This is a genomic window from Buttiauxella gaviniae (genome assembly GCF_040786275.1).
Classification (GTDB): Bacteria; Pseudomonadota; Gammaproteobacteria; order Enterobacterales; family Enterobacteriaceae; genus Buttiauxella; species Buttiauxella gaviniae_A.
In genome coordinates, this window is sequence record NZ_JBFMVT010000002.1 from 1384118 (window position 1) to 1441332 (window position 57215).

Below are 57215 nucleotides of genomic sequence, written 5' to 3' on the forward strand. Positions count from 1 at the left end.
CCTGTTCCTTGCGGGATTACCGCATACCAAAGCTTCAAACCAGTCAAGCGGATACGTTTAAGTTTACCCACTGAAGCGGGTGAGAATACTAACCAAAGCCTTCGATCTGCGCAAGGGCAATTTATTCACATTTTGCTGACTGCGGAAAAAAACAGCAATACATTTGCCTTTGTTTAGAAAAAAGGCGGCACTTGCCGCCTTTTTACACAATTTACGGGATGAACTTTTAAACTGCTTTTACCGCATCGGCAATGCGATTTGCGTATTCAATCACTAACGCTTCATCTTCGCCCTCAACCATGACACGGATTAAAGGCTCAGTTCCTGATTTACGCAGCAACACGCGACCACGGCTGCCAAGAGCATCTTCTACTTCAGCTGTCACTTTTTTCACGGTTTCGTGTTCAAGTGGATCACCGCCGCCGGCAGTGAAGCGCACATTAACCAGAATCTGCGGGAATAATTTCATTCCGCTGCACAAATCGTGCAGGCTCATGTGATTACGCACCATTGCGGTAAGTACTTGCAAACCTGCAACAATACCGTCACCCGTGGTCGTTTTATCAAGCAGGATCACGTGACCTGAGTTTTCCGCACCAATTCTCCAGCCTTTTTCCTGAAGCTTCTCGAGAACATAACGGTCGCCCACTTTTGCGCGAGCAAACGGAATACCTAACTGTTTCAGAGCCAGCTCAAGGCCCATATTGCTCATCAGCGTACCTACGGCACCGCCACGCAATTGGCCCTGACGAAGTCCTTCACGCGCAATGATGTACAGGATTTGGTCACCATCAACTTTATGGCCCAGGTTATCCACCATGATGACTCGGTCGCCATCACCGTCAAGCGCAATACCGATGTCAGCTTTTTCTGCAAGCACACGCTCCTGCAGCATACGCACATCCGTCGCACCGCATTTTTCGTTGATGTTAACGCCGTTTGGTTCGCAACCAACTGTAATCACCGTTGCACCTAATTCACGCAGTACATTTGGCGCGATGTGGTAGGTCGCACCATTGGCGCAATCAACAACAATTTTAAGACCGTTCAGGCTTAATTCATTCGGGAATGTGCCTTTACAAAACTCAATGTAACGACCGGCTGCATCAACGATACGGCTGGCTTTACCCAGTTCGGCAGAATCCACACAGGTGATTTCTTTTTCCATTTCCGCTTCAATCGCTTCTTCAACTTCATCTGGCAGTTTGGTGCCGTCGATGGAGAAGAATTTGATCCCGTTATCATAGAACGGGTTATGCGAAGCGGAGATGACGATGCCTGCTTCTGCACGGAAAGTACGTGTCAGATAGGCAACCGCGGGCGTAGGCATTGGCCCGGTGAAAGATGCGGACAAACCTGCCGCCGCAAGCCCTGCTTCAAGCGCCGACTCCAGCATATAGCCAGAGATACGAGTATCTTTGCCGATAATGATTTTGCGTGAACCATGACGCGCTAATACTTTTCCTGCCGCCCAGCCGAGTTTCAGCACAAAATCAGGAGTAATTGGGGAATCGCCTACACGACCACGAATGCCATCTGTGCCAAAATATTTACGGTTACTCATAGCGTTTTTTTTCCTTCGCTGAAAGTGTGGCTTCCACCACGCGCATCGCTTCGACTGACTCTTTCACATCGTGAACCCTAATGATATTAGCCCCCTGCATTGCCGCTATCACAGCACAAGCAAGACTGCCGCTCAGGCGCTGATCCGGCCCAACGTTAAGCAGTTGGCCAACCATTGATTTACGCGACATCCCCACCAGCAGCGGTAATCCAAAGTGGTGGAATTCGGAAAGTCGGGCTAAAAGTTGGTAATTATGTGTCAGATTTTTACCGAAACCGAAGCCTGGGTCGAGTAACAATTTTTCTTTTGCGATACCGGCCGCTTCACAGCGTGCTATTTGGTCGATAAAAAAGCGATTAACATCCGCAAACACATCATCGTAATAAGGTGACTGCTGCATATTTTTAGGTTCACCCTGCATGTGCATCAGGCAAACTGGCAAACCTGTCGCTGCCGCAGCCTCAAGTGCTCCAGGCTCTTGTAGCGAGCGAATATCGTTGATGATATGCGCACCTACACGCGCTGCTTCACGAATCACTTCAGGTTTAGAAGTGTCCACGGAAATCCATACTTCAAAACGCTGGGCAATAGCCTCCACAACAGGTATCACGCGTGAAAGCTCTTCCTCGACACTCACTTCTGCCGCCCCAGGTCGCGTTGACTCACCGCCAATATCAATGATCGTCGCCCCTGCGTTGATCATTGCGTTAGCGTGTTTTACGGCCTCCACTAACGAATTGTGCTGACCACCATCGGAAAAGGAGTCTGGCGTGACGTTCAAAATCCCCATGATATGAGGATGGGAGAGATCAAGCGTACTGCCCTGGGCTGTGAGTTTCATCGAAATTCCCTTGAATTAACTACGGTTAAAACAAAAAACAAAAACCCCGGGACAAGCCCGGGGTTTTATAGATTACTGCATTAACATCCGGCAGAGATGACTTATTTGTCGCCCAACTGCTCTGACATCGTGTTACCAGGATTCGGCGTACGCGGTTCATCGACCGGACGCGGTGCACGAGGTGTACCATTGTTATCAGAATTGTTGTTGCCGTTGTTTGATTCTTCCCAGCCTGCTGGCGGACGCACATCACGGCGAGCCATCAGGTCATCAATCTGAGGCGCATCGATAGTTTCATACTTCATCAATGCATCTTTCATGGTGTGAAGAATATCCATATTTTCATTCAGGAGCTGACGAGCACGAGCATAGTTACGCTCAATCAACAGCTTCACTTCCTGATCGATGATACGCGCAGTTTCATCGGACATATGTTTTGCTTTCGCCACTGAACGCCCCAGGAATACTTCGCCTTCCTCTTCCGCATACAGCAACGGACCGAGTTTTTCAGAGAACCCCCATTGGGTCACCATGTTACGGGCAATAGATGTCGCTACTTTAATGTCGTTAGACGCACCAGTAGAAACATGCTCAGCACCGTAAATGATTTCTTCAGCAAGACGACCGCCGTACAGCGTAGAAATCTGGCTTTCAAGCTTCTGACGGCTGGCACTGATTGCATCACCTTCCGGCAGGAAGAACGTTACGCCCAGCGCACGGCCACGCGGGATAATGGTGACTTTATGTACCGGATCGTGCTCAGGTACCAGACGGCCAATAATCGCATGTCCTGCTTCGTGGTATGCGGTTGACTCTTTTTGCGCTTCAGTCATCACCATGGAGCGACGTTCCGCGCCCATCATGATTTTGTCTTTCGCTTTTTCGAATTCAACCATCGAAACCACACGCTTATTGCCACGGGCAGCAAACAGAGCAGCTTCGTTAACCAGGTTTGCAAGGTCAGCACCAGAGAAGCCAGGCGTACCACGCGCAATGATTGCGGCGTCAATATCTGGAGACAACGGCACACGGCGCATATGCACTTTCAGGATTTGCTCACGGCCACGCACATCTGGCAGGCCAACAACAACCTGACGGTCAAAACGACCTGGACGCAACAACGCAGGGTCAAGCACGTCCGGACGGTTAGTTGCGGCGATAACGATGATTCCTTCGTTACCTTCGAAACCATCCATTTCAACCAGCATCTGGTTCAGAGTCTGTTCACGTTCATCGTGACCACCACCCAGACCCGCGCCACGCTGACGGCCTACGGCGTCAATTTCATCGATGAAGATGATGCATGGTGCCGCTTTCTTAGCTTGTTCGAACATGTCACGAACACGGGATGCACCCACGCCCACAAACATTTCAACGAAGTCAGAACCGGAAATAGTAAAGAACGGAACTTTCGCTTCACCCGCGATAGCTTTTGCCAGCAGGGTTTTACCGGTACCCGGAGGGCCAACCATCAGCACGCCTTTCGGGATTTTACCGCCCAGTTTCTGGAAACGGCTTGGCTCACGAAGGTACTCAACCAGTTCAGCAACCTCTTCTTTTGCTTCATCACAACCTGCGACATCAGCAAAAGTGGTTTTGATTTGGTCTTCGGTGAGCATACGCGCCTTACTTTTACCGAACGACATGGCACCTTTGCCACCGCCGCCCTGCATTTGACGCATAAAGAAGATCCAGACCCCAATTAGCAATAGCATTGGGAACCAGGATATGAAAATAGAAGCCAGCAAGCTTGGCTCTTCAGGCGGCTCGCCTACTACTTTCACATTTTTGGTCAGCAGATTATCAAGCAGTTTAGGATCGTTAACGGGGATGTAAGTCGTGTATCGGTTACTATCTTTCTTGGTAACGTTGATTTCACGTCCGTTGATACGCGCTTCGCGTACCTGGTCCTGATTTACTTCAGACAGGAAAGTGGAGTAATCCACCCTACGGCCATTTGACTCGCTGGGCCCAAAGCTCTGGAACACAGACATCAGCACAACCGCGATGACCAGCCAGAGTATTAGGTTTTTCGCCATGTCACTCAAGGGATTAACCTCATATTACAACTGTGTTAACAAACAGCGTCAGGGTACTATAGTTTTCGCCCAGTCGCTACAATGTACACTTCACGTGAGCGGGCACGAGAAGAGTCCGGTTTACGCACTTTAACAGTCGTAAACATGGAGCGAATTTCCCGCAGGTATTCATCGAAACCTTCGCCCTGAAACACTTTCACTAAAAAACTACCACCCGGTGCAAGAACATCACGACACATTTCCAGTGCCAGTTCTACTAAATACATCGCCCGAGGAATATCTACTGCCGGTGTCCCGCTCATATTTGGAGCCATATCTGACATGACAACCTGAACTTTACTGTCACCAACACGATCCAACAGAGCTTTCACGACTAATTCATCACGAAAATCGCCCTGAAGGAAGTCAACACCAACGATAGGATCCATAGGTAAAAGATCGCAAGCAATGATTCGCCCCTGATTCCCGATCTGGGTCACAACATATTGCGACCATCCTCCGGGAGCAGCACCAAGATCGACAATTGTCATTCCTGGTTTAAAAAGTTTGTCACTTTGCTGTATTTCATCAAGTTTAAACCAGGCACGGGAACGTAACCCTTTTTTCTGCGCCTGAATTACATATTTATCGCTAAAGTGTTCCTGCAGCCAGCGACTGGAGCTGGCAGAACGCTTTTTACCTGTCATCTCAATTTCCAACTTTGTTCATCGTAGGTAGCAGGCTGTAGAGTTTTCAGCACAACCGATTTGGCGATACAGTAGAGATGGCGGTAGAATGAACCGTTTTCAATCCCAACGTAAGCAAAAAATACGATGAATCTGAGTACTAAACAAAAACAGCACCTGAAAGGCCTTGCTCATCCGCTCAAGCCTGTAGTCATGCTTGGCAATAACGGTTTGACCGAAGGGGTACTGGCCGAGATTGAACAAGCGCTTGAGCATCATGAGTTAATCAAGGTGAAAATCGCAACGGAAGATCGCGAAACTAAAACCTTGATCGTCGATGCCATCGTGCGTGAAACCGGCGCCTGTAATGTACAGGTTATCGGTAAAACGCTGGTGCTCTATCGCCCGTCTAAAGAGCGCAAGATTTCTCTGCCAAAATAAGCAGAGAGTGTGCAAAATGCCACGCTCTGTTAGTTGATAAAAGGCCGCGATGCGGCCTTTTTCCTTTCTTTACAATACGCCACGCTATAAAAAAGCGTAGCAGAAATTATAAATATTCCACTTTTACAATTTCGAACTCTACATCGCCACCAGGCGTGCGGATAACAACCACATCATCTTGCTCTTTACCCACAAGGCCACGAGCAATCGGTGAATTCACCGAAATAAGATTCTGTTTAAAATCAGCTTCATCATCGCCAACAATGCGATAAGTCTGCTCTTCATCGTTATCAAGATTCAAAACCGTTACGCTCGCGCCAAAAATGACACGCCCGTTATTTGGCATTTTTGTGATATCGATAACTTGAGCATTGGAGAGCTTCGCTTCGATATCCTGAATACGGCCTTCGCAAAAACCTTGTTGCTCACGCGCGGCATGGTATTCAGCATTTTCTTTTAAGTCGCCGTGTTCGCGGGCATCTGCAATCGCGGCAATAATTTGTGGACGGCGCACAGACTTCAGGAAATCCAGCTCTTCACGTAATCTTTCTGCGCCACGTAGGGTCATCGGAATAGGTTGCATTGTTATACCTCTTCAAAACTTTCCTGTTCAGAACTGCCCTACGGCACTTCTGAATTCAGAGCCTGGTTTACGTTAATAAGGCAAACCCCTGGCACTAAGCAAAATAAAACTGGCCCGGAGCAAAGCACCAGGTCAGGAACGGTTTTCAAATTGACCTGTATTTTACCCTGGAGTTCCCTGAGGGTCATCGTTTACTTTGCACTGCGATGCACCGTAGTATGGCGGCACGTTTCCAGGTTGTTACCGCGAGATTATGCGATTTTTTAGATTTGTCATTGGATTGACCAGTGCTGTGGTGTTAACCGCCCAGGCTGCCAACGTTGAAGATTACACTTCCCAGTTGCCTGCGGGTGCGAATCTGGCTTTGATGGTGCAAAAAATTGGCGCGCCCGCTCCACAGATTGACTATCACAGCCAACAAATGGCGCTGCCTGCCAGTACCCAAAAGGTCATCACGGCTCTGGCAGCATTGCTACAGTTAGGGCCAGATTTCAGGTTCAATACGACTCTTGAAAGCCATGCACAAATCAGTAATGGCATACTGCAAGGGGATCTGATTGCGCGATTTGGTGGCGATCCTACGCTAAAACGTCAGGATATTCGCAATATGGTCGCGGTCCTGAAAAAAGCGGGTGTTCAGCAGATTGAAGGAAATGTGCTGATCGACACGTCGATTTTTGCCAGTCATGATAAAGCCCCTGGCTGGCCCTGGAATGATATGACGCAGTGTTTTAGCGCCCCACCCGCCGCCGCTATCATTGACCGTAACTGCTTCTCTATTTCGCTATACAGCGCCCCAAAAGCTGACGAATTAGCCTTCATCCGCGTCGCTTCTTACTATCCTGTTGTTATGTTCAGCCAGGTTCGTACTCTCGCAAAAGGCTCTCCCGATGCGCAATATTGTGAACTGGATGTCGTACCAGGCGATCTAAATCGCTTTACGCTAACTGGGTGTATGACACAGCGTGCAGACCCTCTTCCGCTCGCGTTCGCGATACAAGATGGCGCAAGTTATGCCGGTGCGATTCTGAAAGCTGAACTCAAAGACGCCGGAATCACCTATAGCGGAACCTTATTGCGTCAGACGCAATCTAATACGCCTGGCACGGTCATCGCCAGTAAGCAGTCTGCCCCACTGCATGATTTGCTAAAGGTGATGCTCAAGAAATCAGACAACATGATTGCTGATACCGTGTTTCGCACTATCGGGCATAACCGCTTTGGCGTGCCGGGCACCTGGCGTTCCGGAGCCGATGCCGTGCGACAAATTCTGCGCCAAAAAGCCGGGGTGGATTTAGGGAACAGTATCGTGGTCGATGGTTCAGGATTGTCTCGTCACAATCTTATTTCTCCCGCCACCATGATGCAGGTCTTGCAATATATAGCCCAGAATGACAGTGAGCTTAACTTTATCTCAATGTTGCCGTTAGCCGGTTATGACGGTTCATTGCAATATCGAGCGGGTCTGCACCAGGCGGGGGTTGATGGCAAAGTTTCTGCGAAAACAGGTTCACTGCAAGGGGTTTACAACCTTGCTGGATTTATCACGACCGCAAGCGGCCAGCGAATGGCCTTTGTGCAATATTTGTCAGGCTATGCTGTAGAGCCTGCCGATCAACGTAACCGTCGTATCCCGTTAGTGCGCTTTGAAAGCCGTCTCTATAAGGATATCTACCAGAATAATTGAGTTATGAAACTGCTTATTGTTGAAGACGATTTACTGTTACGGGAAGGCCTGGTACTGGCACTCAATAGCGAAGGCTATGCTCTGGATTGCGCAACAACAGCAGCCGAAGCCGATGCGCTAATTGAAAGTGGTGAATATGGCATGATCATTCTCGATCTTGGTCTGCCTGACAAAGATGGCGCTACGCTGTTAAGGCAATGGCGGCGTCGTAGTATCAGCACTCCCGTGCTGATACTCACGGCTCGCGACGCGCTTGAAGACCGCGTAAATGGCCTCGATTCCGGTGCGGATGACTATCTGGTTAAGCCGTTCGCACTTGCTGAACTACAAGCTCGCACACGTGCGTTAATTCGCCGCTATCAGGGCCACAGCGACAATCTTCTCCAGCATGATGACCTGACGCTCAATCTGCAAACTCAACAAGTACTCCTGCAAGATTTGCCTGTCGAAATCACGCCGAAGGAGTTCGCGTTACTAACACGCCTGATGATGCGCATCGGGCAGACGGTGCACCGCGAAACATTACAGCAGGATATTTACAGTTGGCAGGACGATCCCGGCTCGAATACGCTTGAAGTGCATATCCATAATCTTCGCCGCAAGTTAGGCAAAGACAGAATCAAAACAGTCCGCGGGGTTGGTTATCGCCTGGAGAGCCGAACATGAATAGCATGCGCCAGCGATTAATGATTCTTCTGGCACTGATTCTTCTGTTTTTCCAGTTAATTAGCGTTATCTGGCTATGGCATGAAAGCCGCGAGCAAATCACTTTTCTGGTCAGCGAAACGCTCTCGGCCAAAGCCCGGAATCAACATGTTGAAAAAGAGATCCGCGAGGCCATTGCTTCATTACTGGTTCCCTCTTTGGTAATGATTGGCTTCACGCTGTTCTTCTCTTTTTGGGCGATTACTTGGATCACTCGTCCACTGAACCGTCTTCGTACCAGTCTTGCGAACCGTTCTGCCGATAATCTTTCAGCATTACCCATGTACTCGGATATGGAGGAGATGGTCGCCGTCACTAATTCACTGAATCAATTGCTGGCGCGGCTGGATCATACTATTCAGCAGGAACGCTTATTTACCGCCGATGCGGCTCACGAATTGCGTACACCGCTGGCTGGTATCCGCCTGCATCTTGAATTGATGGCAAATTCAGGCGTTCAACAAGCCCCTATGCTGCTGGAGCGTATCGATCAGCTGATGCATACCATTGAGCAGCTATTAATGCTGTCACGGGCTGGGCAAGCGCTAGCGAGCGGTCACTACGACACGCTGAACTGGCAGCGTGACATCATCGCCCCGTTGAAAATGGAAATGGAAGAGATGGTCGCTGTACGTGAGCAAACTATTCTCTGGCCAAAAGATAGCGAGAATATCGTTCAGGGAGACGCTGTACTCCTTCGCCTGATGCTCCGTAACCTTCTTGAAAACGCATCTCGTTATAGCCCGATAAAAAGCACCATCACAGTCTCATTAGCCGCAGAGGGCAACGGAGCAACGCTTACCGTCTCCGATCAAGGCCCGGGCATTGATGAAAAACATCGCCTGACGATTACCGATCCGTTCCGTCGGATGGATCAACGTTACGGAGGAAGTGGGCTTGGGCTAAATATCGTCCTGCGCATTGTTCAACTGCACCACGGGATATTAACGCTCGATAACGGCCCTGGAGATTGCGGCCTGCAAGCAAGCTGCTGGATCCCATCCCAAAACCAATAAACAGACAATAAAAAAGGCCGGGATAATTTCCGGCCTTTCTTTAAATAACGTCAGATAACATTATTTCTGATAGATGATTTCGACACCTTCGTCGTCATCTTCATCCCAGTCGTCATCCCACTCTTCATCATCTTCCGCTTCCACTGCGTCAAGTTGCTGTTGATGATAATCATCCCACATGAACTCAACTTTCTCAGGAGCAACCGGCTGAAGCTCAACTGCTTTCGGGTTAGCAATGATAAAGTCCATCACATCCCAACACAGCGCATTAACGCCTTCACGATTCACCGCAGAGATCAGATAGTATTTATCTTCCCAGCCCATAGCGGTAGCAATTTCTTTTGCACGCGCTTCGGCATCTTCTTTGCTCATCAAGTCGGCTTTGTTAAATACCAACCAACGCGGTTTCTCAGCCAGTTTTTCGCTGTATTTTTCCAGCTCGCCAATAATAACGCGGGCGTTTTCAACCGGATCAGATTCATCAATTGGTGCAATATCGATGAGGTGCAACAGCACACGGCAACGCTCAAGGTGCTTCAGGAAGCGAATACCTAAGCCTGCGCCATCTGCCGCGCCTTCAATCAACCCTGGAATATCGGCAACCACAAAGCTCTTCTCGTTATCCATACGAACAACGCCAAGGCTTGGAATCAGAGTGGTAAACGGATAATCCGCAACTTTTGGTTTTGCCGCGGAAACAGAGCGAATAAACGTAGATTTACCGGCATTCGGTAAACCCAGCATGCCCACGTCAGCCAGTAGCAGCAGCTCCAGTTGGATATCACGTTTCTCACCAGGCGTACCCATGGTTTTCTGACGTGGAGTACGGTTCACAGAGGATTTGAAACGGGTGTTACCCAGACCGTGCCAACCGCCCTTAGCAACCATCAGCTTCTGACCGTGCTGGGTCATATCACCCATGGTTTCGCCAGTGCCTTGATCGATAACACGCGTCCCTACGGGAACTTTAACGGTAATGTCTTTACCGCGTTTACCCGTACAGTCACGGCTCTGGCCATTTTGGCCACGTTCAGCGCGGAAAGATTTCTCGAAGCGATAGTCGATCAAGGTATTGAGGTTTTCATCCGCCTCAAGCCATACATCACCGCCATCACCGCCATCACCACCGTCCGGGCCGCCTCTGGGAATATATTTTTCACGACGGAAGCTAACGCAGCCGTTACCGCCATCACCTGCTACGACCAGGATCGTTGCTTCATCAACAAACTTCATTTCACTTCTCCGTAAATCATTCGCCCGAACGTTGTACTGGAAGAACAGCTTCGGTTTTGCGCCAGCGTCCCCAAAGACGGTGACCAATGGCTGAATACATTGCACCTGCAACCACGACGAACGCACCGCTATAACCTACGAGGTTAAGTAACGGCATGGCGAAGAAATCGGGCCAGGCTAACGCTAATAAATCTGAAAACAGCAAGGTAAACAGCGGAGTTAGCGTAATAATGGCGCTAACCTGTGCCGCCTGCCACCGTGCCATGGCTTCTGCCAGTGCCCCATACCCAACCAGTGTATTCAGGCCACAGAAAACTAAACACGCCAGTTGCCAGTGGCTGAGTTGGAAAACCTTATCCAGTTGAGCCAAGGGCAAAAGCGCAAGAGTACATAAAGTGTACAGTAAAAAGAGGATCTGTTGCGAGGCCAGGCGGCGTAATAATACCTTCTGCGCCACACCATAGGTGACCCACACTGTCGCCGCCAGAACACCGAAAATAACCCCGAGGGTATAATCAGTCAGGCGGGTAAAAATTTCTATCAGGCTGGTGTTAAAGAACATCACCAACCCGCAAAGTAACATTATGGCCCCGATGACCTGTGTACCGCGCATCTTCTCTTTGAGCACGACCACACTTGCCACCATCATTCCCACCGGGGAAAGCTGGCCAATAACCTGAGACGCCGTTGGGCTCAGGTACTGCAACGATGAACTAAACAGCAAAAAGTTACCGAATAAACCACCTGTCGCTATAGCGAGTAATACCAGCCAGCGTGGCTTACGGAACAATTTTAATGGCGGTAATTTACCTCGTATGGCGAGAATAGTTCCCAGCCCGAGGCTTGCCATCAGGAAGCGATAAAAGACAACTGTCGGCGGTTCCATTACCGTCAGAACTTGCTTCATTGCAATTGGCAATGCGCCCCAGCAAATTGCCGTGGTCAATGCCAAAAGAATGCCGATTCCCGCCTGCTGTTTCATTCTGAAGTGTCCCTGATATGTCTTTTATCTTTCATGCCGCAGGAGTATTGCCTGCACCTGAAATTTAAAGGACATCTTCACTAATTTACCGGGCTTAGAATGTAAAAAGCCCCGCAACGTGTTGCGGGGCTTCTATCCGTTACCGGGACGCGAAAAACTTATTCAGCAACGATGCTGATGAACTTACGGTTTTTCGGGCCTTTAACTTCGAACTTAACTTTACCGTCAGTCAAAGCGAACAGAGTATGATCTTTGCCGCAACCTACGTTAGAACCAGCGTGGAATTTAGTACCACGTTGACGAACGATAATGCTGCCTGCCAGAACTGCTTCACCGCCGAAACGTTTTACGCCCAGACGTTTAGCTTCGGAATCGCGACCGTTACGAGTAGAGCCGCCAGCCTTTTTATGTGCCATTTGATATGCTCCCTAGTATTAAGCGCTGATGCCGGTAATTTTCACATCAGTAAACCACTGACGATGACCCTGCTGCTTACGGTAGTGTTTACGACGACGAAACTTAACAATCTTAATTTTCTCGCCACGACCATGAGCAACAACTTCAGCTTTGATTACGCCGCCATCGACGAAAGGAACGCCGATTTTGATTTCTTCACCATTAGCGATCATCAGAACTTCTGCGAACTCAACTGCTTCGCCAGTTGCGATGTCCAGCTTTTCCAGGCGAATGGTTTGACCTTCGCTTACTCGGTGTTGTTTACCACCACTTTGGAAAACCGCGTACATATAAAACTCCGCTTTCCGCACGCACCTTACGTATGTTTCAGGTGGCGCTATAAATATTCACAATAGGGCGCGAATATTACGCAAAACGAGAGCCTTTGACAAGCCCTGTCATGAAACAGAGTAGAAAAAAAACGCAACATCACACCAGCCGTTTATCTGCCTCGTTTTTTCAGTACAATCTGTACTACATTATTACTCCTCTACCCTCACGTGATTCCGTATAGACATGTGGTAAACAGGACTTTAAGCCAGACTTTTGCGATGAATTTAGAAAAAATTAATGAGTTAACCGCGCAAGATATGGCGGGAGTCAATGCGGTCATCCTTGAACAGTTAAATTCAGATGTCCAATTGATCAATCAGTTAGGGTATTACATCGTCAGCGGCGGCGGGAAACGTATCCGCCCGATGATTGCTGTTCTTGCTGCTCGCGCGCTCGGTTATCAGGGTAATGCACACGTCAATATTGCAGCGCTCATTGAATTTATCCATACCGCCACGTTGCTGCATGATGATGTTGTCGATGAATCCGATATGCGCCGTGGCAAGGCAACGGCTAATGCAGCATTTGGTAATGCGGCAAGCGTTCTGGTTGGCGATTTTATTTATACCCGCGCTTTCCAGATGATGACGCAGCTCGGCTCACTGAAGGTTCTTGAAGTGATGTCCGAAGCGGTAAACGTCATTGCTGAGGGCGAAGTTCTGCAACTAATGAACTGCAATGACCCTGATATCACCGAAGAAAGTTACATGCGGGTGATTTACAGCAAAACGGCACGTTTATTTGAAGCGGCGGCTCAGTGTTCAGGGATTTTAGCGGATGCTACTGCCGAACAAGAGAAAGCCCTTCAGGATTATGGCCGTTATCTCGGGACTGCCTTCCAGCTTATTGACGATCTTTTGGATTACAGCGCTGACGGGCAAACGCTGGGTAAGAATGTCGGTGATGACCTTAACGAAGGTAAACCGACTCTCCCACTTTTACACGCCATGCGCAATGGTACTGCAGAGCAAGCCAAAATGATTCGTGAAGCTATTGAGCAAGGCAACGGGCGTCATTTGCTGCAGCCGGTGTTAGATGCAATGGCTAACTGTGGTTCGCTGGAATGGACTCAATTACGAGCGGAACAGGAAGCAGATAAAGCGATTGCCGCCCTGGAAATCCTGCCACAAACCGAACATAAAGAGGCGTTAATTGCCCTGGCTCACATGGCTGTTCAACGCGACCGTTAATCTTTTTAGCGCGCCGTTAATTGGCGCGCCAAGTTTCCAATAAATGTATTCCCACCACTCCGCAACATCTTCCATACAAACCTGTTTTCATTGATTTTCATCCACTTTGTGTGGATTAACACAGATTTGATTTTTACGCTATTTATTGGAATCTTTTGGAATCATCGTATGCTATAACTTCCCTTGAACAAACCGGTAAAACGTAACGGTTACAGGGAGAAACATGGAAAGTATACAATCTGACTGGCACCCGGCAGATATCATCGCAGGGTTACGTAAACGCGGAACATCACTGGCGGCTGAATCACGAAAAGCGGGTCTGAGTTCATCGACTCTGGCGAATGCATTGACGCGCCCGTGGCCCAAAGGTGAGTTGATCATCGCCCAGGCGCTGGAAACATCACCCTGGAAGATTTGGCCATCTCGCTATTATGATCCGCAAACTCATCAGTTGATTAACCGAGCGAGTTTAATGCGTAAGCGATAAAAAAAACCGGGCATGCCCGGTTTTCTCTTTTGTAGCAACGAGATTTATTCGCCGCTGGTACCACTACCTTTCACACGCTCAATCTTCGCACCTAACGCCTGAAGTTTATCTTCAATGCGCTCGTAGCCACGATCGATGTGATAAATACGGTCAACAACGGTAGTGCCTTCTGCAATACAACCCGCCAGAACAAGGCTTGCGGACGCACGCAGGTCGGTCGCCATCACTTGCGCACCAGACAGTTTTTCAACGCCGTGGCAAATGACAGTATTACTCTCAATCTCTGCATGTGCGCCCATACGGATCAGTTCCGGAACGTGCATGAAGCGATTTTCAAAGATCGTTTCAGTAATAACACCAGTGCCTTCAGCAACCAGGTTCAGCAAGGTGAACTGAGCCTGCATGTCAGTCGGGAAACCAGGGTGTGGCGCAGTGCGCACTGTAACGCCTTTAGGGCGCTTACCGTGCATATCCAGGCTAATCCAGTCGTCACCGACTTCAATATCCGCGCCTGCTTCGCGCAGCTTCGCCAGCACCGCATCCAGCGTGTCTGGTTGGGCATTACGGCAAACAATTTTCCCGCCTGAAATTGCCGCAGCAACCAGGAAAGTACCGGTTTCGATACGGTCAGGCAATACTCGGTAAACACCGCCGCCCAGACGCTCAACACCTTCAATGGTGATGCGATCGCTACCAGCGCCCGTGATTTTTGCGCCCAGCGTATTCAGGAAGTTCGCTGTATCAACGATTTCCGGCTCGCGAGCGGCGTTTTCAATGATGGTAGTACCTTCAGCAAGGGTCGCTGCACTCATGATGGTGACGGTAGCGCCTACGCTCACCTTATCCATCACAATGTGCGCGCCTTTCAGACGGCCCTGGACAGAGGCTTTAACGTAGCCCTCTTCCAGTTTGATTTCGGCACCGAGCTGCTCAAGGCCCGTGATGTGCAAATCAACCGGACGAGCGCCGATAGCACACCCGCCAGGCAAAGAAACCTGGCCCTGACCAAAACGAGCAACCAACGGACCCAGCGCCCAGATGGAAGCACGCATGGTTTTCACCAGCTCATACGGCGCACAGAAAATATTGACGTCGCTGGCATCAATCCAGACCGATCCATTACGTTCAACTTTGGTACCCAACTGGCTTAACAGTTTCATGGTGGTATCAATGTCTTTCAGTTTTGGAACGTTTTGAATCTCAACTGGCTCTTCGGCCAACAGGGCTGCGAAGAGGATCGGCAGCGCGGCATTCTTCGCCCCGGAGATCGTCACTTCACCACTGAGTTGGGTTGGCCCCTGAACACGAAATTTATCCATTGCAACTGCTCTCTTTTAAATTCAAATCGTTACAACCCGCCGCGGCGAATTGCTCAAAAACCATTTAGTTTACGGTCGCGATCCCACTCTTGCGGAGTGTAGGTCTTGATAGAAACGGCATGAATACGGTTTTCCGCAATCAGTTCCATCAGAGGTGCATAAACTGTTTGTTGCTTCTTCACGCGACTTAACTCGGCGAATAACTCACCCACCGCAATCACCTGAAAATGGCTGCCATCGCCTGAGACGTGGACTTCCTGGAGGGGCAGTGCGTTCATCAGCACTGTCTGAATTTCATGATTTTCCATGGGATATAATTCGTCGGTTAATGAAACAAGCCACACATCTTAGAGGAAAGTGGCGCTAGCTTAAATAAGCAAAAAGCCCCCGATCTTAATCGATCAGGGGCAATGATAGTAACGCTATGAAAACACTAGCCTGCAAATGCAGGGAGGATGTTTTCTGGAAGGTTATAAAGTTTAGTCAGCGTCTGTAAATTCTCGGTGGCACCTAAAAGCGCCACTTCAACATTTTGGCGGCGCGCAAAAGCCACCAAATGAATTAAAAGCGCTAAACCTGAGGTATCCACACGTGACAAACCAGAGAGATCTAGCACCTTAACTCCCGCCATGATTTGTTCGCGCTGACGCCACAATGACCCCACTGTGTCGCTGTCCAACTCGCCCGTCAGGTGTAAGGTTGCCGCTTCACGCTGCCAGTTAAGTTCGTCTGCCATTACTTTTTCGCTTCCAGAGTAATTGGCTGGCGTGAGATAGATTGCAACTGAGCGGTCAAACCGTCGATACCTTTGGTACGCAGAATGTCACTCCACTCATTTTGTTTGGTGGTAATCATGCTCACACCTTCGGCAATCATGTCATATGCCTGCCAGTTGCCCGTCTGGCTGTTTTTACGCCACTGGAAATCCAGACGTACCGGAGGACGACCATTTGGATCAATGATAGTTACGCGAATCGCCACAATAGTGGCATCACCCAGCGGTTGCTCAGGGGCGATTTGATAGGATTGCCCGTTATACATGGCCAGCGCCTGACCATAGGCTTGTTTCAGATACGCTTCAAAAGCTTTGAAATAAGCATCGCGCTGTGCTGGCGTAGCTTCTTTGTAGTAACGCCCTAAAACAAGAGCGCCCGCATATTTGATCTGCACATACGGCATCAGTTCCTGGCCCACGATGTCACGAAGGTAATCAGGGTTCTGACGAATTTTAGGCTGCTCGTTTTTCAGCCTATCAAATGTTTTTTGTGCCGCTTCGCCCATTAACTTGTAAGGGTTGCTTTGATCCGCAGCATTCGCCAGTGGCGCGATAACCAACATGGCAATCATAATAAGTCTTTTAAACATAAAACTTCTCCTCTTAAATTAGTGCGCCGTACCAGGCTGTGGTGCCGCACTACTTTTCTCTGAATCCTGCGCTGAGGAATCCCCTGAATTCTGCTTATCGCCGTTACCGCTCTTATACAAGAATTGGCCAATCAGGTCTTCCAGCACCAGGGCTGATTTGGTGTCCTGAATCGTGCCGCCCTCTTTAAGGATAGATGAACCCAATTCAGGGTCATCAAAACCGAGGTTTAGCGCGAGATATTGCTCGCCTAATAAACCTGAGGTGCGGATCGCCAGCGAACTGGTATCCGGAATATGGTTGTAGCGCTGTTCAATATCCAGTGTGACGCGAGGTAAGTACGTTTTCGGATCAAGCGTAATGTCATCAACACGGCCAATGACCACGCCTCCAAGGCGCAGCGGAGAACCTGTTTTCAGGCTGCCGATGTTATCAAAAGTCGCATAGACCCGGTACGTAGGTTCATTGCGCAGCGAAGTGACGTTCGCCACTTTCAGACACAAGAATACGATGGCCGCCAGTGCGATAATTAAAAATGCGCCAACCCCAGTTTCAAATTTCTTAGTTTGCATGAACTTAATTCCCAAACATCAGTGCTGTTAGCACAAAATCCAGACCCAAAACGGCCAGTGAAGCGTGCACAACGGTGCGTGTTGTTGCCCGGCTAATCCCTGCGGACGTAGGAATAGCATCGTAACCATTGAATAAAGCAATCCAGGTTACTGTAATCGCAAACACCACACTTTTAATGACACAGTTAACCAGATCGGTGCGCCAACTGACGGCATTTTGCATCGCAGACCAGAAGAAACCGGCATCAATACCCTTCCAGTTCACACCGACCAGCGCGCCCCCCCAAATACCCACCGCCACAAAGATGAGCGTCAGCAAAGGCAATGAAATTACACCTGCCCAAAAACGCGGTGAAACTACCCGACGCAGCGGGTCGACCGCCATCATCTCCATGCTGGAGAGCTGCTCTGTCGCCTTCATTAGACCAATTTCTGCGGTCAGCGCTGAACCCGCGCGTCCGGCAAAAAGTAGCGCCGCAACCACCGGGCCGAGTTCACGAAGCAATGACAAAGCAACCAACATGCCGAGGCTTGATTCTGCGCTGTATGTGGTCAGCACCAGGTAACCTTGCAAGCCAAGAACCATGCCGATAAATAAACCGGAAACGATGATGATAATCAGCGATAACACGCCGACGTTATACAGTTGGCGAACCAGCAATGGCGCATGTTTGCGGAATTCAGGCTTCCCCACCACCGCATTAAAAAGCATGATCCCGGCCCGGCCAAATGACGCACAGGTTTTTAGCCCACGCCGCCCAAACGATGCCAGTGCATTAAAGAGCATGAGTAACTTAACTCCCTGTATCTGATAATAAATCATTCTGATAATCCGTTGCCGGATAGCGGAACGGTACTGGCCCATCGGCAATACCATCAAGGAATTGACGCACCCGCGGGTCACTATTTTCACGCAACGCCGTTGGCGTTCCTTCAGCCACAATGTGCTGATCTGCGGCGATATAGGCGTAATCGGCAATACTCAATACTTCAGGAACATCGTGCGAAACCACAATACATGTGACACCCAATGCACTGTTTAATTCTGAAATCAGTTTTACCAGCACGCCCATGGTAATGGGGTCCTGACCGACAAAAGGTTCATCAAACATAATGAGGTCGGGTTCGAGTGCGATAGCGCGAGCAAGCGCAGCTCTTCGGGCCATGCCGCCTGAAAGTTCGTTAGGCATGAGTTTCGCGGCTCCGCGTAACCCCACCGCTTCGAGTTTCATCATAACGGTGCTACGCAGCAATTCCTCTGGCAAACGGCGATGTTCACGCAGCGGATACGCCACATTTTCAAAGACATTAAGGTCGGTAAATAGCGCGCCGGATTGAAACAGCATACTCATGCGTTTACGCACGTTATATAAACGAGAGCGCGACATAGACGGCACGTTTTCGCCGTCAAAGAGGATTTCACCGCGATCGGGCTGAATTTGACCGCCGATCAACCGCAATAATGTCGTTTTGCCAATTCCTGAAGGCCCCATTATGGCGGTAATTTTGCCGCGTGGTACATTCAGTGAAATATTGTCAAAGATGCGCCGACTGCCGCGAGTAAAACTTACGTCGCGAATTTCGACCAGATTCGTCTGCGTCTGGCTCATCATCTTTCCCTTTATCAAGTTGACGGAAGAGGCATAGGGCCGAAACTCGGTCCCAATCCAACATTTTTACAGAATAATACCCATCCCGATTAGCGAAAACTGGCATTCGTTTTACTTTTCTGCCACATAAAGTCAGAATTGGGAATTAGCCTGACCTACAGATCTGTACGCTCTACCGGGACTTCTACAGCACAAGACCGGCGATTATACCTGAATTAAGGATTTTTCATGCTGTTAGCTACAGCTCTGTTAATTATCGGTTTGCTTTTGGTCGTCTATGGTGCCGACCGACTGGTGTTTGCCGCATCAATACTGTGCCGTAGTTTTGGGGTTCCACCTCTGCTGATCGGTTTAACCGTGGTAAGCATCGGCACATCTTTGCCTGAACTTATCGTCGCAAGTTCTGCCGCCTTACACGGACAATTGAATTTAGCGGTAGGAACGGCGCTTGGCTCAAATATCACCAATATTCTACTGATTCTCGGCTTAGCGGCCCTTTTGCATCCATTTACCGTGAATTCCGATATTCTACGGCGCGAATTACCCCTAATGTTAGTCGCAAGCGCGGTTATTGGATGGCTTATTTTCGATAACCAGCTTAGCCGTATTGATGGCGTGATACTGATTGCTGTAGCGGTGGCGTATCTGCTATTTACGATTAAAATAGCGCACCTCGCAGGCCAGGAAGGCGCTGATAAGCTGACTCGCGAACAGTTGTCGGAGCTTCCTCGGGAAGGAAATCGCCCCGTCGCATTTTTATGGCTCGCTGTAGCCTTAATTATTATGCCGATGGCGACACGTATGGTTATCGATAACGCCAGCGTACTGGCTCATTACTTTGGTGTAAGTGAGTTGGTGATTGGCCTGACGATTATCTCGGTTGGCACCAGCCTCCCTGAGCTTGCAACGACAATCGCAGGGGCGCGCAAGGGCGAAGATGATATTGCGATAGGGAATATCATTGGCTCAAATATTTTTAATATTGTTTTAGTCCTGGGCATTCCCGCGTTAATCGCCCCGGGTGAAATAGACCCCCTCGCCTTTGCGCGGGACTATTGGGTGATGTTGATCGTGAGTGCTATTTTCGCCGTACTTTGCTGGCGCAAGCCTCGCTCTATCGGCAAGACGGCAGGCGCTCTGTTAACATGTGGTTTCTTCGTATGGATTGTGGTGCTCTGGCTCTTTGCATCACCGGTCATAGGGTAAAGCGGAACGGAAATTATGTCACAGATAGATATACAACCGGGTTTTGACTTTCAGCAAGCAGGTAAAGACGTCCTGAAGATCGAACGTGAAGGCCTGGAACAGCTTGGGCAATACATCAATGCCGACTTCTCTTTGGCCTGTGAAAAAATGTTCTACTGCCCGGGTAAAGTGGTCGTGATGGGCATGGGTAAGTCGGGCCACATCGGTAAAAAGATGGCGGCGACGTTTGCCAGCACTGGCACCCCTTCGTTTTTCGTCCATCCAGGTGAAGCAAGCCACGGCGACCTTGGCATGGTTACCGCGCAAGATATTGTTATCGCAATTTCTAACTCCGGTGAATCAAACGAGATACTGGCGCTGATTCCCGTTCTCAAACGCTTGCAGGTTCCGCTGATTTGTATCACCAGTCGCCCTGAAAGCTCGATGGGTAAAGCGGCTGATGTTCATCTGTGCGTTAAGGTGCCGCAGGAAGCCTGCCCACTGGGCCTGGCGCCGACATCCAGTACTACTGCCACGCTGGTAATGGGTGATGCTCTTGCAGTCGCACTTCTTAAAGCCCGAGGCTTTACCGCAGAAGATTTTGCACTTTCTCACCCAGGCGGCGCGTTGGGTCGTAAACTGTTGTTACGCGTCAGCGACATTATGCACAGCGGTGATGAGATCCCCCACGTCAGTAAAGAGGCGTCTTTGCGTGATGCGCTGCTGGAAATCACGCGCAAAAATATGGGTATGACAGTAATCTGCGACTCCCTGATGAAAATCGAAGGGATCTTCACCGATGGTGACTTGCGCCGCGTCTTTGATATGGGCGTTGATCTCCACACCCTGAATATTGCAGATGTCATGACCGTCGGCGGGATTCGCGTTCGCCCCACGACGCTTGCAGTTGATGCCCTGAATTTGATGCAATCTCGTCATATTACTTCGGTATTGGTTGCGGATGGCGACCAACTGCTCGGTGTGGTACATATGCATGACATGCTACGCGCAGGCGTGGTTTAACAAAGGATTAGCCTTAATGAGTAACCATGAAGCGTCTCTTGCCACGTGTTATGGGCCGGTAAGTACGCGCGTGATGGAGCGGGCCGCAAACGTGCGCCTGCTCATTTTAGACGTTGACGGTGTGATGTCTGATGGCCTGATTTACATGGGTAATAGCGGCGAAGAGCTGAAAGCCTTCAACGTGCGCGACGGCTACGGTATTCGCTGCGCATTAACATCTGATATTGACGTCGCCATTATTACAGGCCGAAAAGCTAAACTGCTTGAAGACCGCTGTGAAACGCTGGGGATCACCCACCTTTACCAGGGGCAGTCTGACAAGCTGGTGGCTTTTCAGCATCTATTAGATAAGCTTGCTATCCCTGCCGAACAGGTCGCCTACGTTGGGGATGATTTAATCGACTGGCCGGTGATGGCTAAAGTAGGTTTGAGCGTTGCAGTTTCTGATGCTCACCCACTGCTGATTCCTCGTGCCGACTACGTAACCCGTATTGCCGGTGGCCGTGGGGCCGTTCGGGAAGTCTGCGATCTCCTGTTACTGGCTCAGGGAAAGCTTGATGAGGCCAAAGGGCTATCTATATGAGTAAGACCAGACGTTGGGTTATCATCCTGCTTTCGCTGTTGGTGTTGATATTGATTGGGGTAAACCTGGTCGATAAAGACACCGTTGCACCACCGACGGTGAACAGCAATGAGCCAACCTATAAAAGTGAACATTCCACGACCCTCGCCTACAGTCCTGAAGGGGCATTAAATTATCGGCTGGTCGCGGAACATGTTGAATATTTTTCCGATACCGCCATTTCGTGGTTCACCCATCCGGTGATGACCCAGTATGACGAAAACAAAGTTGCAACCTGGTCATTACGAGCAGATCGCGCCAAACTTACTAACGATCGGATGTTGTATTTGTATGGGAATGTGGTTCTGACCGCTCTGACACCAGATTCTCAGTTACGCAAAATTACCACGGACAATGCGCAGGTTAATTTAGTCACTCAGGATGTTGCCTCTGATGACCAGGTAACCTTGTATGGAACCAGCTTTAACTCCACCGGCCTCAAAATGCGTGGCAACTTACGCAGCAAAAATGCCGAGCTGATTGAAAAGGTTAGAACATCCTATGAAATCCAGAATAAACAAACTCAGCCGTAATTTAGTACTAACGAGTACGCTTTTAGCCGCCAGTTTTTCGGCATTGGCGCTGACCGGTGATACCGATCAGCCGATTCACATTGAATCCGATCAGCAGTCGCTGGATATGCAAGGCAACGTTGTTACCTTCACAGGCAATGTTATCGTGACCCAAGGCAGCATCAAAATTAACGCTGACAAAGTGGTTGTCACCCGTCCGGGCGGTGAGCAGGGTAAAGAAGTGATTGATGGCTACGGCAATCCAGCCACTTTCTATCAGATGCAAGACAGCGGTAAACCCGTAAAAGGTCACGCATCTACCATGCATTATGAACTGCAAAATGACTTTGTCGTGCTAACCGGTAATGCTTATCTGGAACAGTTAGATAGCAATATCAAAGGCGACAAAATTACCTACCTGGTAAAAGAACAGAAAATGCAGGCCTTTAGCGAAAAAGGTAAGCGCGTCACTACCGTTCTGGTCCCTTCTCAGCTGCAGAAAAAAGACGGCCAGGCTCCTGCACCCGCCCCTGCGCAGAAAAAGAGTAACTAATTCGTTATGGCAACTTTAATTGCAAAGAACCTCGCTAAAGCCTACAAAGGCCGTCGCGTTGTCGAAGATGTCAGTTTGACCGTGAAGTCCGGTGAAATTGTTGGCTTACTGGGCCCTAACGGCGCAGGGAAAACCACCACTTTTTACATGGTAGTCGGCATTGTTCCGCGTGATGCAGGCAATATCATTATTGATGACGAAGACATCAGCCTGCTGCCGCTTCATGCGCGTGCTCGCCGTGGTATCGGCTATTTGCCGCAAGAGGCGTCAATTTTCCGCCGCCTGAGCGTGTTCGATAACCTGATGGCCGTCCTGCAAATCCGCGACGACCTCACCGCTGAACAGCGCGATGATCGCGCTAACGAGCTGATGGAAGAGTTTCACATCGAACATTTGCGCAATAACCTCGGGCAGTCTTTGTCCGGCGGTGAGCGTCGTCGTGTAGAAATCGCCCGCGCTTTAGCTGCAAATCCAAAATTTATTCTTTTGGATGAACCTTTTGCAGGTGTTGACCCCATCTCCGTTATCGACATCAAACGAATCATCGAACATTTGCGAGACAGCGGGCTCGGTGTGCTGATTACGGACCATAACGTACGCGAAACGTTGGCGGTTTGTGAACGCGCCTACATCGTAAGCCAGGGCCATTTAATCGCCCATGGTACGCCAGCTGAGATCCTGGAAGACGAGCATGTGAAGCGCGTGTATCTGGGCGAAGAGTTCAGACTCTGATAGGGTAGGAAAGATCATAATATTTATACTCTAAATAATTCGAGTTGCAGGTAGGCGGCAAGGGAGTGCAGACAAAGCCCCTGCAGTTCGAAGTATGACGAGTATACACCTGAGGACGCTCGCTCTGAATATGAAGCAAGGTTTGCAATTACGGCTTAGCCAACAACTTGCTATGACTCCCCAGTTGCAGCAGGCGATTCGTCTGTTGCAACTATCGACGTTAGAGCTACAGCAAGAACTTCAGCAAGCACTGGAAAGTAACCCCCTGCTTGAGCAAACCGATCTGCATGATGAAATTGATACTCAGGAAGTTCGTGAAATTGAAGCATTAGACACTCGCGAGGCGCTCGAACAAAAAGAGATGCCTGACGAGTTACCGCTGGATACCAGTTGGGATGAAATCTATACCGCGGGTACGCCATCGGGCACTGGAACAGATTACATTGACGACGAATTGCCGGTGTATCAGGGAGAAACAACGCAGTCACTTCAGGACTATCTGATGTGGCAAGTCGATCTCACTCCGTTTTCTGACACCGACACCGCTATCGCCACGTCTATTGTCGATGCCGTAGACGAGATGGGTTATCTCACGGTTTCGCTTGAAGAAATTCTGGAAAGCATGGGTGATGACGAAATCACCCTCGACGAAGTGGAAGCCGTTCTTAAACGCGTGCAGCGTTTCGACCCGGTCGGCGTCGCGGCTCGCGATTTGCGCGATTGCTTGTTGATCCAACTTTCACAATTCAGCCGCGAAACACCGTGGCTGGCAGAAGCTCGCCTGATCGTAAGCGATCATTTAGATTTGCTCGCCAATCATGACTTCCGTAGCTTGATGCGCGTCACGCGTCTGAAAGAAGAAGTCCTGAAAGAAGCAATGTGCCTGATTCAGTCTCTGGATCCACGTCCAGGCCAGTCCATTCAGACGAGTGAACCCGAATACGTGATTCCCGATATTCTGGTCAAAAAGCTTCACGGCCGCTGGACTGTAGAACTCAACGCAGACAGTATTCCGCGTCTGAAAATAAATCAGCAGTACGCAGCGATGGGCACCAACGCCCGCAATGACAGCGATTCGCAATTTATTCGCAGTAACCTGCAAGAAGCGAAATGGTTGATTAAAAGCCTTGAAAGCCGCAATGATACGCTGCTGCGCGTCAGCCGTTGCATCGTTGAACAACAGCAAGGCTTTTTCGAGCATGGCGAAGAACACATGAAACCCATGGTTCTTGCGGATATCGCGCAAGTGGTCGAAATGCATGAATCGACCATTTCCCGTGTGACGACGCAAAAGTATTTGCATAGCCCGCGCGGCATTTTTGAATTGAAGTATTTCTTCTCAAGCCATGTGAATACCGAAGGGGGTGGCGAAGCTTCCTCAACGGCGATCCGAGCACTGGTTAAGAAGTTAATCGCGGCGGAAAATCCTGCGAAACCTCTGAGTGATAGTAAGTTAACGACTATGCTATCCGATCAGGGGATCATGGTGGCACGCCGCACTGTTGCGAAGTACCGAGAGTCTTTATCCATACCACCGTCAAACCAGCGTAAACAACTGGTGTGACCTAACCGATAAGGAAGACACTATGCAGCTCAACATTACAGGACATAACGTCGAAATCACTGACGCACTGCGCGATTTTGTGAGTACGAAGTTTGCCAAACTGGAGCAGTACTTCGAAAGAATTAACCAGGTCTACATTGTGTTAAAGGTGGAAAAGGTCACACACATTGCCGATGCAACACTCCATGTGAATGGCGGAGAAATTCATGCCAGCGCTGATGGCCAGGATATGTATGCGGCAATTGATGGTCTGATTGATAAACTGGCGCGCCAGTTAACCAAACATAAAGATAAACTAAAACAACACTGATAATCCGAGCAACTGTTTCGGCATCTACGGCTCGTTACCTGGTGTAACGGGCCGTTAGCATAACAGGGTGCTTAGGTGAACTTATGATGAACAACGATTCTGCTCTACAACTAAGTAATGTCCTGAACCAGGAATGTACGCGTACCAACGTACATTGCCAGAGTAAAAAACGCGCACTGGAAATCATCAGTGAGCTGGCGGCAAAGCAGCTCGGGCTACCGCCACAAGTGGTCTTCGAGGCCGTGCTGACGCGTGAACGCATGGGCAGTACCGGTATCGGAAATGGTATCGCCATTCCTCATGGGAAACTGGAAGAAGATACCACTCGTGCCGTTGGGGTCTTTATCAAGCTGGAAACCCCTATCGCGTTTGACGCCATTGATAATCAGCCGGTAGATCTGATGTTTGCCCTGTTGGTTCCTGCGGATCAAACAAAAACGCATTTACATACCTTATCTCTGGTGGCAAAACGTCTGGCGGACAAAACAATTTGCCGACGCCTGCGCACCGCGCAGAGCGATGAAGAGCTTTATCAGATCATTACCGAAACCGAACAAGGTAGTGAAAGTGAATAATCTGGCTGTGGTCATGGGGTTGCCGCAGCTTGAGAAGTTAGGGGAGTGATGACATGGTGCTGATGATTGTCAGCGGCCGCTCTGGTTCAGGGAAGTCTGTAGCCTTGCGTGCACTAGAAGATATGGGATTCTACTGCGTAGATAACCTGCCAGTGGTGCTGTTGCCTGATCTTGCCAAAACTCTCGCAGAACGACAAATTTCTGCGGCAGTCAGCATTGATGTGCGCAACATGCCGGAAAACCCAGAAATTTTTGAACAGGCGATGTCCAACCTGCCTGACACATTTTCGCCACAATTATTATTCCTCGACGCCGATCGTAACACGCTGATCCGTCGTTATAGCGATACCCGTCGTTTGCACCCACTTTCGAGCAAAAATCTTTCGCTGGAAAGCGCGATTGACGAAGAAAGCGATCTGCTGGAACCGCTAAAATCCAGAGCCGACCTGATCATCGATACGTCTGAAATGTCGGTGCATGAACTCGCTGAAATGCTGCGGACTCGCCTGCTCGGAAAACGCGAGCGCGAACTAACAATGGTGTTCGAATCCTTCGGCTTTAAGCACGGTATTCCGATTGATGCGGACTACGTCTTCGATGTACGTTTCCTGCCAAACCCGCACTGGGACCCAAAACTGCGCCCGATGACCGGTCTGGACAGGCCTGTTGCCGCGTTCCTCGACCGTCACACCGAAGTGCACAACTTTATCTACCAGACGCGCAGCTATCTTGAGCTATGGTTACCTATGCTGGAAACCAACAACCGCAGCTACCTGACAGTGGCAATTGGTTGTACCGGTGGCAAACACCGTTCGGTTTATATAGCTGAACAGCTGGCAGACTATTTCCGCTCTCGCGGTAAAAACGTGCAGTCCCGTCACCGTACGCTGGAAAAACGTAAAACATGACCGTAAAACAAACCGTTGAGATAACCAACAAGCTGGGCATGCATGCACGCCCGGCCATGAAACTGTTCGAACTGGTGCAAAGTTTTGATGCCGAGGTGATGCTGCGCAACGAAGCGGGCACTGAGGCAGAAGCTAATAGCGTGATTGCTCTGTTGATGCTGGATTCTGCCAAAGGGGGTCACATTGAAATTGAAGTCACTGGACCCGAAGAAGAACAAGCATTGAACGCGGTTATCGCGTTGTTTAATGCTGGTTTTGATGAAGATTAAGTTCGCCTCAAATCCCCCTCTAATACCTTCATTATAACCCCAGCAAATAACTTGCCTGGGGTCGTATACCCCCTTTTCTACATTCCATATTTTTATTAGAACCCAACTTTTTCAACACTCTATTAATTAATAATAAGTTCACATCAGGACAATATTAATTATTGCTTTCCACCTTCATGGGTTTAACATTAGCTAATTAGTTGATTTTATTTATATTCATAAAATATATATTTCCCCTAAAGTCAGTTATTAAATAAATACCAGAGCAAGCTAAAGGAAAACACTATGGCCAGTGACGGCACCCGCTTTACCTTTATCGCCGGGCGGACCCCGGATGACACCTTTGCCGTGGTGGACTTTCAGCTCACCCAGTCCCTCTCTTCCCTGTTTCGCCTTGAGCTGACCCTCGCCAGCAGCAACCCGGCCCTGGAATTCCGTAAAGTCCTCGACCAGGGGGGGACGCTGATTATCTGGCAGGGCGAGGAGATTAAGCGCCGCCTGCGCGGCATCGTGACCTTCTGCGAGCAGGGCAACACCGGCAGACACCAGACGCTGTATCACATAACCCTGCGCCCGGAGCTCTGGCGCAGCAGCCAGCGGCAGAACTGCCGTAGCTTCCAGAATGTCGATATCCGTGCCATCTTTCAGACGCTGCTTAAAGAGACGGGCGTGCTCACCCACGACGCGCTGTTCCGCCGCCCGCACCCTTTCCGCGAGTTCTGCGTCCAGTACCAGGAAACCGACTTCGATTTCATCGCCCGGCTGGCCGCCGAAGAGGGGATTTTCTTCTGCGAGGAAAAATATCTGGAGCGCAACCTGCAGAAACTGACCTTCGCCGATGACAGCCGCGTGCTGCGCAGACTCGACCCGCTGCCGTACAACCCCAACGGCGCCAGTGAATCCAGCCGCTACTGCATCAACAGTTTCTGCCGCCGCGCACAAATCCGCCCGGCCCAGGTCACCACGCAGGACTACACCTTTAAGGCCCCCCTCTGGCCCGGGCAGTTTAATCACCGCCCGTCGGAGATGCCCAACCAGCGGGCGGTGTATGAGATTTTTGACTACCCGGGGCGTTTCAAGGACGCGCAGCGCGGGGCAGACTTTGCGAAATATCAGGTGGAAGGCTGGCGCAGCGACGTGGACTACGCCACCGGCACCAGCAACTCGCCCCAGCTCCAGCCGGGGCGCTGCTTCAGCCTGACGGACCACCCGCGCGCAGACCTCAACGACCTGTGGCAGGTGGTGTCCTGTCAGTTAACCGGCAGCCAGCCGCAGGCGCTCACCGGCAGCGAAGGCCAGGGCACCACGCTCACCAACAGCTTCAGCGTCATCCCCGCCGTTCAGACCTGGCGCGCACAGCCCCCTCTCAAACCGCGGGTCGACGGCCCGCAAAGCGCCATCGTCACCGGCCCGCCGGGGGAAGAAATCTTCTGCGACGAGCACGGACGCGTGCGGGTGAAATTTGCCTGGGACCGCTACAACCAGGCGGATGCGAAAAGCTCGTGCTGGATACGCGTTTCACAGGCGTGGGCGGGCGCCGGGTTCGGCAACATCGCTATCCCGCGCGTCGGCCAGGAAGTGATTGTCGATTTCCTCAACGGCGACCCGGACCAGCCGATTATCACCGGGCGCACCTACCATGCCGGTAACCGCGCCCCGGGCGACCTGCCGGGCACCCGAACGCAGATGGCTATCCGCTCCCAGACCTACAAAGGCAGCGGCTACAACGAGCTGATGTTCGAGGATGAGACAAACCTGGAGCTGCTGTCGATGCATGCCCAGAAGGACATGAACCGGATCGTCAATAATCGCGATGCGTTCTGGGTAGGTGAAAACCAGTTAATGCACGTTAAAGGAGAAAATCATTTACGTGTCGAAAGTGAAAAACGTGACCTGGTAAAAGAAGATTATTCGCTCACTGTTTCTCAAACTCTCCATATCAAAACCGAAGATAACATGCTGATAGTCAACGGTAATGAATATCACGTTAAAGCGGGTAGCAAAGTCATTCTTGAAGCCGGGAGCGAATTGACGCTACAAGCGGGTGGTAATTTCATCAAGATTGATGCCAGCGGTATTCAGACCAGCGCCATCGTTAATATGGGTAGCGGTGCCCCAGGCAAAGGCACTGCCTGGAATGGGCAACTTCCAGACGAACTTCAACCTTCTCAGGGAAAACTTACGCCGGGAAAAAATGAGGCCGGGTCACCCGATAACGTGGCTCGGCCAGAATTAAAAGAAGAAATCTGCCAGGAATGTCTGATCAATGCCATGAAGGCAGATACGGCTTTAGTGAGCGGAGAATAATGCTATGCAACTATCTGAACTGCTGGCGATGAATATAAGTCAAGCTTCATCGAAGTCATGCTTCGTGTTATTCGAGGCGGGATTATTAGATAACAAAGCCCTTCGGCAAGTCTGCGAGTTGGCAGATGGAAAAATGAGAACGCTTTTTGTGCATCCACAACTGGAGCATCTGGTTGCCGTAGGGCCGTGGCTGATACAAATAGCACAGACTGATGACACCATCCCGAATATTCTGGAACAACAAGGTGTGCTGCGCGGTATTATTTGGTCAGATCTGCTTCTCCCCCAATTGGCAGAACAACTTTCCTGGGGATGCGTTGTACAATCACCTGAAAAAACAGGAACTCTCCTACGATTTTATACACCAGATGCATTACAGCATCTGGCTCTTCGCAATGATTTAAGCTGGCATCCTGAACTCTTTAACGGAATTGAAAGCTGGTATATATCCACAGAAAAACAGCGCTGGAAAGTATTGTTCCTACCGAGATCAAATAATGCACCACCTTGCGTCAAACAAAACATTGTTATTCTGGACAATGAATTGTGGAGTGCTCTCTCTGGAGATCACGAAGTGACTGCATTATTAAAAGTATGGCAGCAACAACCACAAAGCAGTCACTTCCCAATATGTTCCCAGCGCGCAATCGTGCGTAAGGCTTTAGACAAGGCTAAGCAAGCAGGTCTTGTATTGCCAATAGATAAAAAAATCTATGCCCTCCATTACCTGAGCGGTGGTAATCAATCCATTCACTCAGAAGCAATGTCGTTAGCACTGAATAATGTCATCAACAATAAAATAACGCTGGCAGAAGCTTTGCTACAGGAAAATGAATGAGCCTGCTCTCCCGTCTCGAAAAAACAGATGCTGCTCTACATCGTTTCTGGGCACGCTGGTGCCGCTGGTTATTCGGCGGGCTGATATTACTGGTGCTGGCCTGGTGCCTGAATCTCGCCTGGGCAGTGTTTTATGGGCCACCGACGGGTGGCGTGCGGCTTATTATTCACAGTGAGCTGGATCGCCCAATTCTGGGATTTAGCGTGAACGGTGTGGCCGGTGGAAATGCTTTCGCACATGGTGGGGGCGCTTTGACCTGCTGCGGCAGCATCAGCGGCGATACCGCAGAGGTTATCTGGGAATTAGATATTACCCATGCGCAGTATATGAAGGGTATGCGCCTTGAAACGCGCCATAAAACAATGCCACTGCCAAAACGAGAATGGGGAGAGGATTATCTTCATGTTTATTTTTTGCCAAATGACAACGTACGTTTGTGGTGGGGTGAAGGTTTTATCCATCCATGGCCTAAGGAAAAATATTATTTACCCGGGAACCAAAATAATAAAGGGAAAGAAATAAATGAATAAGGAAAAAATAACTATCCGGGCTTATTCAAGTCAGGTGTGTGAAAAACCATGAGCCTGCTCTCCCGTCTCGAAAAAACAGATGCTGCTCTACACCTTTTCTGGGCACGCTGGTGCCGCTGGTTATTCGGCGGGCTGATATTACTGGTGCTGGCCTGGTGCCTGAATCTCGCATGGGCAGTATTTTATGGGCCACCGACGGGTGGCGTGCGGCTAATTATTCACAGTGAGCTGGATCGCCCCATTCTGGGATTTAGCGTGAACGGTGTGGCGGGTGGTAACGCCTTCGCCCACGGTGGCGGAAAACTGACCTGCTGCGGCAGTATCAGCGGCGATGCCGCAGAGGTTATATGGATGCTCAGTACAACCCGGGCACAGTATGATGCAGGCTTACGTAAAGAAACACGCCATAAAACAATGCCACTGCCAAAGCGAGAATGGGGAGAAGATTATCTTCATGTCCATTTCCTGCCAAATGACGAAGTCAAACTCGGCTGGAGTGCCGATGCATGGTCGCCCTATGAAAAACGTACCCACTATGCAAATCAAAGGAAAATAGATGAATAAGGAAAAAATAACTATCCGGGCTTATTTAAGTCAGGTGTGTGAAAAACCATGAGCCTGCTCTCCCGTCTCGAAAAAACAGATGCTGCTCTACACCGTTTCTGGGCACGCTGGTGCCGCTGGTTATTCGGCGGACTGATATTACTGGCGCTGGCTTGGTGCCTGAATCTCGCCTGGGCAGTGTTTTATGGGCCACCGACCGGTGGGGTAGCACTCATTATTCACAGCGAGCTGGATCGCCCCATTCTGGGATTTAGCGTGAACGGTGTGGCGGGTGGTAATGCCTTCGCCCATGGGGGCGGAAAACTGACCTGCTGCGGAAGTATCAGCGGCGATACCGCAGAGGTTATATGGACGCTCAGTACAACCCGGGCACAGTATGATGCAGGCTTACGTAAAGAAACGCGCCATAAAACAATGCCACTGCCAAAGCGAGAATGGGGAGAGGACAACCTACATGTCCATTTCCTGCCAAATGATGAAGTCAAACTCGGCTGGAGTGCCGATGCATGGTCGCCCTATGAAAAACGCGCCAACTATGCAAATCAGAGGAAAAATAAATGAATAAAGAACAAATCATCGCCAGTGCTAATCAGGCACAGCAGAATGAAGACAATCAAACTGGTGTCTGCAGCCGTACTTGGCATATTGGTTTTTTCTTTGATGGCGTGGGACGAAATATTGAACTTGATGCAAAGCAACACCGCCTAAGTAATATCGCACGTTTGTACCGAGCCTATCCCGATCAAAATAAAAACACGCCCACTATATGTTACAACGCATTTTATTTATCAGGTTTAAGTACCCCATTTAAAGAAGAGATTTCAGCTAAGCTCCATGCAGCAATGGATGGCAGCCTTGATAAATTAAAAGATGAAGCTATGGGTATACCTAAAGATGCCGCTGAAGATGCTGCAAAAGAACTTTTTAGTTCATCATGGTATGAGATCCTGGATAAACAATGGAAAAAACTTCTCAATCCAACCGAATTGGGAAAAATAGCATCAAGTGCGACCAGAAAAATTGCAACCACGGTAGGCATTGAAGCCACCCCGTGGTTGCGTGACAGCAAAATAATGTCCGATTTCTTTATCACTGGGGTAGACACCCGTATCTCTTCAGCAATAACTCGCTTTAAACAATTTTATAAAAAGAACAATAATGAAGGCCCCCTCCCTATAAAGTCCATCTCAATTTCCGTCTTCGGCTTTGACCTTGGGGCAACATTAGCCCGCAAATTTATCGACGATCTGTTGAACGATATTTGCCAGAAAGAACAGCAAAAAGACTCATCTGCAAAATATACCTACGAAACAATCCCGGTGAATATTATTTTTGCCGGATTCTTCGACTGCTCCCGCCATACGCCAGCCAGTAGCAATAACGGGATGGACTATTTTGCCGCGCTTGCAGGGACGACAGGAAAAACTATCAGCCCTTTCCTGGGGGAGAAAGCGATTGATCAGGATACGCCTTTACCATCCGCGATTCATAATGCTCTACATTTAGTTGCGGCCCATGAACGACGCCCATGGCGTGGAGTTTATGCTCTAGGTAAACAAGGTAAATGGCCTGAACTTCTTTTACCGGGCAGCAGCGAGGATATAGGCGGAGGCTTATTACCTGATGAACAAAAACCCAGCGCTGAATTATGCCGGGTGGCACTTCACCAGATGTATCGTTGTGCATATATGGCTGGCGTACCGTTCCCCGATTATCAGACCCTCGATAAAATCGATACTGATATCGCAAACTATTTTCTTATGAATGACGCTATCGAACGGTATTCCGCCCAAAACTGGGCAACACGTTATAGAAAAAATGTCGGCAACCAACCACTCAGTGTTAAATCGCAAAATGCACATCTTGACAGCTATTTTGACTGGCTTGGAAAACAATATTATTTGTACTGTACTGAGCTTGAAAGACTCGATACCGAAAGAAAAAGTATTCTGACTACAACTATTGTTCCCGGAATCATTCCGGAAGATAGAAAGAAAATGGATGAATACACACTCGCCATGCAAACATTAAAAAACAACTGGGGTTGGCTGGACGATGTTAAAGATCAGGCGTTATGGTTTATAAACAGCGTCATGACAAACCCGAATGAAAAACGGACCAGCATTGCACCTGATATTTATATTCCCACCCTAAGACGAGCGGAGCAATTTATGGAATACAGCCACTGTGCTTACCAGAAGAAACCTATGCCGGTATCAAATGATAAAGCTCCGGCACAAATCTTTGCCTGGCTTGCTCACGATATTCAAAAAGTCGACCCTGCGGCATCTATAAGCGTGGACTTTTTGACTATCCGTTCGGTAGAAATCCCTGATGACGAAGAGGAATAAAAATGAGAGCCATGATGACGCAAACTTGCCCCACATCTACTGGCGGGAAAATTTTGGAAGGTATAACTACCGTGACAATTGATGGGCTCCCGGTAGCATTAATAGGGATGAAGGCCTCCTGCCAGGCTTGTAAAGGAGCAGGTAGTATTATGCCCAATGGCCCTCATCTACAAACTTTTGCGGATATCCCCATTGCACTTGAAGGTGATATTGTTGCCTGTGCTTGTCCAAAAGGCACTAATGTCGTATTACCTCTAACCTACAATGTCACAGCTCTTTAGCCCATCACTTCAATTCACGCTGCGCCATAAATGATTCACCACCCAACTGGCGCATCTGGCGCAAAATCCATTGCTGGCGCTGACGCACATATCCGGAAGGTGCATTCGCTTTAAAGCGGATAGGGTTCGGTAATACGGCGGCGAGAAGTGCCGCTTCGGAAGCCGTCAGGCGGCTTGCGGGTTTATGGAAATAGCGCTGTGAAGCCTCTTCTACACCAAAAACACCTTCTCCAAATTCTGCGATATTCAGATAAACCGTCAGGATTCGGCGTTTAGACCACACCAGTTCCATACCCAGCGTTAATCCCGCCTCAAGACCTTTGCGCACATAGCTGCGCCCGTCCCAAAGAAACAGGTTTTTGGCCGTTTGCTGAGAAAGCGTCGACGCGCCACGAACCCGGTTTTCATGACGTTCATTATGCGCAACAGCCTTTTCAATCGCCGCCATATCGAAGCCCCAGTGGTCGGGGAATTTCTGATCTTCCGCAGCGATCACCGCAAGCCCCATCCACGGTGAAATCTCATCCATGCTCACCCAATCCGAATGCGCAACATAGCTGAAATCACCGCTAAACCAGGCGCTAAACTGACGCTCAACCATCACCGCCGAAAACGGCACAGGCAAGAAACTAAACAGGATGATTCCCGCCAGCCAAATTCCTGCCAGCGCCAGTAAACCGCGTATCAGCCAGCGCTTGAAGAAACCCCAGAGCGGAACGCGCCCTTTCTTCATGCAGTCAAATCCAGGACACGAGAAACCAGTTTTTCGATACCCACAGCCGCTTCATCAATACGCGTCGCCAGCATGTAAGCAGGTGTGGTCACAATCTTGTGCTCTTCATCCACCACAATATCATCGACCGGGCATGGAACATGTTCTGCACCCATTTCTTCAACCAACTCTGCGGTGTCAATATCAGTCCCGATCGTCAAACGCACCGGCACTTCCAAAATTTTTGGCAGCATCACGGGGGCTATGCAGATGAAACCAAGCGGTTTACCCTGGGCGTGACACTCTCGGGCCAGGTGAACCAGGTCGCTATCAACCTGGCAGTCAACGCCTTTGCTGGCAAAATTGCAGAGGTTTTTTGCAGCACCAAAACCACCAGGAACAATCAACGCGTCCAGTTCACTGGCATTTGCCTGGGCCAGAGGAGCGATCGCCCCGCGAGTAATACGTGCAGCTTCGGCAAGCACATTGCGATGCTCATTAGCCTCATTATTAGTGAGGTGATTAATTACATCTGCTTGAGGTTTATCGGGTGCAAAACATACAGCTTGTGCGCCAGAACGGGCAATTGCCAGCAAGGTAATGACGGCCTCATGAATTTCACTCCCGTCGTAGACGCCGCAACCACTGAGCACCACACCAATTTTCTTCATTCTGCCATTCCTTTTCGTCATGCGATTATCATCATCAGTTATGATAATTTGATCGCTATGCTTCACACATTTTACTGATTCACGTAACAATCTATATAAGATTTGCTATCTTAATGCCTGAGCAGCACACGAGATTATCGGCTGCGCCGCCTGGATAAATACTGATAACTCAACGGCGCAACCTACTGTTTCCCTGGTGTTGGCGCAGAATTCGCGCACCCCGGTTTATCCGGGGTCATTTTTTGGGAGCGTTCGCCACCCAGGCCTTTAGGACATCTACATCGTGCTGCCACTCTTGCTTCAATTCTTCAATCCATTCACCCACATTTTCTGACCACGCTGGCAAGTCCGGTGACTGAATTTGCTGAGCAACTTGTTGCAAATGGCGCAGGCCAACAGAGCCCGCAGCACCTTTAATCTTATGCCCTTCTTCTACCACCCCTTTTTGGTCGCGAGCGGTCATATTAGAGTCCAGCACATTGAGGTAGCCCGGCATCATTTTTTCAAACATCGCCAGCCCATCAGTAATCAATTTAGGTCCCACTAAGTCCATGTATTGCTCAAGCATTGGGATATCGAGCAATGCTTGCTGCTTTTCACTATTAACTTGAGGCATTTGACACTCCTGTTCAGACTTAGACTGTTGGTTGTCCCAGAATTTTTGGATCATCGCCATTAACGCCGGAACCGCGAGAGGTTTGCTTAGCACATCATCCATGCCAGCATCCAGATACTCTTTTTTATCTTTCAATACGTTAGCAGTCAATGCTACCAGAGGGGGTAGCTCATCACGTGCGTAACGGGTAGTGAGCTGGCGGGAAATGTCCAGGCCCGTCATATCCGGTAACTGAATATCCAGTAATACCAGGTCATATTCTCCTGGCGTGAATTTCTCGAGCGCTTCTTTGCCCGTCATTGCGACATCCACGCTGTTGCCGAGTTTTTCAAGCACCGAACGCGCAACAATCACGTTGAGCTCAATGTCTTCGACCAGCAAAACATGCAGCGCTGGCAGCGGCATTTCATCCTCTTCCAGCGTATCTTCCACTTCATCGGCAACACGAGGTGCCTGAATTGTCAGAGTAAATAACGAGCCTTCGCCAGGTGCGCTGCTGACGGTAATATCGCCGCCCATACTTTTCGCCAGACGGCGCGACACCGCCAGACCGATGCCTGTACCCGTCGCCGGTTTACCGCCCTGGCTATCTTTCACCTGATAATACATGGCGAAGATTTTATCCTGCTCGGTCTGGGGAATACCAATCCCTGAATCCTGAACTTCAAAGCGCAGCGTATTTTCTTCTTCATAACGCACACGCACGGCCACCAGCCCACCTTTCGGGGTGAACTTCACGGCATTACTAATGAGATTCCAGAGAATCTGACGTAAGCGCGTCCCATCGGTTATCACTTTATGCGGCAGCGGCAGGGTCGGATTCATTTCGAACTTCAGACCTTTTTGTTGTGCCTGCAAACCGGAGAGGTTTTCCAAATCCGCGAGGAAGCTGGTGAAATCAACGGGCTGATTATCAAGCTGAACTTTTCGGCGCTCAAGCTTATCCATGTCGATAATATCGTTGAAAATATTGCCGAGCGTAATCGCCGAAACATGAATGGTTTTGAGGTAATTTGTTTGTTCAGGATTCAGCTCGGTATCCAGCAAGATACGGCTCAGACCAACAATACCGTTAAGCGGAGTGCGCAGCTCATGGCTAATGGTGGAGATGAAGGTGGTTTTGTCGCGGCTTGCGCGTTCAAGCGCATCCTGATAACGCTTACGCTCGGTAATATCACGGCCAAAGCCCATTAAACCGTGGCGTTTTCCGACGCGATCGTAATAAGGCACTTTACGAATTTCAAAGCAGGCTTTGCGCCCGTCAGGGTAATCCAGCCACTGTTCGTACGTAAGCGACACATTATGGCGGAAGACTTTTTCGTCGGTTTCAATAACCTTCTGCGCCGCTTCTGGCGAGTAAACATCTTCCGGCTTCAGGCTGATAAGCTGCTTTTCACTTTTGCCCGTCAGCAGTTCCATGGCCCGGTTACAGCCGGAAAACTCTTTGTCTTCATTACGATAAAAAACCAGGTCCGGTGAAGCATCAAGGAATGAACGTAAAAATGACGATTGTTGCTCAAGCTGGATTTGCGTCTCTTCACGCTCCTGCATTTCAATTTTGAGCTGCTCAAGCATCGTTTGGCGTTCATCTTCCGCTTTTACACGGTCGGCAATCTCCTGATTTAATTGCGCGATATTGTCTTTAAGCTGAACGTTAAGCTTCAAATCTCTTTCGCGCATCTCTTCAAGCTTCTGTACCAGTTTGGAAAGTCTTTGACGCGACTCTTCAAGTTGCTCGACGACGACGGAAAGAAAATAGACAGCCCAGGGGGTAATCAGCAGGCCAAAAAAGATAGAGCGGACGACATCAATGCTTTCGACCTGACCACGCAACAACATGGTCACGGCCATTTGCACCACAATAGCCAACACCACCAGAGCGGAGGCCAGTAACAAAGAGAAGCGCACTAATCCGAGCTTCACCATTAAATCAACGTAATATTGCGCCAGTAACCGGATTTGCTTCATGGAACGTTTCCCTCGCTTACAATCAGCTAAATATACCGCAAAAAGATCTGACGCTCAGGATTTATACCCTTTAGCATTCAAGTTGCAGGTAGGCGGCAAGGGAGCTACAAATCTGCCTGGAGCAGATTTGAACAGCGCTTGCGCTGGCCCGCAGGGTGAGCCTCACGATGAGGCTCATAATCCCGATGAGCTTACTAAGGTAAGTGATTCGGGTAAGTGAGTGCAGCCAACGCCCCTGCAGCTTGAAGGGTGAAGGGTATGCAACAGAATTGTCGGGTTCCACGGTGTCCCTAGTGCCGAACCTTGTGCGCCATGTTGTGTCAGGTACTTGTCGATTTCACCCATTCCGGTCCAACGATTCTCACACCACAGCGGCGCGAGTAGCGTAGGCCGCCGCGCATTAGCGGAAATTCGATGAAACACGACATCAAGCGGCGTATGGCGAATCATCTCCCCTGCAGTCGTGGCGTACTCTTCTAATTCAATCGCCTGCAATCGCCCTGCCTGCCAGCTTTTAGCCATCGTACTGCCACTGACAATATGCAGCGGATGGATTTTGATACCGTCCACGCCGGTTTCGATGACTTTTTCCAGCGTTTCCATGCATTGCGGCTGCCCTTCCCCCGGCAGACCCACAATCAGATGGCTACATACTTTCAAACCCCGTGCACGCGCCCGGCGCGTGGTTTCCTGATAGCAGGCAAAATCATGTCCGCGGTTAATACGATGCAGCGTTTTGTCATGAGCCGTCTGCAAACCTAACTCCAGCCAGACTTCATAGCCTTTTTCATGATATTCACTGAGTAAATCCAGCACGCTATCAGGCACACAGTCCGGGCGGGTTCCGACGCATAACCCCACAATACTGGCCTGGCTGACCGCTTGTTGATACATCGAACGCAACACCTGAACTTCCGCCCATGTACTGGTGTACGCCTGAAAATAAGCAAGATAATGTTGCGCGCGGTTTACTAGCTGCGACTGTCGAGCCAATTGCTCGGCGATAGAGTGGTGTTGTTGGGTTTCATCGGCAAAAGAGGCCACATTGCAAAAAGTACATCCGCCTCGCCCGATAGTGCCATCACGATTTGGGCAGCTAAATCCCCCGTGGAGCGTGAGTTTATGAACTTTATGACCATAACGGCGCTGAAGATCACCACCAAACATATTGACTAATTTTTGTAACTGCATAATCTGATGGGCCGCCCTGTAAAAGGGATGTAGCCTGCCATTTTCTGCCCACTTTAGCGATGACCTGGATCAATCGCTCTGGCGCAGCTTTATCCATTGCATATAAATGCAAAATTAGTGCAAGTTTACTCACCTAAAAGATGATTACTTTTCCTTATATTGCCCCGCTATTTTTAAAGATTATGTAGCCGCATTAAAAACAGTGTCATACAACACGCCCCATCCAGTTAACAGCATAAAATACCGTAAATACTTGCATTGCCAGCATGGTCTGGAATTTAGCAGCCTGTAAGATAGTGAGAGAGATCACATTACCCAAGCGATTCCCCTGCCGCTTAAATACGATAAAAATGATAATAAAATGTTTAATTTCATAATGTTAAATACCATTTAGCATTTATTCGTATAAATAAGAATGCCATTTGACCTATGTGCGCTTTCCCGATAACTTGGAAATCCGCTGGAAGCTTTCTGGGTGGGTTCTGTGCCCATCATATTTATGCAGTAATTAAGATTCCCTCTAAAGCAAGTCCTCAACACTTGTGAAACCGATGAGATGGTCATTAAGAGGGCGACACGCGAGGTGAGCGTATGAAACGCGAAACCCCGTCGCCATGCCCTTTTTACGCCTGTGCGCAATCGGTTGGGAGGGCGTCACGTAGAGCCTGGGGAGGTTCACTGATATGTTGTACGATAAATCCCTTGAGAAGGATAACTGTGGTTTCGGCCTGATCGCCCACATAGAAGGCGAACCTAGCCACAAGGTAGTGCGCACTGCTATTCACGCACTGGCCCGAATGCAACACCGTGGAGCAATCCTCGCCGATGGTAAAACCGGTGATGGTTGTGGCCTGTTGCTGCAAAAGCCTGACCGTTTCTTCCGAATCGTTGCGGAAGAGCGTGGCTGGCGTTTGGCAAAAAATTATGCCGTCGGCATGATTTTCTTGAACAAAGACGACGCGCTGGCCTCAGCAAGCCGCCGCATCGTTGAAGAAGAGTTGCAAAACGAGACCCTGTCGATTGTAGGCTGGCGCGAAGTGCCAACCAATGAAGACGTACTCGGTGAAATCGCCCTCTCCTCAAAACCTCGCATCGAACAAATTTTTGTTAATGCTCCGGCTGGCTGGCGCCCACGTGATATGGAACGTCGCCTGTTCATCGCCCGTCGTCGTATTGAGAAAAGAATCCAGGACAAAGACTTCTACGTTTGTAGCCTCTCGAACCTGGTCAACATCTATAAAGGTCTGTGTATGCCGGCGGATTTGCCGCGCTTCTACCTGGACCTGGCGGATTTGCGCCTGGAATCGGCCATTTGCCTGTTCCACCAGCGTTTCTCCACCAACACCGTGCCGCGTTGGCCGCTGGCTCAGCCATTCCGTTACCTGGCGCACAACGGTGAAATCAATACCATCACCGGCAACCGTCAGTGGGCGCGCGCGCGTACCTATAAATTCCAGACGCCACTCATTCCCGATTTGCATGACGCAGCGCCATTCGTAAACGAAACCGGCTCCGACTCAAGCTCGATGGATAACATGCTCGAACTGCTGCTGGCTGGCGGGATGGACATCGTTCGTGCGATGCGTTTGCTGGTGCCACCAGCCTGGCAGAACAACCCGAATATGGACCCGGAGCTGCGCGCCTTCTTCGACTTTAACTCCATGCACATGGAGCCGTGGGATGGCCCAGCCGGTATCGTAATGTCCGATGGACGTTACGCCGCCTGTAACCTGGACCGTAACGGTTTGCGCCCTGCACGCTACGTCATCACCAAAGATAAGCTGATTACCTGTGCTTCCGAAGTGGGGATCTGGGATTACCAGCCTGATGAAGTGGTCGAAAAAGGTCGCGTAGGTCCTGGCGAGTTAATGGTTATCGACACGCGTATTGGCCGCATTCTGCATTCCGCAGAAACCGACGCCGATTTAAAAAGCCGCCACCCATATAAAGAGTGGATGGAAAATAACGTCCGTCGCCTGGTGCCGTTCGAAGATTTACCAGACGAAGAAGTTGGCTCACGCGAAATGGACGACGATACGCTTGCCAGCTTCCAGAAACAGTTTAACTACAGCAGCGAAGAACTGGATTCTGTGATTCGCGTGTTGGGCGAAAATGGCCAGGAAGCCGTCGGTTCCATGGGGGATGATACCCCATTTGCCGTGCTCTCCAGCCAGCCACGTATTATTTACGACTACTTCCGTCAGCAGTTTGCGCAGGTCACCAACCCGCCAATCGATCCGCTGCGTGAAGCACACGTGATGTCACTGGCGACCAGCATTGGACGTGAAATGAACGTCTTCTGTGAAGCAGAAGGCCAGGCACACCGCCTTAGCTTCAAGTCACCAATTCTGCTGTGGTCTGATTTCCAGCAGCTCACTTCGCTTGAAGAGCAGCACTATCGCGCTGATACGCTGGATATCACTTACGATGTTTCCACGCACGCTTTGCATGAAACCGTTAATGCGCTGTGTGACGAAGCTGAACGTATGGTTCGCAACGGCACAGTTCTGCTGGTGCTGTCCGACCGTAATATCGCAAAAAATCGTCTGCCGGTTCCGGCACCGATGGCGGTGGGCGCGATTCAGACACGCCTGGTTGAGAAGAGCCTGCGTTGCGATGCCAACATCATCGTTGAAACGGCAAGTGCGCGTGACCCACACCACTTCGCGGTTCTGCTCGGTTTTGGCGCAACGGCAATCTACCCTTACCTCGCCTACGAAACGCTGGCGAAACTGGTCGATACTGCAGCCATTGAAAAATCTTACCGTGCAGTGATGCAGAACTACCGTAACGGCATCAACAAAGGCCTGTACAAGATCATGTCCAAAATGGGCATCTCGACTGTCGCCTCTTACCGTTGCTCAAAACTGTTTGAAGCGGTTGGCCTGCATAAAGAAGTTTCCGAGCTGTGCTTCCAGGGCGTTGTCAGCCGTATTGGCGGTGCAGGTTTCAGCGACTTCCAACAAGATTTGCTGAATCTGTCTAAGCGCGCGTGGCTTGCCCGCAAACCGCTGGATCAGGGTGGTCAGCTGAAATACGTCCACGGCGGTGAATATCACGCTTACAACCCGGATGTGGTTCAGACATTGCAAAGAGCGGTAAACAGTGGCGAGTACAAAGATTATCAAGAGTACGCGAAGCTTGTGAATGAGCGCCCGGTGGCAACACTGCGCGATATGCTCGCCCTGAATCCGCAAGGTGAAAGCGTGCGCATTGAAGACGTAGAACCCGCCTCTGAGCTGTTCAAACGCTTTGATACTGCCGCAATGTCTATCGGCGCATTAAGCCCTGAAGCGCATGAATCTCTGGCTGAAGCGATGAACAGCATCGGCGGGAACTCAAACTCCGGCGAAGGTGGGGAAGATCCTGCGCGTTACGGCACTAACAAAGTGTCCCGTATCAAGCAGGTCGCATCGGGTCGTTTCGGCGTAACGCCGGCTTACCTGGTTAACGCGGATGTTATCCAGATTAAAGTCGCTCAGGGTGCAAAACCGGGCGAAGGCGGCCAGTTGCCGGGAGATAAAGTCACGCCGTATATCGCGAAACTGCGTTATTCCGTGCCTGGCGTGACGCTGATTTCCCCACCGCCGCACCACGATATTTACTCTATCGAAGATTTGGCCCAGCTGATTTTCGACCTCAAGCAGGTCAACCCGAAAGCGATGATTTCGGTGAAACTGGTTTCCGAACCAGGCGTCGGGACCATCGCCACCGGTGTGGCTAAAGCGTATGCCGACCTGATTACTATCGCCGGTTACGACGGTGGTACCGGTGCAAGCCCGCTGTCATCAGTGAAATATGCAGGCTGCCCGTGGGAGCTGGGTCTGGTGGAAACACAGCAGGCGCTGGTCGCTAACGGCCTGCGTCACAAGATCCGCCTCCAGGTTGATGGCGGCCTGAAAACCGGCCTCGATATCATTAAAGCAGCGATCCTCGGCGCAGAAAGCTTTGGTTTCGGTACCGGCCCAATGGTCGCATTGGGTTGTAAATACCTGCGTATTTGCCACCTGAACAACTGCGCAACCGGTGTTGCAACTCAAGACGAAAAACTGCGTAAGAACCACTATCACGGCTTGCCGTTCAAAGTAACAAACTACTTTGAATTTATCGCCCGTGAAACGCGTGAGTTAATGGCGCAGTTAGGCGTGAAACGTTTGGTGGACCTGATTGGCCGCACCGATCTGCTTAAAGAGCTGGACGGTTTCACCGCGAAACAACAAAACCTGGAGCTGTCTAATCTGCTGAAAACAGCCGAACCTATGCCGGGCAAAGCGGTGTACTGCACCGAAAATAACCCGCCATTTGATAAAGGCGATCTGAACGCCCAGTTGCTGAGCCAGGCGAAGCAGTATGTGGATGATAAACAGAGTAAAACGTTCTGGTTTGATATCCGCAACACTGACCGTTCAGTGGGTGCCATGTTGTCTGGTTATATCGCGCAGCATAATGGCGACCAGGGTCTGGCAGCCGATCCGATTAAAGCGCACTTCAGCGGCACCGCAGGCCAGAGCTTTGGCGTATGGAATGCCGGAGGCGTTGAACTGCATCTGACTGGCGATGCCAACGACTATGTCGGTAAAGGCATGGCGGGCGGTTTGATCTCCTTGCGTCCTCCGGTGGGATCAGCCTTCCGTAGCCACGAAGCAACCATCATCGGTAACACCTGTTTGTACGGTGCAACGGGCGGCAAACTTTATGCCGCTGGCCGTGCGGGTGAGCGTTTCGCCGTGCGTAACTCCGGGGCTATCACCGTAGTTGAAGGTATTGGCGACAACGGTTGTGAATACATGACGGGCGGTATTGTCTGTGTCATCGGCAAAACGGGCGTGAACTTCGGGGCAGGGATGACCGGTGGTTTCGCTTACGTGCTGGATGAAGAGGGTGATTTCCGTAAACGCGTTAACCCTGAACTGGTAGAACTGCTCAACGTTGATGAGCTGGCAATTCATGAAGAGCACCTGCGCGGTATGATTACCGAGCACGTACAGTTGACGGGTTCCCAGCGCGGCGAAGAGATTCTGGCTAACTGGCCGGTATTTGCATCGAAATTCACCCTGGTTAAACCGAAATCCAGTGATGTCAAAGCATTGTTGGGTCACCGCAGTCGCAGCGCAGCCGAGCTGCGGGTGCAGGCGCAGTAAGAGGTCACGATGAGTCAAAACGTATATCAATTTATCGACTTACAGCGCGTTGATCCGCCAAAGAAACCGCTCAAAATCCGTAAAATTGAGTTTGTGGAAATTTACGAGCCGTTCTCAGAAGGCCAGGCCAAAGCACAGGCAGACCGCTGCCTGTCTTGCGGTAACCCGTACTGTGAATGGAAATGCCCGGTTCATAACTACATTCCAAACTGGCTGAAATTGGCCAACGAAGGGCGAATTATCGAAGCGGCTGAATTGTCTCACCAGACAAACAGCCTGCCGGAAGTATGCGGCCGCGTTTGCCCGCAAGACCGTCTTTGCGAAGGATCTTGTACGCTGAACGACGAGTTTGGTGCCGTCACCATCGGTAACATAGAGCGCTATATCAACGATAAAGCGATTGAGATGGGCTGGAAACCTGACCTGACCGGCGTGAAACAAACCGGCAAACGCGTAGCGATTATCGGGGCAGGCCCTGCAGGGCTTGCGTGTGCCGATGTGCTGGCGCGTAACGGTGTAAAAGCTGTGGTTTATGACCGTCATCCGGAAATCGGTGGCCTGCTGACCTTCGGTATTCCAGCGTTCAAACTGGAAAAAGAGGTGATGACCAAGCGCCGTGAAATCTTTAGCGGCATGGGCATCGAATTCAAACTCAACACCGAAGTGGGTCGTGACGTACAGATTGACGACCTGCTGAGCGAGTACGATTCCGTGTTCCTGGGGGTGGGTACCTATCAGTCCATGCGCGGTGGTTTAGAGAATGAAGATGCCACAGGCGTTTATGACGCTCTGCCGTTCCTCATTGCTAATACCAAACAAATCATGGGCTTCGGCGATTCTCCAGAAGAACCGTATGTGAATATGTCTGGCAAACGCGTTGTGGTACTTGGCGGTGGCGATACCGCGATGGACTGCGTGCGCACTTCGGTTCGCCAGGGGGCAACGCACGTTATCTGTGCTTATCGCCGTGACGAAGAAAACATGCCGGGCTCCAAACGCGAAGTGAAAAACGCGCGCGAAGAAGGTGTGGAATTCCAGTTCAACGTACAGCCGCTGGGCGTAGAAGTTAATGCCAACGGGCGCGTGTCGGGTGTGAAAGTTGCCCGCACAGAACTGGGTGCTCCGGATGCAAACGGTCGCCGCCGTCCTGAAATCGTTGCTGGTTCCGAACACGTGGTGCCTGCCGATGCCGTCATTATGGCGTTTGGTTTCCGACCACATGCGATGCAGTGGCTGGAAAAACACAGCGTTGAGTTGGATAGCCAAGGCCGCATTCTGGCACCGGAAGGCAGTGATAATCCGTTCCAGACCAGCAACCCGAAAATCTTTGCCGGTGGTGATGCCGTTCGTGGTTCTGACCTGGTGGTTACAGCTATCGCCGAAGGCCGTAAAGCCGCTGACGGTATCCTGAACTTCCTCGAAGTGTAACGCTTTATAGAAGTCAAAAAGCCCGGTGATATTTTTGTCACCGGGCTTTTTTTATGATTAAAGCAAGGGGCTTATTTTACTGCTTTCTGCATGACTCGCCCTTTAGCCGGATGCGCCTTAACGGCACCGCTAAACGGTTTACCATCAATGGCATCGTGCGTGCGTGATGCTTCAGGGTGAATCCAGCGCTGAACGCGAGACGGCATATCCAGGCCAATCAACAGAATGACTACAAAGGTCAGGCTAAATGAGAGCGAAGCCAGCGCGGTGCCTAAATCAAGACGTTGAGCGATGGTCGCACCAATCACCGGTGCCAGCGCACCGCCAAGGGCACCCACGTTGTAGGTAAAGCCAAGCCCTGCAGCACGCTGCTCGGTATCGAAGTAGCCGCCAATCAGTTTTGGCAGAATCCCTGAAATCCCCTGCCCCAGCATTTGTTGTAAGAACAGAAGCAGCCCTAAAACCCATATGTTCCCACCGCCGATAGCGAAGACGGGAATAATGAGCAATTGTGAGGCCAGCAAGCTGCAGACGTAGGCTTTACGCGTCCCTAACCAATCTCCGAGGAAACCTCCCACACAACACCCTACCGCCGCCCCAAACCCGCTAAAGAATAAGACATGTGCCACCGTTGCAGGATCGTAGGCTAGTTCCGTTTTAAGATAAGTGGGCAGCAATGCCTGGATAGGCCAGGAATAGAGGAAAGCAAAGAAGACGACAACCATTAGCGTGACACCCGTTGGCCAACGTTTCCCACTGCTCTGCACCATAAAGCTGATGAAAATAGCTGCGCATATCAGGCCAAGTACTGTGATAAGCACAGCATTTCCAAGGTTACCGGCAAAGCTGAAGTAAAGCGCGCTGGCGACGACAATTGTCAGGCCAATATTAATCACTCTGTGTTCGCCCCGGTACAAAATATCCACCATGGTTTTGGTGGGAACTTTGTCAGCAAACTTCTCTTTCCAGTCTTCCGCTTCGGGAATATTTTTACGCAGCCAGAGCGCAAAAATAATAGGCAAAATGCCGATGAAGAACAGCGCACGCCAGCCCCATTCAGGCACTACGACGCTATATACCTGAGCGGCAATAACGGCTCCCACGGAAAAGCCAGAGATCAAAAAACCGCTCGCTTTATTACGTAGGTGCTTCGGCCAGCTTTCAATGACGTAAGTTGCACTGGAACCGTATTCCCCTGCCATACCCATACCAATTAGCAGTCGGGCGAGAAACATCGTGGTGAAACCTGGGGCAAAACCGCACGCCAGCGTACCGAATGAAAACAGCACGATGCTAGTGATCATGGCGAGTTTACGACCATACCGATCGCCCATCGCGCCTAAAACCAGCCCACCAAACCAGCGTGAGATAAACGCTGCGGAAATTAAGCTCGCAGCTTGAACCGTTGTCAGACCAAATTCGCTTTGAATTTCTGTAAGGACTAGCGCTATCAGGACAAAATCAAAACCATCCAACAAATAGCCAATCCAGGCAGCTGAAAATGCTTTCCATTGCGGCTTAGTCAAATGGCGATACCACGGGATCTGTTGGGCAGTGTTATTCATAAAGCACTCCCGGTGCGGGTCGGTAAAACCCGCCCTTTGGTTAGGTATTATGGATACTGGCTTTCAGCATCATGATTTATGTGAGTTCTTCAGAACGTTGCGCGTTCCTTTTGAAGCTGCTCTGCGAGCGCTTTCAGTTCAGGCAAATATTGTTCTTCAACCGGGGCAAACGGTTTGCGGCACAGAGGCACAGCGACGACATCCATGTAATGCAGTAACGTTTTCAGCCCACGGAAAACCCCGACCTTAATTAACAAATCAATAACTTTATTACATTCACTTTGCAACTGGCTTGCACGCTGCATATCCCCTTCCTGCACAGCTTGCTTGATAGCCAAGTAACGCCAGGCCATCACGTTGTAAGTGCTGCCAATCCCGCCGTCAGCGCCCGCTAACAGACCAGAGGCAAAGATCTCGTCATAACCGTTGTAGAGCACAAGATCCGGGTAAGCGCGGCGGATCTGCTCCATCTGGTAGAGATCGCCAGAGGTTTGCTTTAACGCGCCAACGCCAGGCAAGTTGATCAGCGTGCCTATCTGCTCAAGAGTTAATTTCACGCCGCTTAGGGCTGGAATGTTGTAAACCACCATCGGCAAACCGCCGGACGAATCAATCACTGCGCGGTAGTGGTCGCAATGTTCATTGAAGCTGAACGGGTAGTAAAACGGCGTTACCGCGGAGACGGCATCAAATCCATAACGGTGGGCTGCACTCGCCAGCGTCTGGCTTTCATGGGTGCTGATGCCGCCAACGTGCGCGATTAAAGTCACTTTTCCTTTAGCTTCTTCAGCGACGATTTCCAGCACCTGCTCACGTTCCTGCGTGCTCTGCAAGAAAGCTTCCCCGGTGGACCCACCGACGTACAGGCCATCGACGCCCTGTTCAATATTGAAACGAACCAGACGTCGTAAGCTGTCGGTATCAATTTGTTGTTGCTGGTTAAAAGGAGTAAGCAGTGCGGGCATTACACCGCGAAGATTCTGTTTCATAAACGCCTCTGTGTTGTCTGGTTTCTATAAATAACGATATACCTTTATACCTGTTATACCAGATTAAAAAACAAACACCACGCCACTATGAACTCAGGATGCGATCCAGCTCATACAAAATAATGATGGATGATCAATTGATACTAAAGAAGAGGTGCGAAGGATCGCAGATTTATGTAGAGGACTTTTTAGACATACGTTTACGAGGAGCCGGGTAATAAGAGGCAAACACGCTTTTCAGGTGAGCCTTCAATGCCGCATCCGCTGCATCAGGATCTCGAGCCTGGATTGCGTTATAAATCTCAATATGCTGCTGATAACTAATATTATTATGAGCATGAAGCTCAACCTGAGAAACCGTAGGACGCGCTGCAATCAACCAGTCCAGCAATGCAACATGCACCGCCATGAAGATAGGGTTATCAGGGATCTCTGCCAGTTCACGGTGGAATTCAATATCGGATCGAATAAACAGATCGTTATCATCCAGAGCCTGATTATTCATCTCAAGCGCTTTTCCAAGGCGGGCGATTTGTTCATCGGTAGCAAACTCTGCGGCATAACGAACCAGACTTGATTCAAAGAACATGCGCAGTTGCTCAAAATGAGCGATGCCGCCAGGACGGGAGAGAAAATCTTTCGCCACGCCAGAGAGTTCACCAATGATGGTATCCGCCGAAGGCCGTGAAACGCGGGCGCGCTCCCCGTTACTGATTTGTACCAGCCCCTTTCGTTTCAGCGCCGCAAGTGCTTCGCGCACCGACGGGCGGCCAACATTGAAAAAAGCCATGAGTTCGCGCTCAGAAGGCAGTTGTTCGCCCTCGGCAAATTCGCGTCTGCGAATCATTTGCTCAAGCTCTTCCTCCACCATTTCCGAGAGTTTTTTACGCGCAAGCGGGCGACGGCGCATCGTATGTCCGATGGTTTCAGTCGTCTCAGCGGGTTGCTCGTCAAATGTGCTCATAGCGTTAGAATCTGGCCGGTTAATGGAAGGAAGATCGCAAATACTATTGTCGAATCATAACACAGCAAATCTTGGCTTACGTAAAGATGCAATCTATGGGTTTATTTTAAAAAGTAAAAAGCCAGTCATCAGACTGGCTTCGATTGGCATTTTACCTGCATGATTTGACGAGTTACTTCACAACGCGCAGTGCCGGACGGCCACCGCGCGGAGGAGGTTCGTCGTCCGGGCCATTGTCATCTTCATCGTGATCGGGACGATCGCCATCGATCACCTGCATCACCATTTCTGAATCAGACGACAACTGCTCAACATTGCTATGACCTTCACCTTCTTCGTCATAGTTAGCTTCCGGCTCGAACATGGTACCTGCACCATTTTCCCGAGCGTAGATAGCCAGAACCGCGGCCATAGGAACAAAGACCTGGCGTGGCACACCGCCAAAGCGAGCATTGAAGCGCACTTCGTTGTTAGCCAACTCCAGGTTTCCTACTGCACGCGGTGCAATGTTCAGAACAATTTGCCCGTCACGTGCATATTCCATCGGGACATGTACGCCAGGTAATGTCACATCCACCACCAGATGCGGAGTGAGCTGGTTGTCCAATAGCCACTCGTAAAAAGCACGGAGCAGATAAGGACGACGTGGTGACAATTGTGACATATCCATGAATTAGCCCCGAGTCTGCAGACGCATTTCGCGCTCAGGTTCGGTGAGAGAAGCCAGGAATGAATCACGCTCAAACACGCGAGTCATGTAACCTTTCATCTCTTTAGAACCTGCGCCTGTCAGCTCAATACCCATTTGCGGCAAACGCCACAGCAGCGGTGCCAGGTAGCAATCTACCAGGCTGAACTCATCACTCAGGAAGAAAGGTTTCTGAGTAAATACAGGTGCGATTGCCAGCAATTCTTCGCGTAATTGCTTGCGTGCAGCATCAGCTTCTTGAGCAGAACCGTTCATCACGATATGCATCAGGGAGTACCAGTCTTTCTGGATACGATGCATGTACAGGCGACTTTCACCACGAGCAACCGGGTAAACCGGCATTAATGGTGGATGCGGGAAACGCTCATCAAGATATTCCATGATGATGCGGGATTCCCACAGGGTAAGTTCGCGGTCAACCAGGGTCGGTACGCTGTGATTTGGGTTGAGGTCAATCAGATCCTGAGGCAGGTTATCCGTTTCCACATGCTCAATTTCAACGCTAACACCTTTTTCAGCCAGTACGATACGTACCTGGTGGCTATAGATGTCAGTAGGACCGGAAAACAGCGTCATCACCGAACGTTTGTTGGCAGCGACAGCCATGAAAACCTCCAAGTTTATTCAGAAAATTACTGCTAATAGCCGCAAGCAAGCGGCAACTAACCTGACCGTTTGATACCCATTACGCCGGAAAACCACCAGCCGCCAAAAAAAGAGGCGAAAACAACCTGATGCCGACCTTTGGGCAGAAAATTGGTTGATAGTTTACCAGATTTTACGGGTTTTGTGGGGAGTGGATCTGGAATTAGCCTGAAATATGATGCTTATCATAATGTTAGCAGCGCTAAATATAATTTTCAGGCATAAAAAAACCCGGTACAGGACCGGGTTTTTTCGCAAATTGTATTCTGCAAAAGCAGAGGACAATTAACGTTTGGAGAACTGAGGACGACGACGTGCTTTACGCAGACCGACTTTCTTACGTTCAACTTCACGAGCATCACGAGTAACGAAACCAGCTTTACGCAGTTCGCCACGCAGGGACTCGTCGTACTCCATCAGAGCGCGGGTGATACCGTGACGGATCGCACCAGCCTGACCAGAAGTACCACCACCTTTAACAGTGATGTACAGATCGAATTTCTCAACCATATCAACCAGTTCCAGCGGCTGACGAACTACCATGCGGGCAGTTTCACGACCGAAGTACTGTTCCAGAGAACGTTGGTTGATAACGATTTTGCCGCTGCCCGGTTTGATAAACACGCGAGCTGCGGAACTTTTGCGGCGACCAGTGCCGTAGTATTGATTTTCAGCCATTGCCATAATCCCGATTAAATGTCCAGAACTTGCGGTTGCTGCGCCGCGTGGTTGTGCTCGTTGCCCGCGTAAACTTTCAGTTTACGGAACATAGCACGGCCCAGAGGGCCCTTCGGCAGCATGCCTTTAACCGCGATTTCAATCACACGCTCAGGACGGCGGGCAATCATCTCTTCAAAGGTCGCTTGTTTAATACCACCGATGTGGCCGGTGTGATGGTAATACACTTTGTCAGTACGCTTGTTGCCGGTTACAGCAACTTTTTCTGCGTTCAGAACGATGATGTAATCACCAGTATCAACGTGCGGAGTGTATTCCGCTTTATGCTTACCGCGCAGACGGCGAGCCAATTCAGTAGCCAGACGACCTAAGGTCTTACCGTCAGCATCAACAACGAACCAGTCGCGTTGTACGGTTTCTGGTTTAGCTGTAAAAGTTTTCATTAAAAGCTTACCCAATATATAGTTACACGTAGGTGTTCACCCAAACGTTTAAAATCAGTTCAAGGTTCACACGACAAAGTCCGGCAAACCTACCCCTTCGAATAGCCAATGCCAGCACGACCAAGTTTTGGGAAAAAAACTTTGGTTGTAACGTGGGGTCGCAAGATTATAGGGAAGTCGCTTGTAAAGGTCGAACCTTTTTGTAGTTTTTGTCACAGTTTGTGGTCAGCTTTACATACAAATTGTGTTCAAGGCATATGCGACAGACGTAAATACTCTTCACTTTGCATCTCTTGCAGACGAGACAAACAGCGCTGGAACTCGAAACGCAATCTTTCACCCTGGTAAATCTCAAACAATGGCACCTGCGCTGAAACCACAAGCTTAACGTGGCGCTCGTAAAACTCATCGACTAGCGCGATGAAGCGACGAGCTTCGTTTTCATTACGGGTGTTCATAATCGGCACATTAAACAGCATCACGGTATGGAACAGACGCGATAAAGCGATGTAATCATGCTGGCTGCGGGCATCAACGCATAACGTATTAAAATCAACGGCTAATGTCTGATTCGCAAGGCCGAGCGTGGCTAATGACCGATGGTTGATTTCCAGTACAGGTTCCCCTGCCCGCACGGTTCCAGCCAAAGCGGCGTAAAGTTTTTCCATTTGCTGCGCAGTTGCATCATTTAGCGGAGAAAGCCAAAGGTGTGCCTGAGTGAGCGTTCTCAAACGGTAATCAATTCCCGCATCGACATTCATCACCTCGCAATAGCGTTTTATCGCCTCAATGGCCGGGATAAAACGAGGCCGTTGCAAGCCATTGCGGTACAGCTCGTCAGGAGGAATGTTCGAGGTCGCAACCAGTGTAATCCCGCGTGCAAACAGGGCCTGCATCAGGGTGCCAAGCAGCATTGCATCGGTGATATCAGATACGAAAAATTCATCAAAACAGAGAATATCGGTTTCGGATTTGAAACGGTCAGCAATCAATTCCAGCGGATCGGTTTGCCCCTGAAGTTCGGCCAGTTCTTCATGGACGCGCAGCATGAATCGGTGAAAGTGCAGCCGCAGCTTACGATCGCCAGGTAGACTCTGAAAAAACATATCCATGAGCCAGGTTTTCCCTCGCCCTACTCCGCCCCACATGTATAGCCCGCGCACAGGCTCCTGGCTTGTGAAAGCGCTACGCTTACCAAAGAGTTTGCCAAAGAAACCCCCGCTTGCGACTGGGGTCGGTTTTTGCTGGCTTAATGCTTGCCAGATAGCGTCCAGCTTGACTACAGCGTCACGTTGAACATCATCGGGTTGATAGCTGCCCTCGCTCAGGGCTTGTTGGTAGCGCGATGCAGGGGAGAGATTTTGCATGGTATTATGGTATTCCCTTAAAAATCGGATTGCCGTTTACTTAGTACTTTAAAAAGGACGGTTGTCGAAAAAAAGGCCGTTCTACCCTAAGCGATGCTGCGTCAGGATTCCACTTCTCTTAGGTTAACGGTTATAGTGGCTACATTACCCTACGGAAACACAAGACAACGGGAGAAGTACATGACCTGGGAATATGCGCTAATTGGGTTAGTTGTTGGCATCATCATTGGTGCCGTTGCGATGCGTTTTGGCAACCGCAAGCTGCGTCAGCAGCAGGCAATGCAGTACGAGATCGAGAAAAACAAAGCAGAACTTGAAGAGTACCGTGAAGAATTAGTTAGCCATTTTGCCCGTAGCGCAGAGTTGCTGGACAACATGGCTGATGATTATCGCCAGCTTTATCAACATATGGCGAAGAGCTCCAGCAGCCTGTTGCCAGAAATGTCAGCCGAAGCGAATCCATTCCGCAACCGCCTCGCTGAGTCAGAAGCCAGCAACGATCAGGCACCGGTTCAAATGCCGCGTGACTACTCTGATGGTGCATCCGGTTTGTTACGTACCGAACGCGCAAAACGCGATTAATCACATTTGTAAGATATTTTTCCTGGGGCACGCGTTTCGTGCCCCAAAACTCTCTCCAGCACAGCTATCATTTACTTATATCACCTCACTCTATAACAACATTGTTACCCGGCTGATATTTCAATAACATCTGAATGTTATACCCTGTAGCTTACAGGATAATGGGTAGACGGGTTTTCCTTTTTCCAGGTCACGAGAGCAAACCATCAATGAAGAAAAAAACACTGTTATTGAGTGCGTTAGCGGTAAGTGTCGGACTCACGTTCGGGGTCGCATCACAGGTAAATGCGGCATTACCCGCGCAAGTTCCGGGACAGGCAGCCTTGCCAAGCCTTGCTCCAATGCTGGAAAAAGTTTTACCTGCGGTGGTCAGCGTGCAGGTAGAAGGAACAGCGGCGGCACCCAGCCAGAAAATCCCCGAAGAGTTTAAAAAATTCTTTGGCGATGACATGCCGCCTTCTGAAGCTCAGCCTTTTGAGGGGTTAGGTTCCGGCGTCATTATTAATGCTGAAAAAGGCTATGTGCTGACCAACAATCACGTCATTAATCATGCCGAGAAAATCAGCGTGCTACTTAATGACGGGCGTGAATTTGAGGCTAAATTAATCGGCGGCGATGACCAAAGTGACATCGCGCTGATTCAAATCCAGAAAGCGAGCGGGCTGACGCAGATCGCCGTAGCGGATTCCGACAAACTGCGCGTTGGCGATTTTGCGGTTGCCGTCGGTAACCCCTTTGGCCTTGGGCAAACGGCAACATCAGGCATCGTATCGGCATTAGGACGCAGTGGGTTAAACCTTGAAGGTCTGGAAAACTTTATTCAGACCGATGCGTCGATTAACCGTGGCAACTCCGGTGGCGCACTGCTGAACCTGAACGGTGAGCTGATCGGTATTAATACGGCCATTCTTGCGCCAAGCGGCGGCAGCGTCGGTATCGGGTTTGCTATTCCAAGTAATATGGCGCAAACCCTGGCGAAGCAGTTGATGGAATTTGGTGAAATCAAACGCGGCTTACTCGGCATTAAAGGCACCGAAATGAGCGCCGATATTGCCAAAGCATTTAATCTCACGACTCAACGCGGCGCATTTGTCAGTGAAGTTCTGCCGCAGTCTGGTTCGGCTAAAGCAGGCGTAAAAGCCGGGGATGTCATCACCAGCCTGAATGGGAAAACCATCAGCAGCTTTGCGGAGCTACGCGCTAAAATCGCGACAACAGAACCGGGCACAGTCGTAAAATTGGGCCTCCTGCGCGACGGTAAACCGTTAGAAGTGAGCGTCACGCTGGATAAAAGCACCGCCTCATCGGCTAATGCAGAATTGATCATGCCAGCCCTGCAAGGGGCAACGCTAAGCGATAGTCAGTTAAAAGATGGCACCAAAGGCATCAAACTTGATACCGTTGAAAAAGGCACGCCCGCCGCACAAGCCGGTTTGCATAAAGATGATGTGATTATTGGCGTAAACCGCGAGCGCGTCTCGAGTATTGCCGAAATGCGTAAAGTGCTGGAAAGCAAACCGGACGTCATTGCCTTGCATATAGTGCGTGGCGAAGAAAGTATCTATCTGTTAGTACGCTAATCTGCTCAGTAATCGGACATCTGTCTACGATGTCCGATTAACTCATGCTATCCTGCATTCGGTTTATCAATGACTAACTCAAATCCATGTTTCTGAAGATATTACGCTCGGTGGTGATTGGTCTGATTGTGGCAGGATTGCTATTGGTAGCACTACCAACGCTTCGCCAGAAAATCGTTCCTTTAGCCCCCTCAAAGTTTGACAGTGCCGATGAAACTCCGCTGAGCTATAACTCTGCGGTGCGTCGCGCTGCGCCTGCTGTAGTTAACGTTTACAACCGTAGTGTAGGTAACAACTCACAAAATCAGTTAGAAATTAAAACGCTTGGCTCCGGCGTCATCATGGACGAACGCGGCTACATTATTACCAACAAACACGTGATTAACGATGCCGAGCAGATCATCGTTGCCCTTCAGGATGGCCGTGTTTTTGAAGCGTTACTGGTCGGCTCTGACAGCCTGACCGATTTAGCCGTTCTGAAAATTAACGCAACTAATCTACCGGTAATCCCTATCAATAATAAACGCGTCCCGCATATTGGTGACGTAGTGATGGCTATCGGTAACCCATATAACCTTGGGCAGACCATCACTCAAGGGATTATCAGCGCCACGGGCCGTATCGGCCTGAGCCCATCTGGCCGCCAGTCATTCCTGCAAACGGACGCCTCCATTAACCACGGTAACTCTGGTGGGGCGCTGGTTAACTCGCTGGGCGAGCTAATGGGCATCAATACGTTGTCGTTTGATAAGAGCAACGACGGCGAAACACCGGAAGGTATCGGATTTGCGATCCCTACCCAGCTCTCCACAAAGATTATGGATAAGCTCATTCGTGATGGCCGCGTAATCCGCGGTTATATCGGTATTGGCGGGCGGGAAATCACACCATTACATGGCCCGGCAACCGGGATTGATCAGATTCAGGGGATCATCGTTAACGAAGTTTCTCCGGATGGCCCGGCAGCCAAAGCAGGTCTTCTGGTGAATGACGTGATTATCTCGGTGAATCATAAAACGGCAATTTCAGCGCTGGAAACGATGGATCAGGTTGCAGAAATTCGTCCGGGCTCCGTCATTCCAGTGGAAGTCATGCGTGATGATAAGAAGCTGACGCTGCAAGTCACCATTCAGGAATATCCCGCAACGAACTAACCATCGTAAATTGTAGGCGAAAAAAAACCGGAATATTCATTCCGGTTTTTTTATCTCTTACGCGCAGGGTTTATTTGTTAACAAACTCTTCGCCAAGGGTAATGTCTTTCTTTAGGGTATCCAGCATGCCTTCCAGCGCCTGGTGCTCGAACGCACTCAGTTTGCCGTAAGATTTATGCTCTGCGATACCGTTTTTGCCCAGCAGCAGCGGCTGAGAGAAGAAACGAGCGTGCTCGCCGTTACCTTCAACGTAGGCACATTCCACCACGTTGCTTTCGCCTTGCAGCGCACGCACCAGAGACAGACCAAAGCGTGCAGCAGCCTGACCCATGGACAGCGTTGCAGACCCGCCACCGGCTTTTGCTTCAACCACTTCGGTACCCGCATTCTGGATACGCTTAGTCAAATCGGCAACTTCTTGTTCTGTGAAGCTCACGCCAGGAATCTGGGACAGCAGCGGCAGAATGGTCACGCCAGAGTGGCCGCCAATCACAGGGACTTCGATATCAGTCGGCTGTTTGCCTTTCAGTTCCGCAACAAAAGTGTTGGAGCGGATGATGTCCAGCGTAGTCACGCCAAACAGTTTGTTCTTATCGTACACA

58 protein-coding genes (1 of these 58 cut by a window edge) are annotated in these 57215 nt (G+C 50.0%); 29 read left to right on the forward strand and 29 right to left on the reverse strand.

Annotated features, from left to right (window positions below; translation table 11 throughout):
- Positions 1-226: 226 nt before the first annotated feature.
- From glmM to rlmE, 4 genes are all read right to left on the reverse strand, one after another.
- A complete protein-coding gene (gene glmM / locus AB1E22_RS06955) occupies positions 227-1564 on the reverse strand; it encodes a phosphoglucosamine mutase (protein WP_367594690.1) in 1338 nt (445 codons plus the stop codon).
- Positions 1557-2405 (reverse strand): dihydropteroate synthase, encoded by an 849-nt coding sequence (gene folP, locus AB1E22_RS06960; RefSeq protein WP_367594691.1) that lies wholly within the window; start codon positions 2403-2405, stop codon positions 1557-1559. The genes glmM and folP overlap by 8 nt, the downstream gene beginning before the upstream one ends.
- 101 nt (positions 2406-2506) lie before the next feature.
- On the reverse strand, positions 2507-4444 hold the full coding sequence (gene ftsH, locus AB1E22_RS06965; protein ID WP_367594692.1) for an ATP-dependent zinc metalloprotease FtsH: 1938 nt from the start codon (positions 4442-4444) through the stop codon (positions 2507-2509).
- 56 nt (positions 4445-4500) lie between these two features.
- On the reverse strand, positions 4501-5130 hold the full coding sequence (gene rlmE / locus AB1E22_RS06970) for a 23S rRNA (uridine(2552)-2'-O)-methyltransferase RlmE (protein ID WP_367594693.1): 630 nt from the start codon (positions 5128-5130) through the stop codon (positions 4501-4503).
- Between the two features lie 126 nt (positions 5131-5256).
- Here rlmE and yhbY point away from each other — a divergent pair, with 126 nt between their 5' ends.
- Positions 5257-5550: a ribosome assembly RNA-binding protein YhbY gene (gene yhbY / locus AB1E22_RS06975; RefSeq protein WP_008454796.1), complete on the forward strand. Its 294-nt coding sequence runs from the start codon at positions 5257-5259 to the stop codon at positions 5548-5550.
- 106 nt (positions 5551-5656) lie between these two features.
- Here yhbY and greA read toward each other — a convergent pair whose 3' ends face one another.
- Positions 5657-6133: a transcription elongation factor GreA gene (greA, locus tag AB1E22_RS06980; RefSeq protein WP_367594694.1), complete on the reverse strand. Its 477-nt coding sequence runs from the start codon at positions 6131-6133 to the stop codon at positions 5657-5659.
- A 253-nt stretch (positions 6134-6386) separates the two neighbouring features.
- Between greA and dacB the strand changes: the two genes are divergently transcribed.
- The 3 genes from dacB to pmrB are packed head-to-tail and all read left to right on the forward strand — an operon-like array spanning position 6387 to position 9541.
- On the forward strand, positions 6387-7820 hold the full coding sequence (gene dacB, locus AB1E22_RS06985) for a serine-type D-Ala-D-Ala carboxypeptidase (RefSeq protein ID WP_367594695.1): 1434 nt from the start codon (positions 6387-6389) through the stop codon (positions 7818-7820).
- Positions 7821-7823: 3 nt separating this feature from the next.
- The gene (gene pmrA / locus AB1E22_RS06990; RefSeq protein ID WP_367594696.1) at positions 7824-8486 is read left to right on the forward strand and encodes a two-component system response regulator PmrA; all 663 of its coding nucleotides are present in this window, start codon (positions 7824-7826) and stop codon (positions 8484-8486) included.
- Complete coding sequence (gene pmrB, locus AB1E22_RS06995; protein ID WP_367594697.1) at positions 8483-9541, forward strand: two-component system sensor histidine kinase PmrB; 1059 nt, start codon at positions 8483-8485, stop codon at positions 9539-9541. Before pmrA ends, pmrB begins: the two co-directional genes overlap by 4 nt.
- 60 nt (positions 9542-9601) lie before the next feature.
- On the opposite strand, the gene cgtA is transcribed toward pmrB, so the two are convergent.
- The 4 genes from cgtA to rplU all read right to left on the reverse strand — a co-directional run bounded on the left by cgtA (position 9602) and on the right by rplU (position 12502).
- Complete coding sequence (cgtA, locus tag AB1E22_RS07000; RefSeq protein WP_367594698.1) at positions 9602-10774, reverse strand: Obg family GTPase CgtA; 1173 nt, start codon at positions 10772-10774, stop codon at positions 9602-9604.
- Positions 10775-10790: 16 nt separating this feature from the next.
- Positions 10791-11756 (reverse strand): DMT family transporter, encoded by a 966-nt coding sequence (locus tag AB1E22_RS07005; protein ID WP_367594699.1) that lies wholly within the window; start codon positions 11754-11756, stop codon positions 10791-10793.
- A 158-nt stretch (positions 11757-11914) separates the two neighbouring features.
- The gene (gene rpmA / locus AB1E22_RS07010) at positions 11915-12172 is read right to left on the reverse strand and encodes a 50S ribosomal protein L27 (RefSeq protein ID WP_121267728.1); all 258 of its coding nucleotides are present in this window, start codon (positions 12170-12172) and stop codon (positions 11915-11917) included.
- Between the two features lie 18 nt (positions 12173-12190).
- Positions 12191-12502 carry a 50S ribosomal protein L21 gene (rplU, locus tag AB1E22_RS07015; RefSeq protein ID WP_034459723.1) on the reverse strand — a complete coding sequence of 104 codons (312 nt, stop codon included), beginning with the start codon at positions 12500-12502 and terminating at the stop codon, positions 12191-12193.
- A 261-nt stretch (positions 12503-12763) separates the two neighbouring features.
- On the opposite strand from rplU, the gene ispB reads away from it, so the two are divergent.
- On the forward strand, positions 12764-13735 hold the full coding sequence (gene ispB / locus AB1E22_RS07020; RefSeq protein WP_367594700.1) for an octaprenyl diphosphate synthase: 972 nt from the start codon (positions 12764-12766) through the stop codon (positions 13733-13735).
- Between the two features lie 223 nt (positions 13736-13958).
- On the forward strand, positions 13959-14222 hold the full coding sequence (sfsB, locus tag AB1E22_RS07025) for a DNA-binding transcriptional regulator SfsB (protein ID WP_367594701.1): 264 nt from the start codon (positions 13959-13961) through the stop codon (positions 14220-14222).
- 44 nt (positions 14223-14266) lie between these two features.
- On the opposite strand, the gene murA is transcribed toward sfsB, so the two are convergent.
- From murA to mlaF, 7 genes are all read right to left on the reverse strand, one after another.
- Positions 14267-15541 (reverse strand): UDP-N-acetylglucosamine 1-carboxyvinyltransferase, encoded by a 1275-nt coding sequence (gene murA / locus AB1E22_RS07030; protein ID WP_367594702.1) that lies wholly within the window; start codon positions 15539-15541, stop codon positions 14267-14269.
- Between the two features lie 53 nt (positions 15542-15594).
- Positions 15595-15849: a BolA family iron metabolism protein IbaG gene (gene ibaG, locus AB1E22_RS07035; protein WP_367594703.1), complete on the reverse strand. Its 255-nt coding sequence runs from the start codon at positions 15847-15849 to the stop codon at positions 15595-15597.
- Between the two features lie 125 nt (positions 15850-15974).
- Positions 15975-16277 carry a lipid asymmetry maintenance protein MlaB gene (gene mlaB / locus AB1E22_RS07040; RefSeq protein ID WP_367594704.1) on the reverse strand — a complete coding sequence of 101 codons (303 nt, stop codon included), beginning with the start codon at positions 16275-16277 and terminating at the stop codon, positions 15975-15977.
- Entirely contained in the window at positions 16277-16906 is a 630-nt protein-coding gene (gene mlaC, locus AB1E22_RS07045; protein WP_367594705.1) for a phospholipid-binding protein MlaC, read from the reverse strand. Before mlaC ends, mlaB begins: the two co-directional genes overlap by 1 nt.
- A gap of 18 nt (positions 16907-16924) precedes the next feature.
- The gene (gene mlaD / locus AB1E22_RS07050; protein WP_367594706.1) at positions 16925-17476 is read right to left on the reverse strand and encodes an outer membrane lipid asymmetry maintenance protein MlaD; all 552 of its coding nucleotides are present in this window, start codon (positions 17474-17476) and stop codon (positions 16925-16927) included.
- 4 nt (positions 17477-17480) lie between these two features.
- The gene (gene mlaE / locus AB1E22_RS07055; RefSeq protein WP_367594707.1) at positions 17481-18263 is read right to left on the reverse strand and encodes a lipid asymmetry maintenance ABC transporter permease subunit MlaE; all 783 of its coding nucleotides are present in this window, start codon (positions 18261-18263) and stop codon (positions 17481-17483) included.
- A 7-nt stretch (positions 18264-18270) separates the two neighbouring features.
- The gene (mlaF, locus tag AB1E22_RS07060; RefSeq protein ID WP_367594708.1) at positions 18271-19086 is read right to left on the reverse strand and encodes a phospholipid ABC transporter ATP-binding protein MlaF; all 816 of its coding nucleotides are present in this window, start codon (positions 19084-19086) and stop codon (positions 18271-18273) included.
- A 228-nt stretch (positions 19087-19314) separates the two neighbouring features.
- Here mlaF and AB1E22_RS07065 point away from each other — a divergent pair, with 228 nt between their 5' ends.
- The 18 genes from AB1E22_RS07065 to AB1E22_RS07150 all read left to right on the forward strand — a co-directional run bounded on the left by AB1E22_RS07065 (position 19315) and on the right by AB1E22_RS07150 (position 34210).
- A complete protein-coding gene (locus tag AB1E22_RS07065) occupies positions 19315-20292 on the forward strand; it encodes a calcium/sodium antiporter (protein ID WP_367594709.1) in 978 nt (325 codons plus the stop codon).
- A gap of 15 nt (positions 20293-20307) precedes the next feature.
- Positions 20308-21294 carry an arabinose-5-phosphate isomerase KdsD gene (gene kdsD, locus AB1E22_RS07070; RefSeq protein WP_367594710.1) on the forward strand — a complete coding sequence of 329 codons (987 nt, stop codon included), beginning with the start codon at positions 20308-20310 and terminating at the stop codon, positions 21292-21294.
- 16 nt (positions 21295-21310) lie between these two features.
- A complete protein-coding gene (kdsC, locus tag AB1E22_RS07075) occupies positions 21311-21877 on the forward strand; it encodes a 3-deoxy-manno-octulosonate-8-phosphatase KdsC (protein ID WP_367594711.1) in 567 nt (188 codons plus the stop codon).
- Positions 21874-22449, forward strand: coding sequence for an LPS export ABC transporter periplasmic protein LptC (lptC, locus tag AB1E22_RS07080; protein WP_367594712.1), 576 nt, complete (start codon positions 21874-21876; stop codon positions 22447-22449). The genes kdsC and lptC overlap by 4 nt, the downstream gene beginning before the upstream one ends.
- Positions 22418-22981, forward strand: coding sequence for a lipopolysaccharide ABC transporter substrate-binding protein LptA (gene lptA, locus AB1E22_RS07085; RefSeq protein ID WP_367594713.1), 564 nt, complete (start codon positions 22418-22420; stop codon positions 22979-22981). Before lptC ends, lptA begins: the two co-directional genes overlap by 32 nt.
- 6 nt (positions 22982-22987) lie before the next feature.
- Entirely contained in the window at positions 22988-23713 is a 726-nt protein-coding gene (gene lptB / locus AB1E22_RS07090; protein WP_367594714.1) for an LPS export ABC transporter ATP-binding protein, read from the forward strand.
- A 130-nt stretch (positions 23714-23843) separates the two neighbouring features.
- Entirely contained in the window at positions 23844-25277 is a 1434-nt protein-coding gene (rpoN, locus tag AB1E22_RS07095; protein ID WP_367597346.1) for an RNA polymerase factor sigma-54, read from the forward strand.
- A gap of 22 nt (positions 25278-25299) precedes the next feature.
- Positions 25300-25587: a ribosome hibernation promoting factor gene (gene hpf, locus AB1E22_RS07100; RefSeq protein WP_367594715.1), complete on the forward strand. Its 288-nt coding sequence runs from the start codon at positions 25300-25302 to the stop codon at positions 25585-25587.
- Positions 25588-25670: 83 nt separating this feature from the next.
- Positions 25671-26162 carry a PTS IIA-like nitrogen regulatory protein PtsN gene (gene ptsN / locus AB1E22_RS07105; protein ID WP_367594716.1) on the forward strand — a complete coding sequence of 164 codons (492 nt, stop codon included), beginning with the start codon at positions 25671-25673 and terminating at the stop codon, positions 26160-26162.
- A gap of 53 nt (positions 26163-26215) precedes the next feature.
- Entirely contained in the window at positions 26216-27070 is an 855-nt protein-coding gene (gene rapZ, locus AB1E22_RS07110) for an RNase adapter RapZ (protein WP_324116738.1), read from the forward strand.
- Positions 27067-27339: a PTS phosphocarrier protein NPr gene (npr, locus tag AB1E22_RS07115; RefSeq protein WP_064543100.1), complete on the forward strand. Its 273-nt coding sequence runs from the start codon at positions 27067-27069 to the stop codon at positions 27337-27339. The genes rapZ and npr overlap by 4 nt, the downstream gene beginning before the upstream one ends.
- A 285-nt stretch (positions 27340-27624) precedes the next feature.
- Entirely contained in the window at positions 27625-29646 is a 2022-nt protein-coding gene (locus AB1E22_RS07120) for a type VI secretion system Vgr family protein (RefSeq protein ID WP_367594717.1), read from the forward strand.
- 4 nt (positions 29647-29650) lie between these two features.
- Positions 29651-30484: a DUF4123 domain-containing protein gene (locus AB1E22_RS07125; RefSeq protein WP_367594718.1), complete on the forward strand. Its 834-nt coding sequence runs from the start codon at positions 29651-29653 to the stop codon at positions 30482-30484.
- Entirely contained in the window at positions 30481-31014 is a 534-nt protein-coding gene (locus AB1E22_RS07130) for a DUF3304 domain-containing protein (protein ID WP_367594719.1), read from the forward strand. The genes AB1E22_RS07125 and AB1E22_RS07130 overlap by 4 nt, the downstream gene beginning before the upstream one ends.
- Positions 31015-31062: 48 nt before the next feature.
- A complete protein-coding gene (locus AB1E22_RS07135; RefSeq protein ID WP_367594720.1) occupies positions 31063-31578 on the forward strand; it encodes a DUF3304 domain-containing protein in 516 nt (171 codons plus the stop codon).
- Positions 31579-31626: 48 nt separating this feature from the next.
- Complete coding sequence (locus tag AB1E22_RS07140; protein ID WP_367594721.1) at positions 31627-32139, forward strand: DUF3304 domain-containing protein; 513 nt, start codon at positions 31627-31629, stop codon at positions 32137-32139.
- Positions 32136-33929, forward strand: a complete 1794-nt coding sequence (locus AB1E22_RS07145) for a hypothetical protein (RefSeq protein WP_367594722.1) — start codon at positions 32136-32138, stop codon at positions 33927-33929. Before AB1E22_RS07140 ends, AB1E22_RS07145 begins: the two co-directional genes overlap by 4 nt.
- 11 nt (positions 33930-33940) lie before the next feature.
- Positions 33941-34210, forward strand: a complete 270-nt coding sequence (locus AB1E22_RS07150; protein ID WP_367594723.1) for a PAAR domain-containing protein — start codon at positions 33941-33943, stop codon at positions 34208-34210.
- A gap of 4 nt (positions 34211-34214) precedes the next feature.
- Here the strand turns inward: AB1E22_RS07150 and mtgA are convergent, their stop codons facing one another.
- The 4 genes from mtgA to AB1E22_RS07170 form a co-directional block, all read right to left on the reverse strand.
- A complete protein-coding gene (mtgA, locus tag AB1E22_RS07155) occupies positions 34215-34943 on the reverse strand; it encodes a monofunctional biosynthetic peptidoglycan transglycosylase (RefSeq protein ID WP_367594724.1) in 729 nt (242 codons plus the stop codon).
- Entirely contained in the window at positions 34940-35593 is a 654-nt protein-coding gene (gene elbB / locus AB1E22_RS07160; RefSeq protein ID WP_367594725.1) for an isoprenoid biosynthesis glyoxalase ElbB, read from the reverse strand. Before elbB ends, mtgA begins: the two co-directional genes overlap by 4 nt.
- Positions 35594-35828: 235 nt before the next feature.
- A complete protein-coding gene (gene arcB, locus AB1E22_RS07165; protein ID WP_367594726.1) occupies positions 35829-38177 on the reverse strand; it encodes an aerobic respiration two-component sensor histidine kinase ArcB in 2349 nt (782 codons plus the stop codon).
- Positions 38178-38351: 174 nt separating this feature from the next.
- The gene (locus AB1E22_RS07170) at positions 38352-39368 is read right to left on the reverse strand and encodes a TIGR01212 family radical SAM protein (RefSeq protein ID WP_367594727.1); all 1017 of its coding nucleotides are present in this window, start codon (positions 39366-39368) and stop codon (positions 38352-38354) included.
- Positions 39369-40051: 683 nt separating this feature from the next.
- On the opposite strand from AB1E22_RS07170, the gene gltB reads away from it, so the two are divergent.
- Complete coding sequence (gltB, locus tag AB1E22_RS07175; RefSeq protein ID WP_367594728.1) at positions 40052-44509, forward strand: glutamate synthase large subunit; 4458 nt, start codon at positions 40052-40054, stop codon at positions 44507-44509.
- 9 nt (positions 44510-44518) lie between these two features.
- Entirely contained in the window at positions 44519-45937 is a 1419-nt protein-coding gene (locus AB1E22_RS07180) for a glutamate synthase small subunit (protein ID WP_367594729.1), read from the forward strand.
- A gap of 71 nt (positions 45938-46008) precedes the next feature.
- Here AB1E22_RS07180 and AB1E22_RS07185 read toward each other — a convergent pair whose 3' ends face one another.
- From AB1E22_RS07185 to zapE, 8 genes are all read right to left on the reverse strand, one after another.
- Complete coding sequence (locus AB1E22_RS07185) at positions 46009-47502, reverse strand: MFS transporter (protein WP_367594730.1); 1494 nt, start codon at positions 47500-47502, stop codon at positions 46009-46011.
- Between the two features lie 89 nt (positions 47503-47591).
- The gene (gene nanA, locus AB1E22_RS07190; protein WP_367594731.1) at positions 47592-48491 is read right to left on the reverse strand and encodes an N-acetylneuraminate lyase; all 900 of its coding nucleotides are present in this window, start codon (positions 48489-48491) and stop codon (positions 47592-47594) included.
- A 172-nt stretch (positions 48492-48663) separates the two neighbouring features.
- Positions 48664-49455: a transcriptional regulator NanR gene (locus AB1E22_RS07195; protein ID WP_367594732.1), complete on the reverse strand. Its 792-nt coding sequence runs from the start codon at positions 49453-49455 to the stop codon at positions 48664-48666.
- Between the two features lie 172 nt (positions 49456-49627).
- Entirely contained in the window at positions 49628-50125 is a 498-nt protein-coding gene (gene sspB / locus AB1E22_RS07200) for a ClpXP protease specificity-enhancing factor (RefSeq protein ID WP_367594733.1), read from the reverse strand.
- A 3-nt stretch (positions 50126-50128) separates the two neighbouring features.
- Positions 50129-50770: a stringent starvation protein SspA gene (gene sspA / locus AB1E22_RS07205; protein WP_034498882.1), complete on the reverse strand. Its 642-nt coding sequence runs from the start codon at positions 50768-50770 to the stop codon at positions 50129-50131.
- A gap of 324 nt (positions 50771-51094) precedes the next feature.
- Positions 51095-51487, reverse strand: coding sequence for a 30S ribosomal protein S9 (gene rpsI / locus AB1E22_RS07210; protein WP_064543072.1), 393 nt, complete (start codon positions 51485-51487; stop codon positions 51095-51097).
- Between the two features lie 14 nt (positions 51488-51501).
- A complete protein-coding gene (gene rplM / locus AB1E22_RS07215) occupies positions 51502-51930 on the reverse strand; it encodes a 50S ribosomal protein L13 (protein ID WP_367594734.1) in 429 nt (142 codons plus the stop codon).
- 248 nt (positions 51931-52178) lie between these two features.
- Positions 52179-53297, reverse strand: coding sequence for a cell division protein ZapE (zapE, locus tag AB1E22_RS07220; protein ID WP_367594735.1), 1119 nt, complete (start codon positions 53295-53297; stop codon positions 52179-52181).
- 180 nt (positions 53298-53477) lie between these two features.
- Between zapE and zapG the strand changes: the two genes are divergently transcribed.
- From zapG to degS, 3 genes are all read left to right on the forward strand, one after another.
- On the forward strand, positions 53478-53879 hold the full coding sequence (gene zapG, locus AB1E22_RS07225) for a Z-ring associated protein ZapG (RefSeq protein ID WP_367594736.1): 402 nt from the start codon (positions 53478-53480) through the stop codon (positions 53877-53879).
- Between the two features lie 209 nt (positions 53880-54088).
- Positions 54089-55459, forward strand: coding sequence for a serine endoprotease DegQ (degQ, locus tag AB1E22_RS07230; protein WP_367594737.1), 1371 nt, complete (start codon positions 54089-54091; stop codon positions 55457-55459).
- Between the two features lie 86 nt (positions 55460-55545).
- Positions 55546-56613 carry an outer membrane-stress sensor serine endopeptidase DegS gene (degS, locus tag AB1E22_RS07235; RefSeq protein WP_367594738.1) on the forward strand — a complete coding sequence of 356 codons (1068 nt, stop codon included), beginning with the start codon at positions 55546-55548 and terminating at the stop codon, positions 56611-56613.
- Between the two features lie 70 nt (positions 56614-56683).
- Here degS and mdh read toward each other — a convergent pair whose 3' ends face one another.
- A protein-coding gene (mdh, locus tag AB1E22_RS07240; protein ID WP_064543062.1) for a malate dehydrogenase crosses the window boundary here: on the reverse strand, positions 56684-57215 show its 3' portion. 407 nt of this gene lie beyond the right edge of the window; only the last 532 of its 939 coding nucleotides appear in the window; the start codon falls outside the window, past its right edge; its stop codon occupies positions 56684-56686.

What these genes read in the sequence shown, in the direction of transcription:
- mlaB (WP_367594704.1), bottom strand. Translation starts at nt 16,277, where the DNA reads ATGGCAGACGAACTTAACTGGCAGCGTGAAGCGGCAACCTTACACCTG.
- rapZ (WP_324116738.1), top strand. Translation starts at nt 26,216, where the DNA reads ATGGTGCTGATGATTGTCAGCGGCCGCTCTGGTTCAGGGAAGTCTGTA.
- pmrB (WP_367594697.1), top strand. Translation starts at nt 8,483, where the DNA reads ATGAATAGCATGCGCCAGCGATTAATGATTCTTCTGGCACTGATTCTT.
- gltB (WP_367594728.1), top strand. Translation starts at nt 40,052, where the DNA reads ATGTTGTACGATAAATCCCTTGAGAAGGATAACTGTGGTTTCGGCCTG.
- glmM (WP_367594690.1), bottom strand. Translation starts at nt 1,564, where the DNA reads ATGAGTAACCGTAAATATTTTGGCACAGATGGCATTCGTGGTCGTGTA.
- degQ (WP_367594737.1), top strand. Translation starts at nt 54,089, where the DNA reads ATGAAGAAAAAAACACTGTTATTGAGTGCGTTAGCGGTAAGTGTCGGA.
- zapG (WP_367594736.1), top strand. Translation starts at nt 53,478, where the DNA reads ATGACCTGGGAATATGCGCTAATTGGGTTAGTTGTTGGCATCATCATT.
- degS (WP_367594738.1), top strand. Translation starts at nt 55,546, where the DNA reads ATGTTTCTGAAGATATTACGCTCGGTGGTGATTGGTCTGATTGTGGCA.
- AB1E22_RS07125 (WP_367594718.1), top strand. Translation starts at nt 29,651, where the DNA reads ATGCAACTATCTGAACTGCTGGCGATGAATATAAGTCAAGCTTCATCG.
- rpsI (WP_064543072.1), bottom strand. Translation starts at nt 51,487, where the DNA reads ATGGCTGAAAATCAATACTACGGCACTGGTCGCCGCAAAAGTTCCGCA.
- AB1E22_RS07150 (WP_367594723.1), top strand. Translation starts at nt 33,941, where the DNA reads ATGATGACGCAAACTTGCCCCACATCTACTGGCGGGAAAATTTTGGAA.
- mlaC (WP_367594705.1), bottom strand. Translation starts at nt 16,906, where the DNA reads ATGTTTAAAAGACTTATTATGATTGCCATGTTGGTTATCGCGCCACTG.
- AB1E22_RS07120 (WP_367594717.1), top strand. Translation starts at nt 27,625, where the DNA reads ATGGCCAGTGACGGCACCCGCTTTACCTTTATCGCCGGGCGGACCCCG.
- ptsN (WP_367594716.1), top strand. Translation starts at nt 25,671, where the DNA reads ATGATGAACAACGATTCTGCTCTACAACTAAGTAATGTCCTGAACCAG.
- kdsC (WP_367594711.1), top strand. Translation starts at nt 21,311, where the DNA reads ATGAGTAACCATGAAGCGTCTCTTGCCACGTGTTATGGGCCGGTAAGT.
- ftsH (WP_367594692.1), bottom strand. Translation starts at nt 4,444, where the DNA reads ATGGCGAAAAACCTAATACTCTGGCTGGTCATCGCGGTTGTGCTGATG.
- ibaG (WP_367594703.1), bottom strand. Translation starts at nt 15,849, where the DNA reads ATGGAAAATCATGAAATTCAGACAGTGCTGATGAACGCACTGCCCCTC.
- sspB (WP_367594733.1), bottom strand. Translation starts at nt 50,125, where the DNA reads ATGGATATGTCACAATTGTCACCACGTCGTCCTTATCTGCTCCGTGCT.
- AB1E22_RS07065 (WP_367594709.1), top strand. Translation starts at nt 19,315, where the DNA reads ATGCTGTTAGCTACAGCTCTGTTAATTATCGGTTTGCTTTTGGTCGTC.
- mtgA (WP_367594724.1), bottom strand. Translation starts at nt 34,943, where the DNA reads ATGAAGAAAGGGCGCGTTCCGCTCTGGGGTTTCTTCAAGCGCTGGCTG.
- sspA (WP_034498882.1), bottom strand. Translation starts at nt 50,770, where the DNA reads ATGGCTGTCGCTGCCAACAAACGTTCGGTGATGACGCTGTTTTCCGGT.
- mlaE (WP_367594707.1), bottom strand. Translation starts at nt 18,263, where the DNA reads ATGCTCTTTAATGCACTGGCATCGTTTGGGCGGCGTGGGCTAAAAACC.
- cgtA (WP_367594698.1), bottom strand. Translation starts at nt 10,774, where the DNA reads ATGAAGTTTGTTGATGAAGCAACGATCCTGGTCGTAGCAGGTGATGGC.
- AB1E22_RS07180 (WP_367594729.1), top strand. Translation starts at nt 44,519, where the DNA reads ATGAGTCAAAACGTATATCAATTTATCGACTTACAGCGCGTTGATCCG.
- folP (WP_367594691.1), bottom strand. Translation starts at nt 2,405, where the DNA reads ATGAAACTCACAGCCCAGGGCAGTACGCTTGATCTCTCCCATCCTCAT.
- AB1E22_RS07170 (WP_367594727.1), bottom strand. Translation starts at nt 39,368, where the DNA reads ATGCAGTTACAAAAATTAGTCAATATGTTTGGTGGTGATCTTCAGCGC.
- mlaF (WP_367594708.1), bottom strand. Translation starts at nt 19,086, where the DNA reads ATGAGCCAGACGCAGACGAATCTGGTCGAAATTCGCGACGTAAGTTTT.
- lptA (WP_367594713.1), top strand. Translation starts at nt 22,418, where the DNA reads ATGAAATCCAGAATAAACAAACTCAGCCGTAATTTAGTACTAACGAGT.
- AB1E22_RS07140 (WP_367594721.1), top strand. Translation starts at nt 31,627, where the DNA reads ATGAGCCTGCTCTCCCGTCTCGAAAAAACAGATGCTGCTCTACACCGT.
- rplM (WP_367594734.1), bottom strand. Translation starts at nt 51,930, where the DNA reads ATGAAAACTTTTACAGCTAAACCAGAAACCGTACAACGCGACTGGTTC.
- lptC (WP_367594712.1), top strand. Translation starts at nt 21,874, where the DNA reads ATGAGTAAGACCAGACGTTGGGTTATCATCCTGCTTTCGCTGTTGGTG.
- elbB (WP_367594725.1), bottom strand. Translation starts at nt 35,593, where the DNA reads ATGAAGAAAATTGGTGTGGTGCTCAGTGGTTGCGGCGTCTACGACGGG.
- AB1E22_RS07005 (WP_367594699.1), bottom strand. Translation starts at nt 11,756, where the DNA reads ATGAAACAGCAGGCGGGAATCGGCATTCTTTTGGCATTGACCACGGCA.
- npr (WP_064543100.1), top strand. Translation starts at nt 27,067, where the DNA reads ATGACCGTAAAACAAACCGTTGAGATAACCAACAAGCTGGGCATGCAT.
- rplU (WP_034459723.1), bottom strand. Translation starts at nt 12,502, where the DNA reads ATGTACGCGGTTTTCCAAAGTGGTGGTAAACAACACCGAGTAAGCGAA.
- mlaD (WP_367594706.1), bottom strand. Translation starts at nt 17,476, where the DNA reads ATGCAAACTAAGAAATTTGAAACTGGGGTTGGCGCATTTTTAATTATC.
- hpf (WP_367594715.1), top strand. Translation starts at nt 25,300, where the DNA reads ATGCAGCTCAACATTACAGGACATAACGTCGAAATCACTGACGCACTG.
- AB1E22_RS07185 (WP_367594730.1), bottom strand. Translation starts at nt 47,502, where the DNA reads ATGAATAACACTGCCCAACAGATCCCGTGGTATCGCCATTTGACTAAG.
- AB1E22_RS07130 (WP_367594719.1), top strand. Translation starts at nt 30,481, where the DNA reads ATGAGCCTGCTCTCCCGTCTCGAAAAAACAGATGCTGCTCTACATCGT.
- nanA (WP_367594731.1), bottom strand. Translation starts at nt 48,491, where the DNA reads ATGAAACAGAATCTTCGCGGTGTAATGCCCGCACTGCTTACTCCTTTT.
- AB1E22_RS07195 (WP_367594732.1), bottom strand. Translation starts at nt 49,455, where the DNA reads ATGAGCACATTTGACGAGCAACCCGCTGAGACGACTGAAACCATCGGA.
- ispB (WP_367594700.1), top strand. Translation starts at nt 12,764, where the DNA reads ATGAATTTAGAAAAAATTAATGAGTTAACCGCGCAAGATATGGCGGGA.
- dacB (WP_367594695.1), top strand. Translation starts at nt 6,387, where the DNA reads ATGCGATTTTTTAGATTTGTCATTGGATTGACCAGTGCTGTGGTGTTA.
- greA (WP_367594694.1), bottom strand. Translation starts at nt 6,133, where the DNA reads ATGCAACCTATTCCGATGACCCTACGTGGCGCAGAAAGATTACGTGAA.
- murA (WP_367594702.1), bottom strand. Translation starts at nt 15,541, where the DNA reads ATGGATAAATTTCGTGTTCAGGGGCCAACCCAACTCAGTGGTGAAGTG.
- kdsD (WP_367594710.1), top strand. Translation starts at nt 20,308, where the DNA reads ATGTCACAGATAGATATACAACCGGGTTTTGACTTTCAGCAAGCAGGT.
- yhbY (WP_008454796.1), top strand. Translation starts at nt 5,257, where the DNA reads ATGAATCTGAGTACTAAACAAAAACAGCACCTGAAAGGCCTTGCTCAT.
- AB1E22_RS07145 (WP_367594722.1), top strand. Translation starts at nt 32,136, where the DNA reads ATGAATAAAGAACAAATCATCGCCAGTGCTAATCAGGCACAGCAGAAT.
- arcB (WP_367594726.1), bottom strand. Translation starts at nt 38,177, where the DNA reads ATGAAGCAAATCCGGTTACTGGCGCAATATTACGTTGATTTAATGGTG.
- rpoN (WP_367597346.1), top strand. Translation starts at nt 23,844, where the DNA reads ATGAAGCAAGGTTTGCAATTACGGCTTAGCCAACAACTTGCTATGACT.
- pmrA (WP_367594696.1), top strand. Translation starts at nt 7,824, where the DNA reads ATGAAACTGCTTATTGTTGAAGACGATTTACTGTTACGGGAAGGCCTG.
- AB1E22_RS07135 (WP_367594720.1), top strand. Translation starts at nt 31,063, where the DNA reads ATGAGCCTGCTCTCCCGTCTCGAAAAAACAGATGCTGCTCTACACCTT.
- rlmE (WP_367594693.1), bottom strand. Translation starts at nt 5,130, where the DNA reads ATGACAGGTAAAAAGCGTTCTGCCAGCTCCAGTCGCTGGCTGCAGGAA.
- sfsB (WP_367594701.1), top strand. Translation starts at nt 13,959, where the DNA reads ATGGAAAGTATACAATCTGACTGGCACCCGGCAGATATCATCGCAGGG.
- rpmA (WP_121267728.1), bottom strand. Translation starts at nt 12,172, where the DNA reads ATGGCACATAAAAAGGCTGGCGGCTCTACTCGTAACGGTCGCGATTCC.
- zapE (WP_367594735.1), bottom strand. Translation starts at nt 53,297, where the DNA reads ATGCAAAATCTCTCCCCTGCATCGCGCTACCAACAAGCCCTGAGCGAG.
- lptB (WP_367594714.1), top strand. Translation starts at nt 22,988, where the DNA reads ATGGCAACTTTAATTGCAAAGAACCTCGCTAAAGCCTACAAAGGCCGT.